This window comes from Shewanella sp. SM32 (assembly GCF_025654235.1).
Lineage (GTDB): Bacteria > Pseudomonadota > Gammaproteobacteria > Enterobacterales > Shewanellaceae > Shewanella > Shewanella oncorhynchi.
Window position 1 is genome coordinate 1 of record NZ_JAKKRO010000001.1, and the last position, 57,671, is coordinate 57,671.

At 45.7% G+C, this 57,671-nt stretch carries 48 protein-coding genes, 3 pseudogenes and 1 riboswitch (1 of these 52 running past the window's edge); of the genes and pseudogenes, 22 read left to right on the top strand and 29 right to left on the bottom strand.

What is annotated here, in order from left to right; translation table 11 throughout:
• Positions 1-161 (bottom strand): annotated as a pseudogene (locus L5M10_RS00005) (IS110 family transposase); the annotation flags it as partial.
• A gap of 99 nt (positions 162-260) precedes the next feature.
• Here L5M10_RS00005 and L5M10_RS00010 point away from each other — a divergent pair.
• Positions 261-473, top strand: a complete 213-nt coding sequence (locus L5M10_RS00010) for a LysR substrate-binding domain-containing protein (RefSeq protein ID WP_263254608.1) — start codon at positions 261-263, stop codon at positions 471-473.
• Positions 474-905: 432 nt separating this feature from the next.
• Positions 906-1,322 carry a ribosome recycling factor family protein gene (locus tag L5M10_RS00015; protein WP_212599700.1) on the top strand — a complete coding sequence of 139 codons (417 nt, stop codon included), beginning with the start codon at positions 906-908 and terminating at the stop codon, positions 1,320-1,322.
• A gap of 37 nt (positions 1,323-1,359) precedes the next feature.
• Here the strand turns inward: L5M10_RS00015 and L5M10_RS00020 are convergent, their stop codons facing one another.
• Positions 1,360-1,539, bottom strand: coding sequence for a DUF6435 family protein (locus L5M10_RS00020; RefSeq protein ID WP_263200092.1), 180 nt, complete (start codon positions 1,537-1,539; stop codon positions 1,360-1,362).
• Positions 1,540-1,745: 206 nt separating this feature from the next.
• On the bottom strand, positions 1,746-3,410 hold the full coding sequence (locus L5M10_RS00025) for a methyl-accepting chemotaxis protein (RefSeq protein ID WP_105250188.1): 1,665 nt from the start codon (positions 3,408-3,410) through the stop codon (positions 1,746-1,748).
• A 285-nt stretch (positions 3,411-3,695) separates the two neighbouring features.
• Here L5M10_RS00025 and L5M10_RS00030 point away from each other — a divergent pair, with 285 nt between their 5' ends.
• Both L5M10_RS00030 and L5M10_RS00035 read left to right on the top strand, forming a co-directional pair.
• On the top strand, positions 3,696-3,926 hold the full coding sequence (locus tag L5M10_RS00030; RefSeq protein WP_263169463.1) for a hypothetical protein: 231 nt from the start codon (positions 3,696-3,698) through the stop codon (positions 3,924-3,926).
• Positions 3,927-4,184: 258 nt separating this feature from the next.
• On the top strand, positions 4,185-6,374 hold the full coding sequence (locus L5M10_RS00035) for an OsmC domain/YcaO domain-containing protein (RefSeq protein ID WP_263196995.1): 2,190 nt from the start codon (positions 4,185-4,187) through the stop codon (positions 6,372-6,374).
• 160 nt (positions 6,375-6,534) lie between these two features.
• Here L5M10_RS00035 and L5M10_RS00040 read toward each other — a convergent pair whose 3' ends face one another.
• A complete protein-coding gene (locus L5M10_RS00040; protein ID WP_263196994.1) occupies positions 6,535-7,443 on the bottom strand; it encodes a GGDEF domain-containing protein in 909 nt (302 codons plus the stop codon).
• 385 nt (positions 7,444-7,828) lie between these two features.
• Between L5M10_RS00040 and L5M10_RS00045 the strand changes: the two genes are divergently transcribed.
• Together L5M10_RS00045 and lgt are read left to right on the top strand one after the other, a co-directional pair.
• Entirely contained in the window at positions 7,829-8,299 is a 471-nt protein-coding gene (locus tag L5M10_RS00045) for a cupin domain-containing protein (protein WP_173242850.1), read from the top strand.
• A gap of 216 nt (positions 8,300-8,515) precedes the next feature.
• Positions 8,516-9,295: a prolipoprotein diacylglyceryl transferase gene (gene lgt, locus L5M10_RS00050; RefSeq protein WP_263197002.1), complete on the top strand. Its 780-nt coding sequence runs from the start codon at positions 8,516-8,518 to the stop codon at positions 9,293-9,295.
• Positions 9,296-9,374: 79 nt separating this feature from the next.
• Here the strand turns inward: lgt and L5M10_RS00055 are convergent, their stop codons facing one another.
• Positions 9,375-10,292, bottom strand: a complete 918-nt coding sequence (locus L5M10_RS00055) for an alpha/beta hydrolase (RefSeq protein WP_263196993.1) — start codon at positions 10,290-10,292, stop codon at positions 9,375-9,377.
• 412 nt (positions 10,293-10,704) lie between these two features.
• Here L5M10_RS00055 and L5M10_RS00060 point away from each other — a divergent pair, with 412 nt between their 5' ends.
• Entirely contained in the window at positions 10,705-12,066 is a 1,362-nt protein-coding gene (locus L5M10_RS00060; RefSeq protein ID WP_263254609.1) for an MATE family efflux transporter, read from the top strand.
• A gap of 27 nt (positions 12,067-12,093) precedes the next feature.
• Here L5M10_RS00060 and L5M10_RS00065 read toward each other — a convergent pair whose 3' ends face one another.
• Positions 12,094-12,699 (bottom strand): DUF4274 domain-containing protein, encoded by a 606-nt coding sequence (locus L5M10_RS00065; RefSeq protein WP_263254610.1) that lies wholly within the window; start codon positions 12,697-12,699, stop codon positions 12,094-12,096.
• A 98-nt stretch (positions 12,700-12,797) separates the two neighbouring features.
• The gene (locus L5M10_RS00070; RefSeq protein ID WP_212599707.1) at positions 12,798-13,223 is read right to left on the bottom strand and encodes an HPP family protein; all 426 of its coding nucleotides are present in this window, start codon (positions 13,221-13,223) and stop codon (positions 12,798-12,800) included.
• A 255-nt stretch (positions 13,224-13,478) separates the two neighbouring features.
• Between L5M10_RS00070 and L5M10_RS00075 the strand changes: the two genes are divergently transcribed.
• Together L5M10_RS00075 and L5M10_RS00080 are read left to right on the top strand one after the other, a co-directional pair.
• On the top strand, positions 13,479-15,245 hold the full coding sequence (locus L5M10_RS00075) for an alkaline phosphatase D family protein (protein WP_263254611.1): 1,767 nt from the start codon (positions 13,479-13,481) through the stop codon (positions 15,243-15,245).
• Between the two features lie 290 nt (positions 15,246-15,535).
• Positions 15,536-16,102: a phosphoribosyltransferase gene (locus tag L5M10_RS00080; protein ID WP_028759331.1), complete on the top strand. Its 567-nt coding sequence runs from the start codon at positions 15,536-15,538 to the stop codon at positions 16,100-16,102.
• An 86-nt stretch (positions 16,103-16,188) separates the two neighbouring features.
• Here L5M10_RS00080 and L5M10_RS00085 read toward each other — a convergent pair whose 3' ends face one another.
• On the bottom strand, positions 16,189-17,466 hold the full coding sequence (locus L5M10_RS00085) for a glycerophosphodiester phosphodiesterase family protein (protein WP_263161469.1): 1,278 nt from the start codon (positions 17,464-17,466) through the stop codon (positions 16,189-16,191).
• Between the two features lie 370 nt (positions 17,467-17,836).
• On the opposite strand from L5M10_RS00085, the gene L5M10_RS00090 reads away from it, so the two are divergent.
• Positions 17,837-18,139, top strand: coding sequence for a DUF3622 domain-containing protein (locus L5M10_RS00090; protein ID WP_105250177.1), 303 nt, complete (start codon positions 17,837-17,839; stop codon positions 18,137-18,139).
• Positions 18,140-18,519: 380 nt separating this feature from the next.
• Positions 18,520-19,704 (top strand): DUF3103 domain-containing protein, encoded by a 1,185-nt coding sequence (locus L5M10_RS00095; protein ID WP_263161471.1) that lies wholly within the window; start codon positions 18,520-18,522, stop codon positions 19,702-19,704.
• A gap of 99 nt (positions 19,705-19,803) precedes the next feature.
• Here L5M10_RS00095 and azu read toward each other — a convergent pair whose 3' ends face one another.
• The 3 genes from azu to rihA form a co-directional block, all read right to left on the bottom strand.
• Entirely contained in the window at positions 19,804-20,280 is a 477-nt protein-coding gene (gene azu, locus L5M10_RS00100) for an azurin (RefSeq protein WP_028759449.1), read from the bottom strand.
• Positions 20,281-20,573: 293 nt separating this feature from the next.
• Positions 20,574-21,485, bottom strand: coding sequence for a ribokinase (gene rbsK / locus L5M10_RS00105; protein ID WP_263161474.1), 912 nt, complete (start codon positions 21,483-21,485; stop codon positions 20,574-20,576).
• 19 nt (positions 21,486-21,504) lie between these two features.
• Positions 21,505-22,461: a pyrimidine-specific ribonucleoside hydrolase RihA gene (rihA, locus tag L5M10_RS00110; RefSeq protein ID WP_263177109.1), complete on the bottom strand. Its 957-nt coding sequence runs from the start codon at positions 22,459-22,461 to the stop codon at positions 21,505-21,507.
• Between the two features lie 234 nt (positions 22,462-22,695).
• Between rihA and L5M10_RS00115 the strand changes: the two genes are divergently transcribed.
• From L5M10_RS00115 to L5M10_RS00125, 3 genes are all read left to right on the top strand, one after another.
• Positions 22,696-24,138 (top strand): hypothetical protein, encoded by a 1,443-nt coding sequence (locus L5M10_RS00115; RefSeq protein WP_263254612.1) that lies wholly within the window; start codon positions 22,696-22,698, stop codon positions 24,136-24,138.
• 134 nt (positions 24,139-24,272) lie between these two features.
• Positions 24,273-24,508, top strand: a riboswitch (cobalamin riboswitch).
• A 108-nt stretch (positions 24,509-24,616) separates the two neighbouring features.
• A complete protein-coding gene (locus tag L5M10_RS00120; protein WP_263254613.1) occupies positions 24,617-26,578 on the top strand; it encodes a TonB-dependent receptor in 1,962 nt (653 codons plus the stop codon).
• Positions 26,579-26,857: 279 nt separating this feature from the next.
• A complete protein-coding gene (locus tag L5M10_RS00125; RefSeq protein ID WP_105250172.1) occupies positions 26,858-27,586 on the top strand; it encodes an HDOD domain-containing protein in 729 nt (242 codons plus the stop codon).
• A 79-nt stretch (positions 27,587-27,665) separates the two neighbouring features.
• On the opposite strand, the gene L5M10_RS00130 is transcribed toward L5M10_RS00125, so the two are convergent.
• On the bottom strand, positions 27,666-28,571 hold the full coding sequence (locus L5M10_RS00130) for a LysR family transcriptional regulator (RefSeq protein ID WP_105250171.1): 906 nt from the start codon (positions 28,569-28,571) through the stop codon (positions 27,666-27,668).
• Between the two features lie 200 nt (positions 28,572-28,771).
• Here L5M10_RS00130 and metE point away from each other — a divergent pair, with 200 nt between their 5' ends.
• A complete protein-coding gene (gene metE, locus L5M10_RS00135; protein WP_263254614.1) occupies positions 28,772-31,042 on the top strand; it encodes a 5-methyltetrahydropteroyltriglutamate--homocysteine S-methyltransferase in 2,271 nt (756 codons plus the stop codon).
• A gap of 93 nt (positions 31,043-31,135) precedes the next feature.
• Here the strand turns inward: metE and queG are convergent, their stop codons facing one another.
• Positions 31,136-32,338, bottom strand: coding sequence for a tRNA epoxyqueuosine(34) reductase QueG (gene queG, locus L5M10_RS00140; RefSeq protein WP_263184441.1), 1,203 nt, complete (start codon positions 32,336-32,338; stop codon positions 31,136-31,138).
• Positions 32,339-32,512: 174 nt separating this feature from the next.
• On the opposite strand from queG, the gene L5M10_RS00145 reads away from it, so the two are divergent.
• Positions 32,513-33,310 carry a substrate-binding periplasmic protein gene (locus L5M10_RS00145; protein WP_263254615.1) on the top strand — a complete coding sequence of 266 codons (798 nt, stop codon included), beginning with the start codon at positions 32,513-32,515 and terminating at the stop codon, positions 33,308-33,310.
• On the opposite strand, the pseudogene L5M10_RS00155 reads toward L5M10_RS00145, so the two are convergent.
• Positions 33,307-35,162: pseudogene (locus L5M10_RS00155) on the bottom strand (diguanylate cyclase). The gene L5M10_RS00145 and the pseudogene L5M10_RS00155 sit on opposite strands and share 4 nt — an antisense overlap.
• Positions 35,163-35,382: 220 nt before the next feature.
• Between L5M10_RS00155 and L5M10_RS00160 the strand changes: the two are divergent.
• Entirely contained in the window at positions 35,383-35,907 is a 525-nt protein-coding gene (locus L5M10_RS00160) for a phosphatase PAP2 family protein (RefSeq protein ID WP_113939058.1), read from the top strand.
• Positions 35,908-35,938: 31 nt separating this feature from the next.
• Positions 35,939-36,373, top strand: a complete 435-nt coding sequence (locus L5M10_RS00165; protein ID WP_105250165.1) for a DUF3069 domain-containing protein — start codon at positions 35,939-35,941, stop codon at positions 36,371-36,373.
• Between the two features lie 132 nt (positions 36,374-36,505).
• On the opposite strand, the gene L5M10_RS00170 is transcribed toward L5M10_RS00165, so the two are convergent.
• From L5M10_RS00170 to L5M10_RS00185, 4 genes are all read right to left on the bottom strand, one after another.
• Entirely contained in the window at positions 36,506-38,194 is a 1,689-nt protein-coding gene (locus L5M10_RS00170; protein ID WP_105250164.1) for an NAD-dependent malic enzyme, read from the bottom strand.
• A 269-nt stretch (positions 38,195-38,463) separates the two neighbouring features.
• On the bottom strand, positions 38,464-38,928 hold the full coding sequence (locus tag L5M10_RS00175) for a DUF1456 family protein (RefSeq protein WP_168824742.1): 465 nt from the start codon (positions 38,926-38,928) through the stop codon (positions 38,464-38,466).
• A gap of 140 nt (positions 38,929-39,068) precedes the next feature.
• On the bottom strand, positions 39,069-40,343 hold the full coding sequence (locus L5M10_RS00180; RefSeq protein WP_263254618.1) for an Nramp family divalent metal transporter: 1,275 nt from the start codon (positions 40,341-40,343) through the stop codon (positions 39,069-39,071).
• A gap of 151 nt (positions 40,344-40,494) precedes the next feature.
• Entirely contained in the window at positions 40,495-41,034 is a 540-nt protein-coding gene (locus L5M10_RS00185; RefSeq protein ID WP_263161500.1) for a PH domain-containing protein, read from the bottom strand.
• A gap of 243 nt (positions 41,035-41,277) precedes the next feature.
• Here L5M10_RS00185 and L5M10_RS00190 point away from each other — a divergent pair, with 243 nt between their 5' ends.
• Positions 41,278-43,863: a TonB-dependent receptor gene (locus tag L5M10_RS00190; RefSeq protein WP_263254619.1), complete on the top strand. Its 2,586-nt coding sequence runs from the start codon at positions 41,278-41,280 to the stop codon at positions 43,861-43,863.
• Between the two features lie 127 nt (positions 43,864-43,990).
• On the opposite strand, the gene L5M10_RS00195 is transcribed toward L5M10_RS00190, so the two are convergent.
• From L5M10_RS00195 to L5M10_RS00215, 5 genes are all read right to left on the bottom strand, one after another.
• Positions 43,991-44,491: a DUF4447 family protein gene (locus L5M10_RS00195; RefSeq protein ID WP_263254620.1), complete on the bottom strand. Its 501-nt coding sequence runs from the start codon at positions 44,489-44,491 to the stop codon at positions 43,991-43,993.
• A gap of 30 nt (positions 44,492-44,521) precedes the next feature.
• A complete protein-coding gene (locus tag L5M10_RS00200) occupies positions 44,522-44,929 on the bottom strand; it encodes an SMI1/KNR4 family protein (protein WP_113939053.1) in 408 nt (135 codons plus the stop codon).
• 173 nt (positions 44,930-45,102) lie between these two features.
• The gene (locus tag L5M10_RS00205) at positions 45,103-45,888 is read right to left on the bottom strand and encodes a RelA/SpoT domain-containing protein (protein WP_263254621.1); all 786 of its coding nucleotides are present in this window, start codon (positions 45,886-45,888) and stop codon (positions 45,103-45,105) included.
• Positions 45,889-46,093: 205 nt separating this feature from the next.
• Positions 46,094-48,178 carry a M13 family metallopeptidase gene (locus L5M10_RS00210; RefSeq protein ID WP_263254622.1) on the bottom strand — a complete coding sequence of 695 codons (2,085 nt, stop codon included), beginning with the start codon at positions 48,176-48,178 and terminating at the stop codon, positions 46,094-46,096.
• Positions 48,179-48,439: 261 nt separating this feature from the next.
• Positions 48,440-48,994, bottom strand: coding sequence for a sugar O-acetyltransferase (locus L5M10_RS00215; RefSeq protein ID WP_263235940.1), 555 nt, complete (start codon positions 48,992-48,994; stop codon positions 48,440-48,442).
• A 77-nt stretch (positions 48,995-49,071) separates the two neighbouring features.
• On the opposite strand from L5M10_RS00215, the gene rsuA reads away from it, so the two are divergent.
• The gene (gene rsuA, locus L5M10_RS00220) at positions 49,072-49,824 is read left to right on the top strand and encodes a 16S rRNA pseudouridine(516) synthase RsuA (RefSeq protein WP_263236004.1); all 753 of its coding nucleotides are present in this window, start codon (positions 49,072-49,074) and stop codon (positions 49,822-49,824) included.
• 74 nt (positions 49,825-49,898) lie between these two features.
• Here the strand turns inward: rsuA and L5M10_RS00225 are convergent, their stop codons facing one another.
• From L5M10_RS00225 to L5M10_RS00235, 3 genes are read right to left on the bottom strand one after another with little or no spacing between them, the layout of a single operon-like run.
• A complete protein-coding gene (locus L5M10_RS00225; RefSeq protein ID WP_263139596.1) occupies positions 49,899-50,855 on the bottom strand; it encodes a DUF4097 family beta strand repeat-containing protein in 957 nt (318 codons plus the stop codon).
• Complete coding sequence (locus tag L5M10_RS00230) at positions 50,852-51,436, bottom strand: anti-sigma factor (RefSeq protein ID WP_113939048.1); 585 nt, start codon at positions 51,434-51,436, stop codon at positions 50,852-50,854. The genes L5M10_RS00225 and L5M10_RS00230 overlap by 4 nt, the downstream gene beginning before the upstream one ends.
• On the bottom strand, positions 51,436-51,969 hold the full coding sequence (locus tag L5M10_RS00235; protein WP_105250152.1) for an RNA polymerase sigma factor: 534 nt from the start codon (positions 51,967-51,969) through the stop codon (positions 51,436-51,438). The genes L5M10_RS00230 and L5M10_RS00235 overlap by 1 nt, the downstream gene beginning before the upstream one ends.
• Before the next feature lie 439 nt (positions 51,970-52,408).
• On the opposite strand from L5M10_RS00235, the pseudogene L5M10_RS00240 reads away from it, so the two are divergent.
• Positions 52,409-54,271 (top strand): annotated as a pseudogene (locus L5M10_RS00240) (methyl-accepting chemotaxis protein).
• 185 nt (positions 54,272-54,456) lie between these two features.
• Here the strand turns inward: L5M10_RS00240 and L5M10_RS00245 are convergent.
• From L5M10_RS00245 to lolB, 3 genes are all read right to left on the bottom strand, one after another.
• A complete protein-coding gene (locus L5M10_RS00245) occupies positions 54,457-55,404 on the bottom strand; it encodes a ribose-phosphate pyrophosphokinase (protein ID WP_006080255.1) in 948 nt (315 codons plus the stop codon).
• A 112-nt stretch (positions 55,405-55,516) separates the two neighbouring features.
• Positions 55,517-56,371: a 4-(cytidine 5'-diphospho)-2-C-methyl-D-erythritol kinase gene (gene ispE, locus L5M10_RS00250; RefSeq protein WP_131523736.1), complete on the bottom strand. Its 855-nt coding sequence runs from the start codon at positions 56,369-56,371 to the stop codon at positions 55,517-55,519.
• A gap of 1 nt (position 56,372) precedes the next feature.
• Positions 56,373-57,017 carry a lipoprotein insertase outer membrane protein LolB gene (gene lolB, locus L5M10_RS00255; RefSeq protein WP_113939046.1) on the bottom strand — a complete coding sequence of 215 codons (645 nt, stop codon included), beginning with the start codon at positions 57,015-57,017 and terminating at the stop codon, positions 56,373-56,375.
• A 253-nt stretch (positions 57,018-57,270) separates the two neighbouring features.
• On the opposite strand from lolB, the gene hemA reads away from it, so the two are divergent.
• Positions 57,271-57,671, top strand: partial view of a glutamyl-tRNA reductase gene (gene hemA, locus L5M10_RS00260; RefSeq protein WP_028761678.1) — the start only. The gene runs 850 nt beyond the window's last position; the window shows 401 of its 1,251 coding nt (coding positions 1-401); its start codon is at positions 57,271-57,273; the stop codon falls past the right edge of the window.

Genomic DNA, 57,671 nt, shown 5'->3' on the forward strand with positions numbered 1-57,671 from the left:
GCCTCCATAGCAATAAGGCTACCTTCGGGGAATTGTCTAATTTTATCGAGCAGCTTGTTTCTGTTAACCTTTTTGTTACTCATGACAGAGTTATCCATAAGACAAACACAAACTTGAAAAACATTTTTGGCTAAATCGATACCAATAACTTTAATATCCATGATGGAAACCTCCAGAACTATTTGTCAGCTTTAAGCTTGGCATAATACTGCAAGCTTAGGTGCTGAGGCGTCCATCACATCACTACACATCTTCTTACTTTGAGTGGTACAGGTATCGCTAGCCTGCCTTATTATTTGGTAGAGGAGGATATCGTTCAGCACAAACTCACTTTGCTCGTTCCCCAATGGCAATGCTATCCACATGAGTTGTATATGGTTTATGCCAAGCAGAGCCATTACCCAAAGAAGCTGCGCGATTTACAACATAAGCTACAAACTTGGTGCGAAACTCACTCAAAATATGTGGGTTAATGAGTCATACCAATCACATTAAATATCTAATCAGTTCAGAGCCTCACAGGCATTTCAATCCAAGGCGCATTGACGCAGAAATGGTCATTCCCTTTTAAGTCAATGCAACACGGGAGTGGGATGCCTGTGAGGCTCCCGAAGGGCGGGTTTCAACACGCTTTATACTGCGTTTAAGGCTTTCGACAGATCACCACTATGCCTTCAAGCCTTCGCCTTGTCTAAAGCGCGTTGAACTCCCGCTGAATGAACAGATATTTAATACGATTGGTATCAAAGCGTCATCGCATCAAATCTTATCCGGCAGAGGGTGGAGCTTTTAGAATAAAGTGAGGCAGAGTACACTGCCGCGCATTGAATTTTTGTATTTGAATGTAAAGTCGAGCAGGCTTTTACCCATGCAGGCATAAAAAGAGCGGCGATTAACCAAGCGTTATGAACGACGACATTAGTATCTCGCTGCCCTCGCTGATTCATCGAATTGGACGGGAGGCGGTTAAACAAGCTCAAGTGATTGCAACCCAATATGATTGCGAGCTTAAGCGTGTGCGGCGTTCAAGGAATTGGTGCATTGTTGGCGCGGCGATCAAGATCCAATCCTGCTGTGCGCATTTACAAAGTGAGCCATTGCTGGCGCAGCAGTTAACAGCTAAAGATGGCCAGTTTGGTTATCTTATCAAAAAGTTGGAGTCAGCCTTGCTGCAACATGCGGACAAACTTGAACCATTAGACGCTAAGCTGATTCGGCTTATCACAGACAACCCTGCGATTACCTTAGGTGAGTTGATGCAATTGACCCAATGCACAGTCACAGAGGCCAGATTGGCACGTTTTCAAGCCGACTCTTGGTAGTTTGCTTGTTTCGCGTTCTCGCTCTCGCTATGCGCCTCTATTGCTGGGCTGCTTTTTCTAACACTTTTATTTGATTTTCAATTTGCTCGGCTTCAGCGGTCAGCAGTGAGTAGGATCTAATATCGCCTTTTCTCTGGGCATGCATAGCTTGTTCAAGCTTGGCGTTATATTGCTGAGTTAATTTTTTTAAGGGATTTTTCTTAAATATTGAGAACATGGTCATTTCTATTGGATTGGGTATTTGGACTTATATACGTAGGCAATGGGATTTAAGTTTTACTTTTTGAAATTAAAAATCCCACGATCCCACAATCCTTCAATTCCACTGCCATCGGTCTCAGCAAGGCTGAGACCTTATCTTACATTTGCAGCAAACTAATGGGTTGCTATGTCTTATCTAGCTTGCAACCCATTGAAAATATTTTAAATCTTAAACTGACCGACGAGCTTACCTAAGTTAATACCTTCCTGCGACACGGTTTGGCTGACTCTGGCAGCATCTTCGCTGGAATGGAGTAACTCATTCACTATCTCTTGGATGGCGAACACATTACGGTTGATTTCTTCGGTCACAGAGCTTTGTTCCGTGGCAGCAGTCGCAATTTGGGTGCTCATGTCGTTAATTGCCGTGACCGCCGATGTCACTGAGCCTAGGCTTTCAGAAATTGCACGAGATGAGTCTACCGAGCGCACGCAGCTTTGCTGACTTTCTTCCATCGTTTTTACTGCCAGTGCGACAAGCTTGTGCAGTTCAGTTAGCATCTCATTGATTTCCAAAGTGCTTGATTGCGTTCTGCTCGCTAAGTTACGCACTTCATCGGCCACCACGGCAAAGCCTCGGCCCTGTTCTCCGGCGCGGGCCGCTTCGATGGCGGCATTTAATGCTAATAGGTTAGTTTGCTCAGCAATACCGCCAATCACTGATAGCACGTTGTTGATTTTTTTAGACTGTTCGCTCAAGGATTGAATACTGCCCGCCGCATTGTTTATTTGCGCCATGAGTGCCGAAATTTCTTCTAAAGAAGCATCGACGCAGCGCTGGGCATTGGCTACATCGCCAGTGGCAGCATGGGTCGCTTCGGCCACTTGCGTGGTATTTTGCGCTACTTCGCTGGCGGTAGCTGACATTTCAGTAATAGCGGTAACCACTTGATCGGTTTCATTGTTATGGCTGATGAGTTGGCTCGACATAACTTTGGTTTGATCGTGAATCGCGTTGGCGGCGGTTTTAACTTTAGCCGTCGCGTTTGCCACATCGCCTATGATGGTTTGGAGTTTATCGACAAACAGGTTAAAGGATTGACCTAGTTGTGCAATTTCATCTTCACCTTTCACAATAAGACGTTTGGTTAAATCGCCTTCGCCTTTAGCGATATCGTTTAAGTTATTCGCCATATTTTTAATTGGTGCGACCATACGTTGGGCAGTGATCAGAATAACAACGGTAGTAATCGCGGCGAGTAACAGCGCAATTAACAGAATGGCATAGGATTTTTCGATCATCTGCTCAGTGACCGTCGCACGATAATCCTCAACGACAGTGTCGATATCATCGATATAGACTCCCGTGCCTAGCATCCAGTCTGTGCCAGGGATCATCATGGAGTAACCGATTTTTTCAATTTGCTCATTGGTATTGGGTTTTTGAAAGTAGAACGAGAAGTTACCGTCCCCTTTTTTAGCGGCATCGAGTAAACCGACAATGATTTTAGTGCCGCGGGGATCTGTCATATCAATTTTATTTTGCCCTTCGAGGTTAGGCATGACGGCATGGAACAGGTTTTTACCTTGGGAGTCGTAAATAAAGAAGTAACCAGAACTGCCAAAACGGATATCACGTAGCGCTTGGTTTACATTGCCATTTTCTTTTAAAGACAACTGATACTGCACTATTCCTGCGGCAATTTCGGTGGCTTCTTTTATTTGTGTTTTACGTTCACCGATGAGCTTAGTTCTAAAGGTCGTCACTTCATCTGCAAGGGCGTCTTTTTCGACATAGTAAGAAACTGTCATGAGTACGAACAAAGTAAAAATTAAAGGGAATAACGACAACAGCAGTAATTTATTACGTAGGCTGAAATTAGACATGCTTGACGACTCCATGATGAACATCTCTTTTATTGCAGGGCAGTATAGCTAATTTCCCGCATTCTTAAGTGTTTAAGTTAACAAAAATGTAATGGAAATCGATAAAATGCGCGCTGTTGATTTATTCCAAAATCGTTAACTATGCTGTGAATCTAGGCCTTTCTTTTGATCTTTATCAACACTATATGGGCCCAATGCGTTCACTATATTAGCTAAAATTGATGCAAAATTAGCTAGAGCTGGTGCAGGCTGGTGCAAGTAGTGGCGAACAGTAAGGGCTGGGTTGTGACAAATGAAAAGTTGATCCTAACGCTGAAAATCTGCATTAGTGTGGGCATTTGTCTTATTGCGCTGGGTATTTATCTGCATAACTTTAATGAAACCGTTGAGGCTATGGGCGTGCAAGGGATTATTCTCAGCGCCATGTGTGTTGCCTTTGGCATGGCCTTGTCATTACCGACTAAGATGTATTTAACCTTCCTGTTGGTTAAGCGAGAAACTGAAAAACATCCATAATGTGTTTTTGCACAGAGTGTTACTCTGCGACTCATTGGTTTCCTCGCCTTCTTGATACTCAATCTAAGTACTCGCTTAACCCTGCTATTCAACCCACCAAGCTCAGCCGCAAATGGCCTGATTATGGTTTTTAACATAATTAACCCAAGACTAATGGGCCAAAAACACCGATAATTCCCCCTTAATGACTCATTACCAATGACGCGACTTGGTCGATGGGCTGCTACAGACTCGCATATTTAGTGGAAATCATATTCAATGGAAATCAAAGTTAATTTTCTCGACAATCTTAGACTTGAAGCCAAGTTTGATGATTTTACCGTGACCGCCGATCAGCCAATCCGCTACAAAGGTGATGGTTCTGCCCCTAGTCCGTTTGACTATTTCTTAGCGTCGTCAGCCCTGTGTGCGGCCTATTTCGTGAAGGTATATTGCAAAGCCCGTGATATTCCAACGGATAACATTAGACTGTCGCAGAACAATATTGTCGATCCAGAAGATCGCTACAACCAGATTTTCCAAATTCAAGTTGAGTTACCCGATGATATTTCGGAGAAAGATCGCGAAGGTATTTTGCGCTCGATTGACCGTTGTACGGTTAAAAAAGTGGTGCAAACGGGCCCAGAATTTAAAATTGAAACCGTTGAGAACCTAGATTCAGACGCCAATGCCATGTTGATGGGCCAGCCTAATGGCGCATCGAGCACCTTTATTCTGGGTAAAGATCTGCCGCTGGAGCAAACCATTGCCAATATGACGGGCATGCTCGCCGATCTTGGAATGAAGATAGAGATCTCATCATGGCGTAATATCGTGCCGAACGTGTGGTCACTGCACATTCGTGACGCGGCTTCGCCAATGTGTTTCACCAATGGTAAAGGCGCGACCAAAGAAAGCGCGTTGTGCTCGGCACTCGGCGAGTTTATTGAGCGTCTGAATAACAACTTTTTCTATAATGATCAATTCTTTGGGACTGAAATCGCCAATAGCGAATTTGTGCATTATCCCAATGAAAAGTGGTTTGCGTTAGAAGAAGACGATGCGCTGCCAGCGGGTATTCTCGATGACTATTGCTTAGAGATTTATAACCCAGATGACGAGCTGTGCGGCTCGCACTTGATTGATACTAATTCGGGTAATGTTAAGCGCGGCATTTGTGCGATTCCTTACACCCGTAAATCTGACGGTGAAACGGTTTACTTCCCATCGAACCTGATTGAAAACCTGTTCTTAAGCAATGGTATGAGTGCGGGTAATAACCTGCAAGAAGCCCATGTGCAGTGCTTGTCAGAGATTTTTGAGCGCGCTGTAAAACGCCAAATCATTGAGCAAGAAATTGTCTTGCCCGATGTGCCTATGTCTGTACTAGAAAAGTACCCAAGCATCCTCGCGGGCATTAACGGTTTAGAAGAGCAAGGTTTCCCTGTTGTGGTTAAAGATGCCTCACTCGGCGGCCAGTTCCCAGTGATGTGCGTCACCCTGATGAACCCGAAAACTGGCGGTGTATTCGCCTCTTTTGGCGCGCACCCAAGCTTTGAAGTGGCGTTAGAGCGTAGCTTAACTGAATTGCTGCAAGGTCGTAGCTTCGAAGGCTTAAATGATGTGCCAAAACCGACCTTTAACAGTATGGCGGTTAGCGAGCCAGAAAACTTTGTTGAGCACTTTATTGATTCAACAGGAGTGATTTCATGGCGCTTCTTTAGCAGTAAATTTGATTATGAATTCTGCGAATGGGATTTTTCTGGCACTAGCGAAGAAGAAGCTGACGGCCTGTTTGGGATCTTAGAAGCGTTAGGTAAAGAGGTGTATATCGCCGAGTTTACCGATTTAGGCGCATCGGCGTGCCGTATTTTAGTTCCTGATTATTCTGAGATTTATCCAGTTGATGACTTGATTTGGGATAACACCAACAAGGCGCTGGCGTACCGTGAAGATATCTTAAATCTGCATTCGTTAAGCACTAAGCAATTGGCTAATTTGGTCAACCGTTTAGAAGAAAGCCAACTCGATAACTACACGGATATTCGCACCTTAATCGGCATTGTATTTGATGAAAATACCGTGTGGGGAAAACTGACGATTATTGAGCTTAAGATCCTGATTTATTTGGCACTCGGTGCACACGAAGACGCGATTGAGCTGGTCGGTGAGTTCCTGCAGTTTAACGATAATACCGTTAAACGTGGCCTGTTCTACCAAGCCATGAATGCTGTGCTGGAAGTGACCTTAGATGAAGAGTTAGAACTTGATGATTTTATCCATAACTTCAACCGTATGTTCGGTAAAGAAGTGATGGACAACGTCGTTGGCTCAGTCACAGGTAAAGTGCGTTTTTACGGCTTAACTAAGACCAGCATGCAGCTCGAAGGCATCGAGCCGCATCTAAGATTGATTGAAAGCTATAAGAAGCTGCATCAAGCCCGTAAAGCTGCGAAAGACCTGAATTAATTCTGTTATTTGGTATTAGCTTAATGTGTTTAAAAGCGAACCTTTTGGTTCGCTTTTTTGTTTGTTGCTCTTTTGATTCGCGCTTCTTATGAGCACTTGTGGCTATCACTTATTAAGGGCGCTTGTTATTGCTATGTGTGGTTTGAAATGTTCAGTCCGCTTAGGCGGTATTTGATATAACTCGATTTTTACCGTTACGTTTAGCTTGATACAAGGCCGCATCAGCCCGCTTAAGCGTTTCTTCATAGGACTTATCCAATGGTTCGATAGAAGCGACTCCAATGCTTACGGTGGCAAACAAGCCATTGACCGCATATTTTTGCAGTTCAGTGTAAAAGCAATCGCAGAGGTATTCTGCAAATTCAACCGCTTGCGAATGCTCTACCCCAGGTAGGGCAATCACAAATTCATCGCCACCAAAACGATACGCGCTATCGGTTTTTCTAAATTGAGTTCGGCAGGTTTCGGCAATCGCGATGATGATTTGATCGCCAGCATAGTGACCCAACTGATCATTGATGGACTTTAAGTGGTCTAAATCGAGGATCAAGATTGAGGTGGGAATACGGTGGCGCTGAAATATATCGAATTGAAAGGTTAAATCACGTTCTAAGCGGCGACGGTTATACAACCCTGTCAGCTGATCGGTATCGCTTAGCTGACGTAGTTGCAGTTCAAGCTCATGCCGCTTGGAAATATTACTGGCGACCCAAAGCACCACAGGCTCATTATCAACCAGAAAGTCTAGTGCTTGAATGCGTCCCTCAAACCAAATGGGTTGTTCAGGGCCTATATCGGGTAAGCCTTTGACATCTTTATTGCTCAATTCATATTCTTCGATCAGTAATTTTCGGCTGGTTAATGCACTCTCGATAACCTGTAAAAAGTATTTGAGTTTATCAGCCTTTAACACATCGCTAAGATACAAGCCGATTAGGCCACTACCATCGTGGTAATAACGGTCATCTTTACCACCGAAGACGGCAATGTATTTACCACTTTTTGACAGAACAAAAGTAGGATCAGGAAGTGCATCAAGGACTAAAGCCATTTCTTCTATTTTGATCATCGATTAAAATCCCTGTGGAAAATCACCCAACCTTAAGTCCGCGTGTCCAAGTTATCATAGATAAACTACTCTTTGGCGCTTTAGCCGCGAATGCATCCTGCGAACTCATTACAATTTAGCCGCTTTTGTGGGTAACAACAAACCATAACAATATGCCGTACAATTTATTTGTCGTCGCGATTTTACCAAGGCATCAGAGCGTTCGATGGCGCAGAGTTGTATCCCTGTTGAGGCTTAAAACCTAAGCCTTGGTCAGTCGTGATGTCTGAACTTTAGCGTTTGTGCTTATGTTCAAAAAGCTTCATTGCTGTGTTTAGTGGACAGATGATTTTCGAGTAGAATCTAGGGCCTTAATTGTGGTTTTAATTTTACACAGGGATTTATAATGCATACTGCAGATGATTTTATTGAACATTTAGCGCTAGAGCAGCATGTTGAAGGAGGTTATTACCGCTCATCCTATCGTTCAGAAACGGCATTTGATCAGACTCGGGCATTATGGAGCAGTATCTATTTTTTGCTGCGTACGGGAGAGGTTTCCCATTTCCATCGTCTGACAGCTGATGAAATGTGGTATTTCCATGCGGGGCAATCGCTGACGATTTACATGATTGATCCTGATGGGGTGCTAACGACGGCGCAATTAGGGCTTAATTTAGCTGCGGGCGAGCGGCCACAGTTTTTAGTCCCTAAGGGCTGTATCTTTGGTTCAGCCATGAATCAAGATGGTTTTTCATTAGTGGGCTGCATGGTATCGCCTGGTTTTACCTTTGATGATTTTGAGCTGTTTAGCCAACAAACTTTGTTAGCCCAATATCCACAGCATAGTGACATCATCCAACGTCTGAGCCGTTAGGGGAGCGCTAAAGTCAGTTAAATTTAGCCAGTTGATTCGTTAAATGGTAACTTGGTTGACATTGCCTCATTCGGCTAAACCAAGGTCGTTCTGAGTCATTAAATTTGACTCAATAGTAAGATATCCCCGCGACAAGGCTTGTCTATTGGCGTTTAACCACGTAAAACATGCTTTTTGGCGTACCTCTATGTACCAAGTGTTATGGAGTAATTGAATTTGGAACACTTAGTGTGGGAGCTCGATCCTGTATTAATCTCGTTTATGGGACTAAAAATACATTGGTATGGAGTCCTGTTTGCTGTTGCTATTACTGCTGGTTTTCAGGTGATGAAGCGGATTTATATCAAGGAAAATCTCGATCTTGAGTCCCTTGATAATTTACTGATTTATTGTGTGGTTGGCATTATTGTGGGCGCGCGTTTGGCCCATTGTATGTTCTACGATCCGACTTATTACTTTGCTCATCCGCTTAAGATCTTGGCGATTTGGGAAGGCGGACTCGCCAGCCACGGTGGTGGTTTAGGCGCGATTCTGGCCTTGTATTATTACCAACGTAAAGTGAAGCTACCCTTCCTGTTTTTGTTGGACAGACTCGCTATCGCCACTGCCATTTTTGGCTTTTTTGTGCGTATGGCAAACTTCGCCAACTCAGAAATTTTAGGCGATCCTACGACTCAACCTTGGGGCATTATATTTGCCCGTGTCGACATGTTGCCAAGACATCCAGCACAGCTCTATGAGGCTTTCGCTTATTTAGCTATCTTTATTGGTCTGTATGCTTTGTATGAATACACGCAGATTAAACAAAGACATGGGGCTATTTTCGGTCTGTTTCTGGTGTCGGTGTTTAGTGCGCGAATTGCGATTGAGTCGATTAAAGTTAGCCAAGCTGCTTACTCTGAAACTTTCTTAAGTGCGGGACAACTTCTGAGCTTACCGTTTTTAGCCGTAGGTATAGTCTTGTTGTTCTTGGCGTATCGAAAGAAAACCGTTTAAATCTAAATATCAAACGGTTAAAAAAGGCTTTCTATCTAGATAGAAAGCCTTTTTTATGAATTAATCATCAAGTATGACGTTAGGCTGTCTTCACTATATTAGTCACCTGCACCATGGCATCCCGAGCGGAACGGCTCACGCCCGAGAGTTGGAAGAAGCCATGGATGACGCCAAGATAACGACGGCAGTGGGCATTGACGCCCGCCTCTAATAGATTCCTAAATAGCTGTTCACCTTCATCGACGAGTGGATCGAATTCGGCGGTGATGATATGGGTTTCCGGTAAGCCTGCTAAGTCATCACGGCGAAGTGGACTGGCTTCGGCATCGGTTCTGGGGTGCCAATCTAAATACAGATCGAAACCTGTTAGCAAGGTGTCGCGGGTGATGATGTATTTCTCGCCATTGTCGCTATAGCTTTGGCTCTTCGCGGTGGCATCGAGCATAGGATAGATAAGCACTTGTTTCTGTGGCAACCATTGCCCTTTGGCTTTTAAACGCAGGCAAGTGACTAGGGCTAAATGGCCGCCGGCGCTGTCGCCCATTAGGGTGATCTTAGTGTTATCACCGCCCCATTGGTGACAATGTTGATAGATGACTTCTGCGGCATGGCAGGCATCGTCGTGGGCAGCGGGATAAACATGTTCTGGGGCGAGGCGATAGCGAACGGCGATCACCAGTGCGCCAGAATCATTGGCGAGTTTTCGCAGTTGTTGATTATGGGTTTCAACGCCGCCACTGACAAAACAGCCACCATGGTAGTAAATGACGATAGGTAAATTGTCTGCCGCCGAGGGTTTGAACAGAGTTAATTCTGCGCCATCGATGGAAATTGCGCGCACCTCGAACACCTCTTCAGGCTCACCCGCGAGTACAGTGCTGGCGATATAACCTTGCCGACGTTGCTCAATGCTTTGCTCTCGTACCGATGGGCAACCCGCCGCGATAAACTCGCTAACCAATTGTTTAATTCCCTCTTCTAAATAGAGTTGGCTCATTTAATACTCCCTCAATTTTTAGTGCGCTCGGCTGTTCTGCAATGGGCTGAGTTTATCGGCAGCTTAATTGAATTGGTAGCCTAGATTCACACTCAGCCATGAGCTCTATCATGATTGCGGAAATTAACTTTGGTATTAACTTAGTAATGAATACGGTTGCAGTCGGCATCTTTTTCACTATTACAGATTGAGTTGTAGGGTGTCTTGTAAGAAAATTACCAACTTAATTGACTGTCAGGCTTAATGCGCTTAAATGTCCGCCTGATTGTGCGTTCGATAGCGCTTTGATGTCGATTTGTGAAAGTGGGTTTCAGTCTCTTGGCTAAAATATAGGTTGCCAAGATGCAGTTTGAGCGACACATTGAGCCAGCGATCACACTCGTTATTCGTTCTCTATTTGCAGGAATCTTTCGTGGCAAAAGCACCCAAAACATTGCAACAGCGCATGGGCATAGTCGCCCTGACGTGGCCGATTTTTATCGAGACCTTGCTGCAATCTCTGCTTGGGATCAGCGATATCTTTATGCTGAGCCATTATTCCGATAATGCGGTTGCCGCAGTGGGACTCACGACTCAGCTGATGTTCTTCATGATGGTCATGTCCATGATGGTGAGTACGGGCGCGAGTATTTTGATTAGCCAAAGCAATGGGGCAGGCCAACCGCAGCAGGCTGTCGATATCGGGGTGGCGAGTGTCGTATTGAGTTTGGTATTAGCCTTGGTCATGGGTGCATCTATGTTCTTTGGTGCTAAGGGCATTATCGGCTTATTTGCGCTTGAGCACGATGTGGCTGGTTTTGGATATGACTATTTGGTGATTTGCGGCAGCTTGAGCATAGGGCTAGTGATGAACATTGCCTTCGCCGCTATTTTGCGTAGTTACGGCTTTACCCGCTCGGCCATGTTAGTCACCTCGAGCACGGGCTTAATGAACGTGATCGGTAATTATATTGCCCTGTATTCTCCCTTTGACTTGCCTGTTTATGGGGTAACAGGGGTGGCAATTTCTACCGTCACCAGCCAGATCATTGGCGCTGTGATCATGTTGATGGTGATCCGGCATAAGCAAATTCCGCTGCCACTGCAAAGACTTAAGCTTTTACCGCGCAGCACTTATTGGAGTGTGATGCGTATTGGCCTGCTCAATGCTGGCGAGATGCTGTCTTACAATGTGGCTCAGATGACCATCATCTACTTTATCAGCCAGATGGGCACTTTATCGCTCACGGCCTACACCTATGGCTTGAATATTAGCCGTTTTATCTATTGTTTTGCGGTAGCACTCGGGCAAGCGACGCAAATTCAGACCGGATACTATGTAGGTAAACAATGGTTCGATGAAATCACCACTCGGGTGCAACGTTACTGTTTGGTGGGCTTTGTCGCTTCACTGACCATAGTATTAGTCTTCTACTGGCAGCGATTCGTTATTGTCGGCTGGTTGAGTGAAAACGAAGAAGTCATCCAACTGACGGCGTTATTACTGGCAGGTTCCATCGCGCTTGAAACAGGGCGAGTGTTTAATCTGGTGATTATCTCGGCGCTCAAGGGCGCGGGTGATGTGGCGTTCCCTGTGCGTATAGGTCTTTTTAGCATGTGGAGTATTGGGGTATTTTTTGCTTGGTTCTTTGGCTTGCATTTAGGTTATGGCGTGCTTGCTGCTTGGCTTGCCGTTGCGGCAGATGAGTGGGTGCGTGGATTGATTATGGTACACCGTTGGCGCTCGGGTCGCTGGCAGCGTTTTACGCGTATTCCGCCAGTAACCCCAGCTTAAATTGTTCTGATATCAAAAGGTCAACGCTTATTGGTTGCCCCATTTGCCCGATTTCAGTAGTTCATTTTTAAATTGTAGATACCTTGGGTGCCCTTCATAGGTTTCGATTTCCATAGTGCTGTAGGGGGCAAAAATAGCCCCTGGAATTTGGCATCCTCTAGTAAGAACGTCTTCTAATGAGGGCATAAAACATTCTTTAATCGGGTCAAAATGGATTTTATAACTGGCATAGCCGCGCGTAACAAATCTATCGGTTATGGTTTTGAATAGCTGTCCAAAAGGTGTGTCGAGCGTCTCCGGCGTGGAGTAATAAAAGCCTTGTCCGTACCAGTAAAGTAATAAGGCGGTACCCGCGTCACACAGTGGATGTTCGATAATCGCCCTGACCATGTTTGGGTCATGATCGTCCCAATTCAAGTTCCCCGCGACAAAATGCAATTCCTCCATACTTTGTAAGTCACTGATACAGGTGATTTGCGCCGCCGCTTTGCCAAAGTAGGCGCTGTATTCATGTAAAGCGTCATAATCGGGATCGGCGAGTAATTTGGCGAGTAGTTGTTGATTGGCAATACAGCCTAATTCTGCGCATTCATAGGCGCGAATAAATTGTTCTTGTGAGAGTAATTTAGCCAAGGGAATCCTTTCTTTTTATAGAAAACACAGTTTATAAAAAAGACAGCGTCAGCCTTGCGTAGCAAAAGGCTGACATGGCAGAAAGGGAGCGTAAAACGTTACGCTTGCTGTTGCAGTAGGGTACGGCACAGCTTAATAAAGTCCGATGAAGTGACGATACCGAGTACCTTTTTATCGACATCGACGACGGGCAAGCAGCCGAGTTTGTTTTCAATAAAATATTCCACCACCACAGTTAAGGGCTCGTCGGCGGTTAGATGCTGATACTCTTTATCCATCACTGTCGTGATTGGCGTGTATCGCTCTTTACGTTCGAGCGCGCCTTGGCCGTATTTGTTTAGCATAGACATCACGCTGGCGATCATTTTTTTATGGGTGAGTACGCCAACGAGGGTGCCATCAATTTCAGAAATCACGGGTAAGTGGCGTACGCCACGGGTTTGCATCAGATGGTGGGCATCTTTCAAACTGGCGCCATCGCTGATGCAGATGACTTGATCACTCATAATATCGCTGACTTTCATTGTTAAATTCCTTTTCTTGCCATTCTTAGGCGTGCATTTAACACGCTGCGTTAGCCTGCACCGATGTTAGCAGCTTCTCTGTAAGCTACGCCAGTCCTGCACAAATAAAGTACGCTATCCAGTATAAGTGTTTGAATTGATAGATATCATAAAAGGCTGACAAAGATGTCACAAATATGTAACAGTGATATCTCACAATCGTGGTCTTATTAGACCTCATACCAGTGAAGCCTTATCTAACAAGGAATAATAATAATGAATCGTACCGTAACTCGTCGTGATTTTTTGGCTATGTCGGCCAAAGGTGTTGGTGTTGCTGTGATCTCTTACGGCTTGATGGGCTGTAGTGATAGTAATGATGATAATTCTGTACCCGCTCAATTTTTACATGGAATTGCCAGTGGCGATCCGGCAGTCGATGCCGTGATCCTCTGGACCCGTGTCACGCCTGAGTCTGAGGGCGATGTAAAAGTGAGTTGGCAAGTGGCAAGCGATGCGGCCTTTAGTCAATTAGTGACCACAGGTGAGACTGTCACTAATGCGAGCCGTGACTACACGGTTAAGATTGATGCCCGTGGTTTACGTGCAGGGCAAACCTACTTTTATCGCTTTATGACGGGTGATAAAACCTCAGTTGTGGGTAAAACCCGCACTCTGCCTGAGGGTGACGTTAGCTCAGTCAAATTAGCCGTGATGTCCTGTGCTAACTTTCCTGCCGGTTATTTTAACGTCTATGAGTTAGCGGCGGCGCAGGATGATTTAGATGCTGTTGTGCATTTAGGCGATTATATCTATGAATATGCCCGCGGTGGTTATGCCAGTGAGCATGCTGCCGAATTGGGGCGTGAAGTGTTACCGGCCAATGAGTTGCTGACGTTGAGTGATTACCGCACTCGCCATGGTCAGTACCATACCGATGCGAGTCTGCAAAAGTTACACGCGAAAGTGCCTTTTATCACAGTGTGGGATGACCATGAAGTGGCCAATGATACTTGGCGTGATAGTGCCGAGAATCACAACGAAGGCGAAGGGGATTTTGCCGTTCGTAAAGAAGCAGCACTACAAGCTTATTTCGAGTGGTTGCCGATTCGCCCATGGCGTGAAGGGAACCATGAAGAGATTTACCGCAGCTTCAGTTACGGCAATCTCGTCGATCTGCATATGCTGGATACTCGCGTATTAGCCCGTGATAAACAGCTCGATTATGCCGATTATATGGATCCCACAACGGGTTCGTTTGCGGGCGAGCGTTTCCTTGCCGATGTGACTTCGACCACTCGCACTATGCTGGGTCTGACGCAATTATTATGGCTGCAGGGCACTTTGCTGCAAGCAACGGGCAAGTGGCAGGTGTTAGGGCAACAGATTTTGATGGGCAAGATGTCATTGCCGGCGGCGATTGCCACTCAGCAGATGAGCATTCCCCAATTTGCCATGTTAGGGGCGTTAGCTAAGTTAGCGGCCCGTGCGGCGGCAAATGATCCCACACTGACTGCCCAAGAGCTGCAATATCTTCAAGCTAATCAAGCCCTATTAACCCCAGAAGTTATTGCACTGCTGCAATTACCTGCCATTCCATACAACTTAGATGCTTGGGATGGTTATGCCTATGAGCGTGAAGTGATTTTAGGTACGGCTAAATCGAAAAATCTCAACCTAGTTGTGATCGCGGGTGACACCCATAATGCATGGGCAAACGAGCTTAAAGACGTGCAAGGCGATACTGTGGGTGTTGAGTTTGCGACTAGCTCAGTATCATCGCCAGGCCTTGAATATTACTTGAATCTGCCAGCGGAACAGATCCCCGCGACCGAGGCGGCAATCGTCGAGTTAGTGCCAGATCTTAAGTACGCTAACTTAAAAGACCGAGGCTTTATGACGCTCACCTTTACCGCTGATGAGGTGCGCAGCGACTGGCATTATGTGGATACCATTTTGTCGAAGGATTTCCAAGTCGCAACGGCCCGTGGTTATAGCGCTAAGGCAAAAGTAGGCGAGCATGTGATTATGCCTATCGTTTAATGCGGTATTGTTCGCTTGTTTATCGGCCACCTTAGGGTGGCCTTTTTGTTGCTTTTGGCTTTAAAAGGCAAAATAAATGTCTGTTGTCACGCAAGTTCTTACTATTACTGCAGCACATCGCATTTTTTTGGTATAAAATTCGCTCCCAAAATTCGGCGGCTGCCTACACTTGCTAAGGCAAAGCTGTTCTAGTGTTTTGGGAACCTTTACCCGCCGAACAGACCTTACAGGGGTCATAAGCTTTTGCTTTAACGACCTAAGAATAAAATCAATGTGATGGGGACTGTGTCATGTCAGAAAAGTATTTTGTTACCGCGCAGCAATTGCTGGAAGATTCATTTTTATTAGCTTCGCAAGTGTATGAGAGTGGCTTTCGTCCGCAATTTATCGTGGGTATTTGGCGTGGCGGTGCTCCAATCGGGATCGCGGTACAGGAGTTTTTCGATTTTAAACAAGTTGAAACCGATCACATTGCCGTGCGTACCTCTTCTTATTATGGGATTGGCACCGACAAACAAAGCAAAGAAATCAAAGTTCATGGCCTGCATTACATTGTTGAAAATGCGAACGCGAGTGACGGTTTGTTGATTGTGGATGACGTGTTTGACTCTGGCCGTAGTATTCATGCATTAAAAGAAAAACTCAGCCAACTGATGCGCTTGAATATGCCAACCGATATCCGTATCGCTTGCCCTTATTACAAGCCAAAAAATACCGCAGTGCCTTTAAAACCCGACTATTACATTCATGCCTCTGAAGACTGGTTAGTTTTCCCGCACGAAGTTACAGGTTTAACGCCTGAAGAAATTGCCGAAGGTAAGGGCGATTTAAAGAATATCCAGCACCTGTTTAAATAGCTCGCGGCGAGATATAGATTATTTTCGCAATAAAAAAATGCGTTAACGATTAATCGTTAACGCATTTTTTTTTCTATATCGATGACTTATAAATCCATACAGTTAGCATAGTAAGTCACTGTGGCGGGCCAGTCGGAGAACACTCCAATCACGCCGACATCTTTCGCCAGTACATCAAGTAATTCAAAGGTATCGCCTTCGTTATCTATCGCTTCGGTAATGCTTTGATAGTAAAAGCCGCCGCCATTTTTTAATAAACCAGATCGCTCCAGCGACCAAGTGATGATCTTAAGCCCTGCGCCTTTGGCGGCCTTAGCGTATTCCGAAGGAATGATCTTTTTGTCCGCATCTAAGGCGACTAATACCCAGAGTGGCGGCGCAATAATTTCGACGCCTTGGGTCTTTAAATCCGCCATTGATGGCGACCAAGTGGCAGAGTTCTGCGGATCAAAGGCGCTGTTATAATCGTATCTGTCATCGAGAAACACGGCTTGCTTCGCAAATTCAGGTGCGTTGGCGACCCAATATTTGATGTCATCTAAGATAAATGATTGAGGGAATACTTGCGAAGCATCGACGCCCGCCGCAGTGTATTCATCCAACATTTTTTGCGCGTAATCCTGCTGAGTAAAACCATCGAAGGGCATAGATACGCTCGCCGCTTTTAGCTCTGGCGTCATCTTCACACCGGCTTTTTTAAACATATCAATACTTTCAGCGTGGGTCATCAAGGTGCCATTGCCAGCATAAAGATCGGTGCGCCAGCTTGGGGTACCATTGATGAATTCGGCCGCAGTGGTCGCTTTTGGATTGTTGCCTTCCATTTTACCCTTGAGGGTTTTAAATTCGGCGAGGGTGATATCGCTGGTGCAACAGGTCGCCGATGCGCTGACGCCATTGGCTGCATCGGCTGGAGTGAATGGGCTCGAACATTTATTAGCCAGTTCAGGCACTGCTAAAATGTTGGTCGTGCTGGCAAGATCGCACTGTGAGTGGCGGCAAACTAAAGCTTTATCGGCGGTGAAGGTGACATCACACTCGACTATGCCTGCGCCCGAATCGATAGCCGCTTGGTAGGATTCCTTTGTATGCTCAGGGAATTGCATTGGTGCGCCACGGTGACCGATAGAAAATTCGCTGCGATAAAAACTGTCAGTGGTGCATTGTTCTAAGCGGGTTTTAAGTGTGCTGTCTTGCATTTGACGTACGAGGAATAAAGGTCTTTCTCCCACTTGAGCAGGAACGGGTTTGCTGGTGGGTGGCGTGATAGCGGCGTTATCATCGTCATTATTGCAACCGGCTAATAAAGCGCTCGTGGCAATTAACAGGCCGAGTGAGAGCGACGAAATAGGGTGTAGTTTCATCAGATTTACCTATGAGTAATGATGTAAGTTATTAATATTAATCAGAAACTCTAAAGTGTTAATGTGACTGAAAAAGCCTATTTGTATGACATAAACAAGAATATATACCGTTTGCACGACGATTATCTAAGGCACGCTAGCTTGCGATAAACTGCCTTAGACAGAGGACGGTCGGGATATATGCACAGTGTTGCTTTAGATGTGAGCATTGACTCCACTGAGCGAGTCGATGAAACTGGCATGAATATTTTCATCTTGGCGATCTTTCTGGGCCGAAATCAAGTACACTGCGCTCCTTTTGTTTTATGATGAGCGTTTGGTTCGCTTGATAAGACAAACGTGACAAGCATCATTTAGGAAATAGAGCAGAATGAGCAAGGGCAAAAAATACGATTTTCGCGTGACACAGGGCGACAACGGTTGGAAAACTGAAATCACTCGTCGCATGACATCAACTAAAACAGTTGTGTCTAAGAGCCATGATGGCTTTGCGACTGAAGCCGAAGCGCAAGCGTGGGGCTTAACTGAATTACAAGTGTTTTTAGGCACGTTAACTGAGCGCAATAAACGTCGTTCAGAGAAACAAGCTAAAGCAAAATTAGCCGCTGCATTAGCGGCTGAAGCGGCAACTGATGCCGAAGATCTTGATGAAGATGATTTCGACGAAGAGTAACACTCATTCGTTTAACCTTGTCTTATCAAGCCAGTGTGACTGTTAGGGCGCGCATAACGCGTTCTGAAACGTCACTCTGGCGATGAACAGCAAAAGGCAGATCTTAAGATCTGCCTTTTGTGATTTTGTCGCTCGCGAAACTGTGCATATCAATTCATTTCATCCTATTTCCTCGTTTATCTTCATACACTCTGTTCGGCTGGACTGATCTACTGATGCTGTCATTAGCTTGTTTTTATCGCATTTAGCCGGGATTACGTACCCTATACCATTAATAATTAACGATAACTATTATCATTTGATTTACTTAGATGCTGCTCTGTGCTCATATGTAAGGAATTCGAACGCACGTTTAACTTTATCAAGGTAAGGGAACTCCTATGAAACTACTTCAATCCAGTTTATTGCTGTGTTTGTCGGCTTCGGCAACCCTGAGTTATGGCCAAGCCTTAGATGGAGAGGCGTTACGCTTACTACAAGCGTCGCTAAAGGATTCGACTTTGGATGCACAAGCGCAGTTAACCAATACTAAACGGGCATTGGCGTTAGATTTAAGCCATCAATATGCGCAGCTCGCGCCTATCTTACAGACTGAAATAAACCAGTATCAGTTAGCAGTGAATGCCGATGACATTCTGTCTCAGCGTAGGCTCAATGATAATGTGATCATCAAAGCCGATGCATCAATTCGCCGAGTGAAGGGCTTAAGTGCCAAAGCGGATTCTCTGGTGCAAGTGCGCCTGGCAGATGAAGCCATGTTGACCCCATGGCAGCAAGGTGAGTCTCCTTTATTTGCCTATGAGCCCGATGGTGACGAGAGTCAGTGGGATTATATTGAAGCCTTTGATATTCATGGGCAAGTGCATCAATTAGACGTGTATAACCTGCCGCAGCAGCCAGTGTTTGTGGTCGGTATCGATAGTAAAAAAGCCTTTGTGGCTGGCTTAGAGGTGATGCGGGCGACATTTGCCGAGGCGCAGTCAGCGAAAAAAGAGGGCGCACTACTGAGCCGTGCGCAAACACAGGCGGTGGCAGACAAGCCTATTTCAACCACAGTGATCAAACAGATATCCTTGAAGGATGACCATGAGCCGTGGATTTCTGGTCGTGCCGAAATTTACGGCATAGTGACTGGGGTTGATCCAAGCCGTGAAGAGCCTGTGCTCGATATCGTCGAAATGCCCTATTTAGATTATGCGGATACGACCTATTATCCGAATCAAATCATCATACATTGGGAGCGTTATCGTTGGGCGGCTGCGGACATGATCTTAATGGAGCATGACGATGGTACTAACTATAAAGTGTTGGCCACTAAGCTGTTGGAAGCGGCGGAGCAGATCTTAAAGTCGATCCCCGATCCTGAAGCTCAGGGTTATGCGCTGATCCCGCAAATCACCAATGGTATTTTAAGTGTAATGCCGGATGCTTGGTTCACCAATGACGATGACTTTGTCGATGTGTATTACACCTTACAGGAAGGGGGTGAATATCCTAACTTGAACGGCGCTAACGGTAATGCGACGACGAGCTTTGCGCCATTAGTCATCCAACCAAGACCATGATGGATTAGTGCGGCTAAATGCAATGGCTGAAATGTAAAAGCGGATCCTAAGATCCGCTTTTTTGTTTTTATCACTTAACGTTAGGCTAAGCCATTCACCTTAAGCTTTTAACTTGAAACTGCCTTGCATAATCGCCCAGTGACCTGGGAAGCTGCAGAAGAATTGGTAGGCTTCGGTGGCGCTCATACCGGCAGTGCTAAAGGTGATAGACGTTGATTCGCCACCGCCCACTAAATCTGTGTGTGCGATAACGCGCGTATCACCGGCTTTGACATAGGCTGCATCAGGACCGGCGCTCATACCTTCGGTCGCTACGGCTGACATATCGGCTGCCTTAGTTAATACCCAGTTATGGCCCATGGCTGCTTTTGGCAAAGTGCCTGAGTGGGTTAAGGTTAAGGTCACTTCTTTACAGCTTGCAGGTACAGACAGCTCTTTAGTGTCAAATTGCATTGCATCAGTGGCGGCAATTTTCAGTTCACATTCGTTGGCACTCGCTTGGCTAGCGAATAATAATCCTAGGCCGATTAGGCTAGTGCTGGTCACGTTACGTAAAGCTGTGCTTTTTGCTTTCATCTGGTACTTCCTTATTTGAACAAGGGTAGCCGAGCCGTTTTGACTCGGACATGCACCTGCTAGCATAAGCAATCTTCATTAAATGGGAATGAAATCAGCGTGTAAATTATGTATATGCAACTTTAGGTTGAAAGCTTGCATCGTTATTGGCGGCAAAATTGTTAGCGGTAAACATAGGTGAGTACTTATTTGGAGTGAACTAAGTACTCAGGAACTATTATTTATGTGTTTGATTTATAAATTATAATTTTTTGTTCTAACGCAGGGCGTCTACTTCAGAACGTCTTACGTTTTTAGTACGAAAGCTCCTGTCGATAGGGAATCGCACGTTGTGCGCCTGGGCGAGTGACAGTAATGGCACTGGCTGCATTGGCAAATCCCACGGCTGCAGCAATCGACATGCCCTCGCTTAAGCCCACAACTAAGGCGCCATTGAAGGTATCCCCTGCGGCGACTGTGTCTATGGCCTGCACTTCAAACGCAGGTATTAGCCCATTAAAACCTGGGCTGCTGATAAATGCGCCACGGCTACCTAAGGTAATGACCACAATCTTTACTCCCTGCTGGTGGAGAAGTTGCGCTGCCATGTGTGCATCATCAATATGGTTGATCTCAACTCCCGTTAAGGCTTCTGCTTCGGTTTCATTGGGGGTAATAATATCTACCCACTTGAGTACATCTTGGCCAAGTGCCGTCGCTGGAGCAGGATTTAGTACAGTCGTCACGCCAAGATTCTTGGCTATTTGCAGCGCCTTTGCCACTGTGGCAGCGGGCGTTTCCAATTGTGCTAACAAGTACTCCGCATTAGCAAACAGAGCGTAATGAGCTTCTAAGTCATCGGGTGAAAGGCTGGCGTTGGCACCTGCGGCAACGCCAATCGTATTCTCACCGTTATCACCGATAAAAATCATGGCAGTGCCTGTGCTCAGTCCGGCTATTTGGCGGATCCCTTCCGCACTGATGCCATCTTTCATCCAGCTTTGACGCATATCATCGCCGATACTGTCTTGGCCGAGATGGCAGATAAAATCAGTGCGTGAACCTGATTTGGCTAAGCGCGCGCAGGCGACGGCTTGATTGGCCCCTTTGCCGCCCTGTTCGAGGCGGTAATCTCGGCTCATTAAGGTTTGCCCTGCAGCGGGCAGGTACTCAAATTTCATCACATGGTCGGCATTTGCACTGCCGATAACGAGTATCTGGCTCATAGAAGACTCACTGTCATTTTTATCTGCGATTGAGATAAGTTGCATCATAGACGCGTAAACTGTCTACCAGTAAATCGACAAAGCCTTGCCTATCGATCCCAAACAGCACAGTCGCATTGGCGGCTTTACCTGTTAACTGATAGCGATCGACCACTGTCATGCCTAAGGTCAACTCACTTTGGGTTTCAATACTTACCCAGCAATCTTGCGCCTCAAATAGCTCAGGTTTAAGCAACCAAGCGATAGTGCAGGGGTCGTGCAATGGCGCACCAATAAAGCCCCATTTAGGATCTCTGTGGTAAATCATAAAGAAATCCAATAATTCGGCGACGCACTGAGCAATTGGATTTTGAATCGCGCGAATGCGTTCTATGTCTTCATCCATGATTTGTGCCTGATGAGTCACATCGAGCCCACACATAGTGATGGGAATACCGGATTTAAAGACAATATCGGCGGCTTCGGGGTCGACAAAAATATTAAACTCGGCGGCTGGTGTCCAATTGCCGACACCGGCTGCACCGCCCATTAGCACTATGCGTTCGATCTTGGCGTGTAATTCGTGGTGGCTGGCGAGCAAAAGCGCGATATTGGTGAGTGGTCCTGTGGGAATTAAGGTTACTGGCTGATGACTTTGGCGAATTTGCTGCGCCATTAATTCAACTGCGGTAATGGCTTGAGGACTAAAACTTGGATTAGGCAATGCAGGGCCGTCGAGTCCGGTTTCACCATGGACATTGTCGGCAATGATTAATTCGCGAGCTAATGGCTTGACGGCGCCGCCAGCGACAGGAATATCACTGCGATTTAATAAGGTTAAGATCCGCAGGGTATTATTGAGCGTTTTATCCGGCGTTTGGTTACCGGCGCTGGTGGTGACGGCCAGTGGAACCAGCTCTGGATGGGCGAGAGCTAAAATGAGCGCAATAGCGTCGTCATGGCCGGGATCGCAATCCAGAATAATAGGGCGAGTCATACTGTTACTCCTTTAAACAGCGGTGATGGGGGCTTAGAATAGCATGCCATCAGTTAGGCGCTAGCCTGTGTAGGGGACTTGCAGAGTAAACTGTGAGCATTTTCGTCTTTTTATCAACAAGCTGCTAGAATTCTGCCCATTTTTGACATTAGGCGATGTTAGGTAAATCCATTCTCGCTCTGTCCGCTGCACAACATTGAATGACATCTCCAAGCAAATATAAGGAAATAAGTAATGCTCACTCATCGAATCACTTGGCCTAAGGTTTTACTCGTGGGCATGGTTGCCATGCAGATCTCTGGTTGTAGCGATCCTCAACCTATGGCCGTTGTGGAAAGTAATAACGAGTCATTGCTACAGTTTGATAACGGTAAACTCATCCAATTTAAGGAAAATCCGAGTCCACAGTATCGCCATATTCCCTGTGATTTACCCGCAGTCGAGACTGTGGTCACCAACAGTTCGGCCTTTGCGGCGTTAACACAATCTGGTGAGGTGATCACTTGGGGTGGCAGTTATGCTGGCGGTGATAGCCGCGAGGTGACGGAGCAGCTTAAGCAAGTTAAGCAAATCGTCCCAGTTAAGGACGGGTTTGCCGCGCTACGTCAAGATGGCACTGTGGTTTACTGGGGTAATGTGGGGAAATTGAGCCTCGACAAAGCCCTGCAAAACCGCATGACCAATATTACCAAGTTGTTCGCTAATCAAGAGGCCATTGCGGCCCTTGATGCTAATGGCAAGGTACACACTTGGGGTTATGGCCCCTACGGCGGCAATAGCTTACATGTGCAGGATCAATTAGTTGATGTTGTCGATATCTTTGCCAGAGGTCGCAGTTTTGTCGCCCTCAAAAAAGAAGGTAGCGCGGTGATTTGGGGGCAGGTTGAAGAGTCGACCAATATGAAAAAGTTACTCCCGCAGCTTACGGATGTGGCGAAGATCGAATATTTTCAACACACCTATGCCGCCTTGAAAAAGGACGGCACTGTGGTGAGTTGGGGTTGGCGCAGTGATGCTTACTCGATCCGCAGCGCCTTAAAGGATGTGGCGAGTATGACGGCAAACAATTGTGCCTTTGCGATTTTAAGTCCTACGGGGGATGCGCATTTTTGGGGCGATGGGATTAACTGTGGTGTCGATTGGATTCAAAAAACCGATATCACAGGGGTAAAAGAGATTATCAGCATCGGCTCAGGCTTTTTATTACTGCGGGATAAGGCCGTGCCGCAAATTGTAGCCGACGATACTGATTACGCTCATATGTTTGGGTTTCACTATGCCCAAGAGATTCTTGATAAATATTGGCAGGAAGGCAGCGTCATTACTCGAGGGCCTGCCTCCTTTGTGTTTACCCGTCCCGATGGCAAAGTGGTACCTGTTGGTTATCGCGCCAACCGTGAAAATGTGGAAAAGTTGATTGCACGTATTCCGCGACTCACTTGGTTAGATGGCGCAAATGACGGTTATGTTGGCATCAGCGAAAATGGGGAGCTGGTCTCTTGGTCGATGAATTTGCCAATGTTCGACAAGTCGCCAGTGCAACCTGCTGACTCGTTAGTGATTAAACCGCTGGATTTTACCCCCGTTGCCCAATGCGAAACCCCTGAGCAGCGTCAGGCGATTTTGAGCAAAGACAGACCAAAACCTGCGGCAAAAAACTGGGATGGTGTTTTCTAGCTCATGTGAGTTTTCTCGCTAATCTGAGATTAATGGACTTTCATCCGTATAGACGTCTATAATGCGCGCGCTCAGGTCTGATATGCTCTGAGCCTTGTTGGGCGTTAACAGATTGTACGCCCTTTGAACCTAATTTTGAGTCAACCTTCTGTGGTGCTTACGATGATAGTGTCGTGAGATAATCGGGAAGCCAGTGAAATTCTGGCACTGCCCCCGCAACGGTAAAAGGTGAGAGAAGACCGCGTTTGATTGGTGTGTTCAAGACTGAACCCGAAAGTCAGAATGTAAAAGGTCAGTCTCGCGTTAATCTAACTTTTAATGGATTAACATAGCCTAAGTCCGGAGACCGGCCCTGAAGGTGTTTTTGAGATTTCGGTGGGCAGATCTCAAAATGCGATAATCACCGTCAGTATTTACGACTGAATTAACGGTATCGTGGCGTCAATGCCCCGTTTTCCTTGCAGGAGTTAAAGGTAAAATGGGAACAAATCCAACAAAAATCGCGCTGCTGATCGGCAGCCTTTGCAGTTTTTCAATTATCGCGCCCGTTATGGCGGCTGACGATACCAGCACAGCTAAAGTCGACGAGCATCTTGTCGTGATCGGCCGCTCTGATAAGACCCCGTTAAATATTGCCGCCAATGTGAATGTGATTGATGCCGCGGCTATTGAAATGAGTGGCGCGACTAATTTGACCGACGTCTTACGTGGTCAAAGCGGTATTCAAATTTCGGATAACAATATTGGAACTAGCTTTGCGATGCGCGGTTTTAGCGCCAGCACTGCCGTTAATAACACGCTGATTTTACTTGATGGTCGTCGTCTCAATAATATCGATATCGCCGCACCTAGCCTTAATGCCATTCCGCTTAATCAAGTGGATCGTATCGAAATTTTATCGGGTAGTGCGGGTGTACTTTATGGTGACCAAGCCGTGGGCGGGGTGATTAATATTGTCACTAAGTCCCCTGAAAATACTGGCGGCAGCGTGCAGTTATCCGGCGGCAGTTTTGATACCTATGAAGGTCGTGGTGATGTGTCTGGCGCGATCAACAAAGATTGGCGTTACTTTTTCACCGGTAGTTACAACCAAGGTGACAACTATCGCCAGCATAATGCCAACGAAACCGGCTCTATTCTTGGCCGCATTCAATATAAAACAGCCACAGACTCGTTCTTTGTTGAAACCAGCTACTACGATAGCGATCGTGAAAATCCGGGCTCGCTTACTGAAAAGCAATTTAAAGACGATCCCCGTGCTTCATCAAATAAGGTAGAGTATGCCCACGAGATGACCACTGCGGCGCGAACGGGTTACCAGCATCAGCTTAATCAAAACTGGGCGCTGGCGGCGGATTTAGATTACAGCGATACCTTAGTGTCTTCTCTTAATTGGGGGGCGAACAGCCATAACACACGCTCACTGTTAATGTTTAGCCCTAAAGCGTTAGCGAATTACAGTACCCGTCAAGGCGAGCTAAGCCTAGTCACAGGTTTAGACATCAGCCGTGGTAAGGCTGATTTTGACACTATGGCGCGCAGTAATGTGCAGCAAATGCAAAGCGCCTATCTACAAGCTACAGTGCCTTTAAGTCATACTTTAAGTTACGTTGTGGGTGGTCGTTATGCACGAGTGACCGATGAGTTAGTCGATGGCAATGTCTATCCTAATGGCATGGATTTAGACGAAAATGCCCACGCATTCGAACTGGGTTTAAATTACCGCCCAACTGCGGAGCACAGACTCTATGTGCGCGCTGATGATAACTTCCGTTTTGCTAAAGTGGATGAGCAAGCTTATACATCGCCGGGCGTATTTGGCTTAAAGCCGCAAACAGGCCGTTCCTATGAGGCGGGTTGGGATTGGGCTGTCGCTAGTCAAACCCTACGAGTCAGCCTATATCGTCTCGATTTAGAGGATGAAATTGTTTATGACTCGAGTGCAGTTAAACCCATAGGTGGAAATTTCAACGGTGCAAACGTTAATGCCGACGCTTCTCGTCGTTATGGCGCGGGTGCCGATTGGGATTGGCAGATCACTAAAGCGCTGCAGTTAGGGCTGGAATATAACTATACCGACGCCGAATTTACCGATGGTGCTAACGATGGCAAAGAGCTGTCTTGGGTGGCAAAACACACGGGACGCGGTTATGTCAGCATGGATTTTGCTGAGCATTTCCAAGTATTTGCCGAAGCTATCTACACGGGTGATCGTTTTATCGAAGGCGATAACGCTAATCAAGGTGATAAGCTAGCAAGTTACGTGCTTGGTAATTTAGCCTTGAATTATAATCGTGATGCTTGGCTTGCCAGTCTGCGTATCGATAATGTATTCGATAAAGATTATGTTAGCGCAGGCTATTATGGTGGTGGAACATATAATGGTTATTACTCAGGTCGAGGCCGTGATATTCGTTTCACTGTGGGCTACCGCTTCTAAATATTAATGAGCTATCTAATAACAAAGCCAGACTCAGTCTGGCTTTTTAGTTTTTACGCTGAGTTCAAAGAATAAATCTTAAAATAGGTATAGTCTTGAATATCGTTTTAGTAGAGTGGTTTAATTGTCGTTATCTATAGTGTTAGCGGGCAGTCATCACTAAATAGGAGTAATTTATATTTTACTCTGCTGTTTATGGCTGAAATTCTTAGTATTTTAGGTATGATGTGAGCTGTAACCGAATCATCTTATTGTTAATAAACAGGTGTAAAGTGTCTTATGACTGATCTTGAGCAACAGGTTTTTACTCAAGTTAGAGCTATCATAGCGAACGAAGAGCAAGTGATTGGCCGCCGAGGGATTCTAATTCCACTCAAAAAAGCGATCCTTGCTGAAGGCGACATTCGTAATGTGATTGACATTATCTCGAGCGATCCCGCATTGGCAGCGCACATGCTTATGCGCAGTAATTCCGCACAGGCTGCTGTAGTGGAAAATCACAAAACTCGTTCGTTGAAAGAAGCTTTGATCCGCTTAGGTCAAGTTAATATCTATCGCTACGCCTTTACGTTCTATTTAAAAGAACGCCTCGATGAACTGCCACAGCCCTATAAAAAGTTGGTCCAAGGTTATTGGAAGCTGACTGAAGATATTGCAACGGATGCGGTAGATAGCTTAGCGGATATGGAAGGTGTGGAGGTTGATGCTGACGAAGTACAAACCTTAGCTCTGTTCAGTGTGTTCGGCCAAATTATCGCACTGACCGCATTTGCCTATTTAAATGCTAATGCCGAACAGTCATTTCCTTTAAGTGTGATTAAGTCATTGATTGATAATCAACAACAGACCTTAACCATCGAAGCGTTCGAGGCGTTAGATCTCGATCAGGATCTGCGTCAAGAGTTTATGATCGCCCATAATTTGCGTCAGACCCGTAATCCTAATTCATCAGGGTTGATACTGCGCCGTGTCTTGTCTATGCGTGGATTGTTGATGAATCCGCTGTAATTTGTCGATGCTATGAAATAGTCATTTGACTCAATAAACAAGCCTGCATTCGCAGGCTTTTTACTCTATGTCACCCGCATTAATTCGTCTTCTGCTGGCGGGATAAACCTTCCCTTGCCACTAGTTGTAACCAATTTTGGATCAATGCAGAGTTAGCACTGTGGCGGCGATAGGCACCAAATAGCGGTCGTTTTAGACCTTCTTGGCCGAGTTTCACCGTAGCGAGACTCAGTCCATGTCCTTCATTAATCGACCAACTTGGCAGTGCGGCTATGCCGTCTTTACAGGCGATGCGTTGCAATAACATCATGGTTAAATCACAGGTTTTTTGCTCGCCTGCCTCTATGCCCGCAGGCTCTAAAAAGTGGCGATAAATATCTAAACGCGTCAACGGCACTGGATAACTGATAATAGGCAAGTGTGCTAATTGCTTAGGGGTGACATAGGCTTCTTTCGCTAAAGGATGATCCTTAGCAACCACTAACTTCACTTCAAAATCAAACAAATGCTGGTAGGCGAGTGAATGCCCAGGCACAGGATCTGAGGTTAATACAATATCCAGTTCACCCATTTCTAAGGCATTGAGCGAGTCGAACAGGTGACGGCTCGACAAGTCTAACTCGGCTGCCGGATGATCTTGCCTAAATTGCTCCATTACAGGCATTAACCAGCGAAAACAGCTATGGCACTCAATGCCGACTCGCAACTGATTGGTTTCGGTTTCCAGCCCATTCTTCAAATCTGTCTCGGTTTCTAACACCTTAGGCAAAATCTCTTCAGCCAGATGCAGCAGGCGTGCACCTTCTTGGGTGAATGACAGTGGTTTACTCTTACGCACAAAAATGGGCGAGTTAATCCTTTGCTCCAACTCCTTAATCTGGTGTGAGAGGGCGGATTGAGTGACAAAACGTTTTTTGGCTGCGCCCGCCAAACTGCCGCTTTCTTTCAGGGCCATTAAGGTTCGCAGGTGTCTTAGTTCGATCATGTTCACTCCAAGTGAATTTCGCTCATGTTGTGCTTGAAATCAATTCGGTTGCTGGAATAGAGACTAACACAATAAACTTCTAGACGTCCAGACGCCCATTGTTATTTATCAAGGCTGAAGTGCTGAAAAGTGCCAAGAGAAAACAATCTGGTGGGTGCAAGTGCCGAATGTGGCTTATCTCAAATAAAGGAAGATAGAGTATGCAATTAAATAGTCTTGGGTTTCCCCGTATTGGGCGTCGTCGTGAATTGAAATTTGCCTTAGAAAAATACTGGCGTGGTGAGAGCACTCAGGCACAATTACGTGAAGTGGCGAGTGAACTTCGCCACACCCATTGGCAGTGGCAAGCTGCTGCGGGCATTGAGCAAGTTCCCGTAGGTGATTTTGCCTTTTATGATCAAGTGCTGACCTTAAGCGCGACTTTAAATGCCATTCCTGAGCGTCATCGTGGTGAAGGGGCAATCGATCTCGATACTTTATTCCGTGTTGCCCGCGGCAGAGCGCCAACGGGCCAAGATGCGCCAGCCTCTGAAATGACCAAGTATTTCAATACTAACTATCACTATCTGGTACCTGAGCTCAGCCAAAACCAAGTGTTTTCGATTGCCTATGAGCAATTTTTCGATGAAGTCAGCGAAGCGCAGTCCTTAGGTTATAAAGCAAAACCTGTGCTACTCGGCCCTGTTAGCTACTTGTACCTAGCTAAAACTGTGGGCCAAGAGTTTGATAAGTTAAGTTTATTACCCAATTTATTAACTGCTTATGCTGACATTTTGGCGCGTTTTGCTGCTCAGGGAGTGCAATGGGTACAGCTCGATGAGCCCATTCTCGCATTGGAATTGGATGGTGAATGGCAAGCGGCGATCACTGAGGCGTATCAAGCCCTCAGCATTACGAAGGTGAAGATCCTTCTTACCAGTTATTACGGCGGTATCACACACCATCAAGCGCTGGTATCGGCCTTGCCGGTCGCGGGGTTGCATGTCGATTTAGTCACAGCGCCGGATCAATTGGCAGTCTTTGCCAATGCGCTTGGTCAAGATCAAATTTTGTCGGTGGGTGTGGTCAATGGCCGCAACGTGTGGGCGGCAGAGGCGGATTTAATTGCCGAACGCATAGGCGCGGTTGCCCGTGATCTCGGAGATCGCTTGTGGATCGGTACTTCTTGCTCACTCCTGCACAGCCCTGTGGATTTAGAGGTGGAAGCCACACTTGAGCCTGCGCTGCGTCAACAACTCGCGTTTGCGAAGCAAAAATTACTCGAACTGGCCAATGTGCGCCAATTGCTACTGGCACCTGAATCGGCCGCGGTAAAAGAGATTGTGCAAACCTGTTTGGCACGCCGTGAGACGAAAGCGCAGGCCGCCGACAGTCAAGTGATTGCCCGCGTTGCCGCGTTGACATCTGCCGACTATGAGCGCGTCAGTGATTTCAGCGTACGCCAAGCAGTGCAGCAGCAGAAATACCGTTTACCTCTGTTGCCGACCACCACCATTGGCTCCTTCCCACAAACACCGGCAATCCGTGGACTACGCAGTCGTTGGCGCAAGGGCGATCTGAGTGATGCACAATATACAGAGCAATTGCAGCAAGTCACCCGCGATACTATCGACCGCCAGCTTAAACTCGGTATCGATGTACTGGTTCATGGTGAGGCCGAGCGCAACGATATGGTGGAATACTTTGGTGAGCAGCTTGCGGGCGTTGGCTTTACCAAAAATGGTTGGGTGCAAAGTTATGGTTCACGCTGTGTTAAGCCACCGTTGATCTATGGTGATGTTAGTCGTCCAAAGGCGATGACGGTTGATTGGGCCGAGTTTGCCCAAAGTCTCACCGACAAGCCTGTAAAAGGCATGCTGACTGGCCCTGTGACGATTCTGCATTGGTCATTCGCCCGTGAAGATATCGGCCGCGATGTGATTGCGACTCAGCTGGCGCTGGCGATTCGTGATGAAGTGGTGGACTTACAAAATGCCGGTATTGGCATTATACAAATCGATGAGCCCGCCTTCCGTGAAGGTCTGCCATTAAAACAAAGTGAGTGGCAAACCTATTTAGATTGGGCGGTTAATGCCTTTAAACTCAGCGCTGCTGGCGTGACTGATGAGACTCAAATCCACACCCACATGTGTTACAGCGAGTTTAACGACACGATTGCTGCGATTGCCGCCATGGATGCCGATGTGATTACTATCGAGACTTCGCGTTCACGGATGGAGTTACTCAACGCCTTTGAAGATTTTGAATATCCAAATGAAATTGGCCCAGGAGTGTATGACATTCATTCGCCAAACACCCCAAGTGTGGAGGCCATGGTGCACTTAATCGAGAAAGCGGCGCAAAAAGTGCCCGTACGTCAGCTATGGGTTAATCCAGATTGCGGCCTAAAAACCCGTACTTGGGATGAAGTTGAACCCGCACTGAAAAACATGGTCGATGCCACGCGAGAACTACGTCGCCGCCTTGGTTAATATTATGCTTGAGTGAAATATTTTTTTACTGCGTTTATTGAGTTAGTAACAGCGGATGCTTATGCATCCGTTGTTTATTGCTTGCCGATTGACTTAAGCATCTCGCGGTAAGCCTTTTTCGATAATGCGCACCATGCGCTCGGTTTTGCGGCGGGCTTTTTGTTGTTCAGTTGTGGTGCTTTCAGCAAGGCGCGATTGCTGGGCATTAAGCGCCCATTCAATATGCTCACGCACTATCTCATCGATATCTTCGCTGTGATTGCGGGCGTTAAGTGCGGCAATAATGCTTGGGCTTGCGGGAGCGTTACCCAGTGCTACTGCAATATTACGTAGCCAACGTTTATGCCCAATGCGGCGAATGGCGCTGCCTTCAGTTTGTTTAAGAAACTCGGCCTCGCTCCAAGCAAAAAGGCTGAGAAGGTCAGGCTGCTTTAACTGCGGACGAATATGAAAGTCAGTTTCTTCAGTCAGCGGCGCTTGGCGATTGATGGGACACGCGAGTTGGCAATCATCGCAACCATAGATGCGATTGCCCATGAGTGGCCTAAATTCTTCGGGAATAGCGCCCTGCAGCTCAATGGTGAGATAGGAAATACAGCGTCTGCCATCGACCACATAAGGTTCTACGATTGCACCCGTTGGGCAGGAGGTAATGCAGGCGACACAAGTGTTACAGCCTTCTTGAATGGGAATATCCACAGGCAGAGGCAAATTGATCAGTAGCTCACCTAAAAAGAACCAACTGCCAGCCTCATGGTTGAGTATGAGTGAGTGTTTACCTGTCCAGCCTATACCGGCTTTTTCGGCTAAGGGGCGCTCAAGTACAGGGGCTGAGTCAACAAAGGGGCGAAAGTCAGCGGAATCGAAACCGAGAGCAACTAACTCTGCACTGATTTGATCTCCCAGCTTTTTAAGCCGAGCGCGGATCAACTTGTGATAGTCGCGACCTCCGGCATAACGGGAAATATAACCTAAGTTGGGATCGGTGAGATTCGTTGCAAAGCCAGCTTCGGGTGGCAAATAGTCCATCCGTACGGAGATCACCCGCACTGTGCCCGGATGCAGTTCTTGCGGGCGAGCGCGCATCATGCCATGGGTGGCCATATAGGCCATTTCGCCATGAAAACCTTTGTCTAGCCATGCTTGGAGTTTGGCTTCTTCAGCGGTTAAATCCGTATCGCAAATGCCAACCTGCGCAAATCCGAGTGCTTTTCCCCACGTTTTAATTTGCAGAGCGAGCCGCGACAGCATGCTGGCATAGGATTGGCTTGGGGTTTGATTGGCTAAAGTTGACATGAATTGATGGCAGCGAGGCTCTTGGCTAGGTGGCAATATGATAGCAGTTTTCACTTATTGAGGACGAGTTTACTCAGAAGGGGGCGTGAGGCGATATTTTCTTTGGGGTATTTGTTTATTTGCTGTTGGGATTGAGTCTATGATTAGGTCTAATGTTTATCGTTTGGTATTCGTATGCTGAGTGCGTTTCCCCTTAGGGCGTGTTTTCTTGCGATGAGCTTATTAGGCCTGATGCCTAATCTTGTTTTTGCGGCGCCTGACAAGTTGAAATTGGTGACCGAAGCTTGGCCTCCCATGAGTTACGAGCAAAATGGTGTGCCGCAAGGTTTTGCGGTGGACTTAGTCAATACCTTGCAATCAAGACTGGGTCAGAGTGAAAAAATCGATGTGTTACCTTGGGCTCGGGCGTATTCGATTGCCAATACCTCAGCGAACGTTTTACTTTTTGCTACGTCAATTAATGATGAGCGAGCTGAGCAGTTTGATTTTATCGGTCCTATTGCGACCAGCAAAATTGCATTGTACGCAAGGACGGCAGATCCCATCGCTCTCGATCAACTTGCTGAACTTCAATCGACAGATATTGTAGGGGTTTATCGGGAATCGGCGGGAGCGCAGTTGCTACAACAAGCGGGCGTGGATAATTTGCTGGTGGCGAGTTTTCCGCAGCAATCGGCGAAGCAGTTGCTGTTTTCTCGAATTCGTTTTTGGTGCCAGGCGGATCTTGCGGTAAAGCAGATACTCGAAGAAGTGGGTGCGAGTGAGACAGATATCCGCCAAGTGTTTGTAGTATCGGAGATTAATCTCTATTTAGCTTTTTCTAAAGGGACATCGGCGGCAACCGTTATCAGTTGGCAAACAGAGCTTGAGAAAATGAAAGACTCAGGTGAATTTAGTCGTTTGTATCAGACATGGTTTGGCACTTTGCCACCGCCATTACAACATCAAGTGTTTTGGCATAAGGCCGTTTAATTCTCTCTTAAAGCCTCATTCTTGGCTGATTTCACACAATTTCTGCCCGCATTTTTAGCCTCATAAAGAGCATTGTCGGCCCGCTTTAGCAAGGTGGCAAAATCTTTATCTTGATATGCATCTTCCGTATTATTTTGTGGTTCTAAAGTGGCGACACCAGCACTAACGGTCAATTTGAGTTCTGCTGGTAAATTCTGTGCGCTAAGGCGGCTAATATGGTTCTGCAATTGATGCGCCAGCGCTAACGCACCTGTGGCATCAGTGTTAGGCAATAGGATTAAAAACTCTTCACCACCGATGCGGCCAACGAGGTCTTTATTACCCGATAAGGCTCGGCCTGCATTTGCAATGGTCATAAGGGCGCGATCGCCTAATTCATGGCCGAAGTTATCGTTGATTTTTTGAAGTGATCCGCATCAAAAATAATCACTGAAAAAGGGCTTTGATGTTTTAAGGCTTGCTGAAAATATTTTGCGGCTTGGGCATAAATATGCCGACGATTAGGGAGTTTGGTAAGATAATCCGTGAGGGCAATAACTTGCAGTTGGCGATTTCTATGTACTTGTTTATAAGCGAATATAGACACTATCGTCAGGATAAAGCCCGCTAGTAATAGGATAATGTGTTGCAGTGATTTGTTCTTTTCGAGTAGCGCGAGCTCTTGTTCTTTAAGGTTTTGGTTTTCAATCAAGCGTTGATTTTCAGATTCAATCCGACTGGTATCAAACTTGACCTTTAATTCTGTCGTATGATGGGAGAGAGAATTGCCATCGACTTTTTTTGTTAGGGTAACAAATTTTTGCAGCGCTCCGTAGGCGGCAGATAAATCATTCATAGCCACATATATGTTACTTTTAAGCTGCAGCAGTTGAGTGAGTCCCCGATTATTCTGCAGAGTGCGAAAGGCTTTTTCCCCTAGCTCAAGTTCGGTAAGCGCCTCTTTATAGCGAGCTTGTTGAAACTTTATATCGGCCATAAAAAGCTTCATGAAGCTGTAATCGGTCAGATCTTTTTCATTAATAACAGTATCGGCTTCGATTAAATACTTTTCGGCTTCGGTCAGACGATTGAGTTTGATTAAGCTGTAGGCAATATTCGTTGCCATAGTTGCTGCCACTTTTTCCTGCTGATGTTCCTTGAAGTATTGATAACTTACTAAGAAATTATCTACGGCCTGTTGATGTTCACCGAGTTCATCTAAGGCAAGGCCAATGTCCGAGTTGACATACATTGCCTGTTCTTGGTTATTGTTTTTTAGATAGAGAGCTTTGAGTTTGGTGTAATAGCGGATTGCACTTTGGGGATCGCCATAACGTCTAAAACTGGTAGCAACATCGGCAAGGTTAATGTTAGCCCAACCGCTTAAATTGAGTGATTCATAGAGATCTTGCGCAGTGACGAGATCGTCTAATGCCGCAGAAAAATCGCCAATATAAGAGTAAAGTGCGCCGCGAATGCTGCGCGAGTCGGCTATTAGCTTAAGGTCTTCATGCTCATAGGCACGTTTAACACTGAGATTATAACCTTCCATCGCGCCATCCATATCACCACTTAATTGCAGAAACCAAGAGTGGCAGAGCGTGAGGTCGGTAATGAAATGGGGAGAGGCGGTTGGCGGAATATTGCTCAGTGCTTGGTTAGTATTTTTAAGTGCCAGTGCAATAGCTGTGTCGTTTTCTGTATTCTGATCCCAGCATTTAAGCAGTTGCAGCTTTTCATGACGGGTGACATCGTCAGTCGAAATTAGTTTGCTTAATAACACTAGATTGCTTTCGATTTCTTCACGGGTCATAGGGACGCCGCTTTCAAATCTTGCAAATATTTTATCAACCTGAGTCTTTTCTTCTGCCATAGCGTTGCTAAGCGGCAGTAGAAGCAGCAATAAGGAGAATGATAAATACCTAAGTTGATGTAGCAAAAAAGATTCCTGTTCGCATTAAAATCAATAGCTAATTATTAGCTTAGCATAACTTGTTTGTTCATTTTTAATATAGATGTATAGCAATTTTGCATTCGGTTAATGATCAAGGTATAAACTCCGCCTTGGTTATTATCCCACAAAGGAATCACCCTTGAAGAAATTACTCTGTGCTGCATTATTCATGATGAGTGGCACTAGTTGGGCAGGCTCAGATTTAGAAACCTCTGGCGATGTATTGCATTTATTATTACCCGCTACTGCGATGGGTGCGACCTTGTTTTATGAAGAGGGTTATGATGGTAGTTGGCAGTTAATTCAGGCAGCGGTGTCGAGTCGGTTAATTGTTGAAGGTCTTAAGTATGGTGTGAGTAAAGACAGGCCAGACGATAGTGGCGATGATTCGTTTCCATCGGGTCATACCTCTGACAGCTTTATGGCGGCGACGTTTATTCAGCAGCGCTATGGTTGGCAATATGGTTTACCTGCCTATGTTGCCGCATCTTATGTGGGCTATACCCGAGTGGCGAGCGACCAACATTACCTCGAGGATGTGTTAGCTGGTGCGGCGATTGGAGCGCTGGCGGGTTGGTATTTTACTCAACCCTATGAGGGGATTACAGTTACGCCGATTGCGGGTAACGGCGTTTATGGTTTATATGTGAGTGGCCAGTTTTAAGTCTATTTTTGGGATGCGAATCGAGATTTTTATGAGCGAATTATCAGCTGTTTACCGCGAAACTGCCGAGCAGATTTCTTACAATGTTGCGAATAAAGTGTTACCAATGGCTAAATTACCGGGTGACTTATTAGCAGCGTACCAAGGTTTGTGTGCCGAACTGTTGGAAGACAGGGAAGGTAAATTTAGCCAAGCTTGGGCATCTTTACCTGCCAGTGCGCGTAATCTAATGGAACAAGCCGCATTCCACGGTTTCTATATCGCGAATGCTTGGTTGCAATTGAGTCGTGTCGCCCAAGAAATTTCTGAGCAAGCCGATACCGATAGTGCAATCCAAGAGCAAGAATATAATGGCATTTTTACGCGCTTAGCCGATGAATCGCTCAAAGAAAGCCTACGTAAGTTGAAGAAAGCGCGTACCGATCGCGCTTTGCTCAATAGCTTTAAACAGGTGATGGCACCTTAGTGTTCTATTGAAATGAAAAACTGTGCCTGAAATGAAAAAGCCCGTTACTGCAAAGTAACGGGCTTTTTGCTGGCTAGCACAAACGCTCAACTAAGCTGCTCTACTGCAACTTGAGTCGCGGCAACGCTATGCTTAGAACGAAGTGCGTTTGTAGCGGCGATATTCTGGACTCCAGAAATTGCCTTCAATCGACTGCTGTAAGATCTCATCGCTCATGGGCAGCGTTAACCCTTGTTCAACTGCGACTTTACCTACGGCGAAAGCAATATGCTTACTCACCGCATGGATATCTTCCAGTTTAGGCAGTAGTGGACCTGTACCATCGATTGCCAGTGGCGAACATTCGGCAAGTGCGCGACTTGAAGCCATCAACATGGCATCGGATACATGACGTGCGCCCGAAGCTAATACGCCTAAGCCAATACCTGGGAAGATAAAGCTGTTGTTGCACTGGGCAATTTCATAGGTTTCACCATCGACAACCACAGGCTCGAATGGGCTGCCCGTAGCGACGAGTGCTTGACCTGAGGTCCAATGCAAAATGTCCTTCGGTGTCGCTTCTACGCGGCTGGTGGGGTTCGACATAGGGAAAATAATCGGCCGAGCACAATGGCTGTGCATAGCACGGATGATTTCTTCGGTGAAGAGTCCTGGAACCCCAGATACCCCAATCAGCACTGTCGGCTTGGCGTTGTTAACCACATCGAGCAGTGAAATATTGTCGCTGAAATTACTCCAGTTTTGGATATTTGTGCATTTCTGCGCCAATTTTTGCTGGAATGGCAACAGGTTAGGCATGTTGTCGAGCAATAAGCCCCAACGGTCAACCATACACACTTGAGTGCGAGCTTGCTCGTCGCTGATCCCTTCAGACACCATTTGTGCCACGATAGCTTCGGCAATACCGCAACCGGCACTACCAGCACCGAGGAAGGCGATACGTTGTTGATTCAATTCAGTGCCTGCAGCCTTACACGCGGCGAGCAAGCAACCAACAGCAACCGCAGCAGTGCCTTGAATATCATCGTTAAAGCAGCAATAGCGATCCTTATAACGCTCTAGGATCGGCATGGCATTCTTTTGGGCAAAGTCTTCGAACTGGATCAAAGTATCCGGCCAACGCACGTGGACGGCTTGCATAAAGGCTTCGATAAACTCGGCATATTCTTCGCCACCGATGCGTGGATGGCGCCAACCCATATACATAGGATCTTCTAACAGCTGCGGATTATCTGTGCCTACATCTAAGGTAATAGGCAGGGTATAAGCCGGACTGATACCGCCACAGCTAGTGTAGAGTGACAGCTTACCGATAGGGATCCCCATGCCGCCAATACCTTGATCGCCAAGGCCTAAAATACGTTCACCATCAGTGACTACGATAATTTTAACTTTTTGACGAGTCGAGTTATTGAGGATGTCATCGATCCTATCTTTGTTCGGATAGGAGATAAACAAACCACGGTTGCGGCGATAGTTTTTCGAGAAACGTTCACAAGCTAAACCTACCGTCGGCGTATAGATGATGGGCATCATCTCGCTGATGTTATTTTGCACTAAACGATAAAATAAGGTCTCGTTTGTGTCTTGGATATTACGTAGGTAAATATGCTTGTCTAAGTCGTTATTGAAACTTCTAAATTGATCGTAGGCGCGAGAAGCCTGCTCCTCAATCGTTTCAATGGCATAGGGGACTAAGCCTTCGAGGTTAAAGAAAATACGCTCTTCTTCAGAAAATGCACTGCCCTTGTTAATCAGTGGGGCTTCAAGAATGGCAGGTCCTGCAAACGGAAGATAGAGGGGGCGTTTATTATCGTCCATGGGTAACCTTTTGAGTTATTGTTTAAGTGGTCAATACGTGCTGTAAGTCACGTAAGGTTATCATGAAATGTGATCTTTGTTGTCCGTGGAACGAGGTATTTGTGGTTTTTTTTGCAGCAGTAAAAAAGTCAGCTGTTTTAAACAGGATTTCTGAGGTTGTTGAGATGGAATTGTTAAGGTCTTGTTTATATCCAAACAAGCTCAGGTGTAGATAAAAACGGATATAAAAAAACGCAGCCTAAGCTGCGTTTTATGTCATAAGTTTAGCGTTATACGCCGCGATACTTAAGTGATAAGCCGCGGATAAAGTTACGCAGTATTTGATCGCCACACTCTTTAAAATTCTTGTGGTCTGGATTGCGGAACAGGGCGCTTAGCTCTGATTTTGACATTTGCACTTCGGCTAAAGCCAAAGCTGCTACTATGTCTTCTTCACGCATTTCGAGGGCAACTCTCAGCTTTTTAAAGATGAGGTTGTTGTTTAAACGTGAAACGGGCGCTGGAATTTCTGCACCTTCACGTAGACCGCGCTTCTCTATGATAAGACCATCTAAAAACTGACATAAGGTCGTGTCGTTACAAGCTTTATAACCTTCTTCCTCTTCTTTACGTAGAAGATCAATCATCTCTTCGACAGGCACTTCTCTTCCAGCTTTAGCAAAAATTTTAATCATTTTTGCATTGCTAAAATCAAACACGAAGCGCAAACGGCGCAAAATATCATTATTAATCATGGTCATCTCTTGGCGCGGCTGCGCTATCTGGTTTAAGAGCCCGCATTATATACCCAAACCACCTTAATTGCAGAATTCAGCGGGAATTTAATGGCAGTTAGTTAAGGCCATTTATTGCTCCGGCATAAACATTCTGGCAATTAACCTTTAATGATGTTGTACCAATAGATAAACAGTGCTGCGAAAATCAGTATATAAATCAGGCCAAACCAAGAGAGGAGTTTCATCTTAGCGCCATATCTGTCTGTCTCGGGGAGCTGTTTGCTGGTCATTAAGCGGTAATTTAACCAAGCAAAAATGACTGTGGTCATGAAGGCCAAGATCATCACAAACTCGAGTAACGGTAAGAGTGCACCTTTAAAGAAGAGGATCAGTAATAAGCCAAAGGCACTGATGGCGAGCATGATCCCTGTGAGGCGTTTGTCTGAACTGGTCTTTGAGGTGAGTAACTGCCAGCCCATATCTAAGGTACGGCTATAGCCATCAATCACTGTAACTGTTGTGCTGAAAATACACAGAAATGCCACAATACCAATAAGATAACGACTCTCGCCGCCCATCACTTGGCTGTAAAGATTAATCAATTGATTAGCAAACTGCGCGCCGGAATCTGAAAAGTGTTCGCCACTGCCATGCATCACTAAAGCGCCCAAGGACAAAAACACGATCGCGAGGATCGCAGTGATGATATAGCCTAAGTTAAAGTCGAGCAGCGCCTGCGCTTTCGTCACTGTCTGGCTTTTTTGTTTTTCGAGCAACCAGAGAGAATTCCAAGCGCTGACTTCAATCGGGGCTGGCATCCAACCCATCATGGCGACCAGAAATCCCACATGGGCCCATTGCCAAGGTGAAGGAGAGGCAAAATTGCTCGCTAATGGTTGAGCATGATCCCAAGCCAAGGCCACGGCAATTAAGGTGGTTAAGGTTAGGGCGAACATGATGATCTTAGTGAGTCTATCAAGCAGTTGATAATGGCCTAAAATCAGTAAAGCCAAAGAACTCAGCAATACCAGCAGGGCTAACCAATCGATGGGCAGCGGAATAAATTGGGTCAACATAGCGGCGGTTAACATGCACACCCCTGCTGTACTGGCAATGGCGGCGATCACATTGAGCCCAGTAAACAGCAGTAAGTAACCTCGGCCCTGTTTTTGGTAGCCGTGCAGTAGACTCTCCCCTGTGGCAGCTGTGTAGCGTGCGCCAGCTGCAAAGAAGGGATACTTAAGTAAATTCACCCCAAGAATAACCCAAGCCAGTTGCCAACCAAATTCGGCGCCCGCCCGAGTCGAGGCGACTAAATGGGATGCGCCAATCGCCGCTGCGGCCATAAGAACACCTGGGCCCATGGCTTTAATGCCGAGAGTTAGGTGTGTCATCCAAGAGGATGAAGGAGAAGTTACTGAAGATTCTGTCATGTCGTTATTAAAAATGCCTGTTGAAAATTAATCTGGGGAATCGAACACTCCCTCATGCTAAGGCTGCGCTCATGTTAAAGCCGAGCTAACGCTAAGTGAGTGGCTCAACATTAAAGGTAAAGTGATTGAACTAAAAGTCGTTTTATTCAATTTATTTGTTTAATTTTTGGCTGAGTAAAGTTTCAATGCGTTTTAAGCTTGCAGCCATTTCGGCTACGATTTGTAACAGCGTATTATCTGGCTGTGCCGATGGGATTGTTGGGCGCAAGGGTTGGGTAAGCCGTTCTTTTTGTTCTAATACGCGGGTTCTAAATTGAGGCGCATCGACTATGCCGACTAAGCTTATCAATGCGCCTGCGCCCGATTGCCCTGCGGTTTCTACCGTGAGTTTATGCAGACCAAATAGGCGCATAATTGGGCCTTGGATCAATGCCATATCGGTAATTTTGTCCAAAGGCACTGTGTTTTCAGTACGAGTTAATATGCCCCTCCTGACAATAAGTTTATTGCTGGTGAGCTGCGCACTCATGTTGTTAATATAGCGGCGAGTCCCCCACAGCCCTATTGGAAACCAAAGTAATAACAAGGGAATACCTATTATGCTTAGGCTGAAATAGGCGGCCCCTGAAAGCAACCAATACCAACCTAAATGGGGTTCAAACTCTGCTTGATAAATAATCTTGTCTTCCATATTTCTTCCTTTAATTCTGATATTCAAATACTGCGACTTGTCTTGTAGGTTGAATCTTTAGTGCCTAGACCTTCTTTGATTCTCGTATGAGGAAAATACACTGCCTCAAATGTAACAAAAGTTTAACTTTTTATATCTCTGCCATTGACTTTGGTTTGTAACTCATTACCTTGTTTATTGTTAATTTAGGGTTTTCTTATTGTTAAAATAATTTTAATGAGATAAATAAAACAAGGGAAATGTATGAACAGACCTCAGATTCTACCCAGTGCTTGTGCAATCGCAATTGCTATGGCATGTGCGCCAACAGTGGCCCATGCTGCCGATAAAGGTGCAGAAAAAGTTGAACGTATTGAAGTAACGGGTTCCCGTATTAAACGTACCGATATTGAAGGCCCTTCCCCTATTCAATCGATCAGTAAAGACGATATTGCCAATATGGGATTTGATAACCTGCAGCAATTACTTGAACGCATGCCTGCCAATGGTGCTGGCGCGTTTTCTACCCGAGGTAACAGCCAAGATTCAACCGCCAACGGCGGCGCATCTATCAGTCTACGTGGTTTAGGCCCAGACGCGACCTTAGTGTTAATTAACGGTCGTCGTGTTGCGGCGAGTGCTTTTGCCGAAGGTATCACTAATTCCTTTGTTGATATCAATAATATTCCGGTATCAGCTATTGAACGTATTGACATACTGAAGGATGGTGCATCGGCTATTTATGGTTCTGATGCGATCGCGGGTGTGGTTAACATTGTTCTGAAAAAAGACATTGAAGGCATTGAGGTCAATCTTGGTTACGGTGATGCTTCAGGCACTGGCTACGATGAAACTACAGCGAATATGGTGTGGGGGATGAAGTCCGATAAGGGCAGTGCTTCCGTCATCCTCGACTATTTCAAAAATGATACTTTAGCTGCGACTGATTTAGGACGTTTTGGTGTTTCAAATCAATCACCTTATGGTGGTGAAGATTTTCGTTCTTCCCGTGGCTTTCCTGGGTATTTCTATGTTGATGGTGTTAAAACTATCGACCCTGCTTGTCCTGCTGATAGTGCAACCGCGAGTGGAAGTTGTTTATTTGAGTACGGCTCATACAATTTTGTTGCGCCGGCTGCGGAGCGCGTAGGGGCTATTGGCCAATTTGACTATCATTTTAATGATGATTTAACAGCATTTTTAGAGTTAGCGGCGCAGCACAATACCTCGATCGCAGGTGGAGCACCGACACCACTTGACGAGGATGCTGGTTTAACTGTACCTGGATCTCACCCGAATAATCCTTGGGGGAAAGATATTGAAATTGGTCGCTTCCGTACGGTTGATGCAGGGGCGCGACGTTGGGATATTGAATCCGATAGTTTACGTTTAGTTGCTGGTTTACGCGGTGTAGTAAAAGAGTGGGATTGGGAAGCTTCTGTTCAAAAAGGTCGCAGTGAGTCGACTCAAACGGGTGATCGCAGCCAAGGCTGGGTAAGAACAGATTATTTGCAACGTGAAATTGATGCGGGTCGTTACAATCCTTTCGGCGGTACGATGAACTCACAAGAGGTCATTGACGCTATTACCACCAGTTTAGTACGCCAAGGTTTGTCAAATATGACATCTTATGCGGCTAACATATCTGGTCAAGCATTTACCTTGGCCGGTCGTGACATCATGATGGCGGCGGGAGCTGAATATCGCGAAGAAGATGTCAGTGATGTGCCCGATGAGCAATTCCAACGTGGATTGATTTTTGGTACTGAAGCTGTCTCTGCGGCAGCATCCCGTGAGCAATATGCCGCTTATATGGAATTATCTATTCCAGTCACGGATAACTTCGAGTTGCAACTCGCTGGTCGATATGATCATTACAGCGATTTTGGTTCAACGACTAACCCTAAAGTCGCCTTTCAATGGGGAGTGACCGACGAGTTAACGGCTCGCGCGTCTTGGTCTACAGGCTTTCGTGCCCCCTCGTTAGCGCAGATAGGTCTTGGTCCATCTCGCGAAAGTAGTTTCTTTGTCGATACTTACCGTTGCGCTGCCGATAATGTTGATTGTGAAGCCTTAGATTACAACACTGAATTTGAAGGTAACTCTGAGCTGGATGCTGAAGAATCCGAAACTTGGAACGTCGGTATGATCTGGGCGCCGAGTCAGACGTTTGATGTGGGTTTTGATATCTTTAGCATCACGCAAGACTACAAAATTGATAAACAGCCATTAGGCGATATCTATACTGCAAATTGTAACGATCAAAATAGCACTGTGTGCGAGCGCTTAACGCCACAGCTAGGTCAAACTTTAGGACCGATCAGTATTATCCATTCAAGCTTTATCAACTTAAGCTCTCAAGATGTACAAGGGATGGATGTCTCTAGTCATTATGGTTTTGAGTTAGATAGCTATGGGGATTTGAAGTTTGGCTTAGAGTACAGCTACTTACATAATTTTGAGAAAGATGGTCTGGATTACACGGGTGAGTATAAGTTTCCTCAACATCGCTGGTTACTCACCACTAACTGGACTATGGATAATTTTGCCGCCAATATTAATTTGAGTTACATCGGTGAATTTGAAGATACCCCAGATATCAATTTCGATGGTGTACTTGATTTTGACAGTAATAAGTCTCGTATGATCGACTCTCAATTATTGGTCGACATGTCTGGTACTTATCGCTTCAATGAAATGTTCAAGCTGACACTAGGCGTGAACAACGTATTTGATGAAGAGCCACCATTTGCTATCGGTGACGGTGATACGGATCTCTACGGCTATGTTATTTCAGTACATAATCCTATGGGCCGCTACATTTACACTAAATTCACGATGAACTTCTAACTACCGCTTAGCGTCATTTCATTCGGAATGGCGCGTCATTTATGATGGGTGGCGTGATCTCTAATAAAAAAGGCCAATAATGATATTGGCCTTTATTTTTATAGGGTTAAACTTGTGACGGTTGAGTTTATAACTGAGTCGCTGCCCACTTTGCGCGACTTTCGCGGCTTTCACTCATTTTGGTTGGTTCACGGAAGGCTTTGTAGGCCTCCACGTCGAGAGCCACTAGGCTGACGTCGACTTCTATGACCAGTTTGCACTCTTTCTTAATGCGCCAAGCGGCCGTGTTGTACAGCTCAGTAAAAGGCAGTGAACTTAAGAATTCTGGGTTGTATTGTGTGTAAACCGCTTGAGTGGGGTAGACCACGAAGGCTAAGTGACGTTTAGGTTCTTTCTTAAATAGTTCTTCGATACCATCGCAGGTGTTGAGCACTTGCATCTCAATGATGTCATCAATATCAAGCAGTTTCTTTTGCGCCAGCTCAGGTGCCAGTTGTTCACCGCTTTCCCAGGCGAGTACATCGGCTTCGCTATGGTTAGTCAGAGCACCAACTTGAGCCGCGCTTAAGCTGAGTGACTGGCGTAAGTAGCTCATTTCGATGGCATTCAAGCCAATGTTCTTAGACATAATCGTGTTCTCAATGCAATAAAAGTAAAATTAGTATTTGATCTTTAACCAGATTTCTTCAACCCATTCCCAAAACGACTCCCAATAGATATCGGTAAAGTCGCCGTTTTTCCAGAAATGTACTTGACCATCTTGGTCGATACAGTAAAAAGCATCACCCTGCTGACAAATGGCAATCATGTCCCTTGGCATACCGATGGACCACGCATAGCAAGTCACTTCGGGCAGGTAGGTGTGCGAGTAGGGATCCGATGCTGTTACTGGCTCTATCGTGCCGTAAATCACATCACTGGCATACAGCAGGTATTCTTTTAGCTCCCTTGGCAATGAAATCAGGATTTGCTCTTCGACTTCGACGAGCTGCTCAAATGTGGGTAATTCGAGTGGTACAGGAACAGTTTCGCTGCGTTCTTGGAGTTGCTCAATAATGTCGTGCATGGCATTTCCTGCTGATAGGGCTATGGCGCGGGATTATATACTTAAAAAGACGTTCGATGCGAGAGAGTGCATTTTTCAGCTTATTTTTAATATGTTTTTTCAGGCACTGTAAAATATAAAAAAAGGCGCTGGCACCTTTACAGATAACCAGCGCAAGAGTGGAAGCTTTTTAGTTAAGCGACTGAGGCTCTTAATAAACTGGCTTCATCAACCCGTTTATAGTTAAGCCATGCCTTATGGTACAACTTATGTGATTCTTGACGTAATTGGGCAATCTGAGCGAGTTCAAACTCACTTAGTGAACGTTGTTGTTTACGAGCATTGGCCTCAATCCTCTGTACTTTTTCATATACCTTGTGTTCAGGACCATTTTTAATATCAGCGATATCCTGTAGGTGTAATTGCACTTCAGCAATCATGCCTGATTGGGGTAAGCGTACCAGTAGATTGAGATCGCGATAGCCGGAGGCTTTAGGTTCAGCAAAGCGGTTTTTTTGTTTCACAACTTGGGTGTGCTCATCCAAAGTTTGGTAGGCCTGCATCAGATCTTGAATGCTGTCGGTCACAATACTTGCCCTTGCAAGGTCGGTAATTTGGCTGGCATCACCGTTAAATTTTGTCGCTACTTTATCGGCTGCTCTTTGGTAACTCTTTACTGGCGGAACAATCACTTGTGCCTGTGAATAATGGGCAATCTTGGTGAGTAATTGAGCGAGCTCAGCTTGTGCATCATAGGCTTGGTGATGGAGCACGGATAAGTCATTCGAGGGTTGATGAGGCGCATCGAAGGTCTGACTGCTGAGTGCATATAGACCTTGTAGGTCATGGCTTGATGCCTGTCTTGCACTGTAATTACCACGTTCTGCTTTACTGTCACTGATGTCGAGAGGATTTGCTACACCAGCGCGGCTCGATAATAAGAGTAGAAAAATAAAAAAGGTACGAAATAACTTAGTCATGCGGCCTACTTCCTTATGGGTGAGTTATTCAGGTCACGCACCCACCATAGGCTTCTATTGCTTAATTAAAGCTGAACCAACCATGAAGACTTGTTCATCTTGCGCATGGGGCTCAGTGGTTTAAGGAAATAAAAATGGCGCCACCTGTAACAGTGAGCGCCATTGTTGGCCAGCTTATGCCGCTGAACAGTGATTTAAATTTGGCTTACCAAATTTTTACGCGTTTCTCTGGTGCGATATACATGGCATCGCCAGGTTTTACATCATACGTAGTGTAGAACTCAGGCATGTTAGATAGTGCACCCAGTGCGCGGAATTCCGCAGGTGAGTGTGGATCGGTCGCTACGCGGTTACGCATTGCTTCTTCTTTAGCTTTTGCGCGCCAAATTTGCGTGAAGCCGATGAAGAAACGTTGATCGCCCGTTAAGCCATCGATAACAGGTGCATCTTTACCGTTAAGCGATTTTTTATAAGCACGATAAGCGATAGTCACACCTGACAAGTCACCAATGTTCTCGCCTAAGGTTAAGCTGCCGTTGACATGCAGATCATCAAACACTGCGTAACCATCGTATTGTGCGATTAGCGCTTTGCCGCGAGCAGAGAACTCTTTCAAGTCTTGCTCTGTCCACCAATCACGCATGTTGCCTTCGCCATCGAATTTAGCGCCTTGATCGTCAAAACCATGGCCCATTTCGTGGCCGATTACCGCACCAATACCACCGTAGTTGACTGCATCGTCAGCTGCCAAATTGAAGAATGGTGGTTGCAGAATGGCTGCAGGGAACACGATTTCATTCATGGTTGGGTTGTAGTAAGCGTTAACCGTTTGTGGCGTCATGTGCCATTCGTCTTTATCGATTGGCGCGCCCAGTTTGGCTAATGATTTAGCATGTTCAACTTCGCTGGCACGCATAGCGTTACCGATTAAGTCGTCTGCCTTGATGGTCAGCTTACTGTAATCTTCCCATTTGTTCGGGTAACCGATTTTCGGGTTGAATTTTGCTAATTTATCCGCAGCAGCCACTTTAGTGCTGTCGCTCATCCAAGTTAATTCTTTGATGCTGTCGCCGTAAGCACCACGCAGGTTTTCAACCAGTGCTTGCATACGGTCTTTGGCTTCTGGAGTGAAGTGACGTTTGACATACACTTTACCCACAACTTCACCAAGAACGCCATTGACGGCTGCAACGCCACGCTTCCAACGAGGTTCTTGTTCTTCTTGACCATTCAAGGTTTTAGAGAAGAAAGCGAAGTTTTCATTGTCTAACGCTTCACTCAGATTGCTCGCCGCGTGCGTCAGCACTTGCCATTGCATATAGGTTTTCCAAGTGGCTAACTCAGTTGTTTTTAAAACTTCGTTTAACCCTTGAATATAGCTAGGTTGGTTAACTATGATATCGGTTTGCTTGTCAGCGCCAAGAGTGGCTAAGTAGCCAGCCCAATCGATATCCGGTGCCAGTGTTGGCAGATCTTTGACTTGATATAGATTGTAGGTCTTAGTGCTGTCGCGGTTTTCAACCACATCCCAATGCTTGGCAGCAATCGCCGTTTCTAAGGCTAAAATAGCTTCAGCACTGGCTTTAGGGTTAGCGAGACCCGCAAGGGTAAACATTTTTTCGATATGGGCGACATATGCCTTACGGATATTAACGAAGCGTTCTGATTCGTTAAAGTAGTAGTCTTTTTCTGGCAGGCTTAGGCCATATTGATAGAGATGTGTTGCGTAACGGCTAGAGTTTTTCGCATCGATATCGATATAAAATGCTATTGGGGTACCCGCGCCAGCGATTTGGCTGTGGGCGAAGTACTTCACTAATTCATTCTTATCTTTTAAGGCATTAATAGCATCAAATTCGCCTTGGATTGGTGTGACTCCCAGTTTATTGAGTGTCTCAGTATCCATAAATGAACGATATAAATCGGCCACTTTTTGCTCATCTGTACCAACGGCGAGGTTGGGTGTTGCAGCCACTTCTTCGATAATGGCTTTTACGTCGTCACGTGATTTTTCACGTAAATCGTAGAAAGCGCCAATGCTAGTGCGATCGGCTGGGATCTCAGTGTTTTTTAGCCAAGTGCCGTTAACGTATTTATAGAAATCGTCTTGTGGACGAATCGCTTTATCAAAATTAGCAAATTCAATTCCAGAACCTAGTGCTTGAGTCACTGCCGCTGCGGTGGCTGTTTTAGCAGTTTCAGGTGCTTTAACTTCGGCAGCCTTGTCATTACAGGCAGTCAGGCCTGCGATAAGTGAGGCACACAGTCCCCCAATGAGTACTTTTCTCATGTTGTTTCCTTCGAGTTTATTATTGTGCCCATTATTGGGGCTGTTATTTTGGCAAAATGGGATTGCTTCAGGCGCAATGAACTATGTTAATGCCTTACTAGGAATCGAAACAAGGTCATTACAGTGTTTATCGTGGATTTATCTTGAGTGATATGTAACTAAAGGTTACCAGTGAGCATATTTAAGTCAGTCGCTGCAAAGTTACCGTATGCAGGCCTTTTCAGGTAAGTGAGCACTTCGATTTATCATTTTAAAATAGGGTTAATTCAGTTGCCTAATTCGTTTTGCAGGGTTACCTGCAACCACTGTTTTGGTTGCGACATTTTTAGTCACTACGGCGCCAGCACCGATGACGGCATCATCACCAATATTGATTCCTGGCATTATGATTGCGCCGCCGCCAATCCATACCCGTTTACCGATGTGAATCGCTTTAGCGGTTTCCAAACCTGAGCAACGTAGCTCGGCATCAAGTGGGTGACTTGAGGTATAAAACTGTACATTGGGGCCAATCATAGTCTGTTCATCAATAAAAATGGGGGCATTATCCTGTAAGGTGACATTGATATTGATGAACACTCTGTCAGCAAGAGTGAGATTGATGCCATAACTGATAAAAATCGGCGTGGAGATAGTTGCGGCTAGCGATTTAAGGGGCATAAGTTGTTGGCAGAGTTGGGCGTACTCAGTACTATTTTGAGCAATCGTTTGATTTAATTGTCGATTCAATCGCTGCTGTTGTGCTCTTAAACTTAAGAGTTCGCTGTCAAGACAATCATATTCTTGGCCTGTGATCATCTTTTGGAATTCAGTCATAGCATCTTTCCCTATGGTGATTACTGTCAATGTGTAAGGGCTAAATAGAAACACAGCTCGTGTTGAGCAGCAATTCTTTGCCCTTTGAACGGGTCGGCTTCATAATACGGCAGTTTTCTTTATTGAAGTTGAGTATTAACGTGCGTTTAGACAAATTTATCTGTGAGAGTACCTCATTGACTCGCTCATTAGCGAAAAAAGCCCTGCATCGCGGTGATATTACTTGTGATGGCTTAGTCGTTAAAGACTCGGGTTTTAAAGTGACTGAAGGTATGTGTGTTTGCCTTGAAGGCGAGCCGATTGTCTTAGTGGGCGAGCGTTATTTAATGCTTAACAAACCGGTAGACACTATTTGCTCGACGATAGATGAAACCTACCCTTCGGTATTGAGCTTAGTGGATGTACCTAAGCCAGAAACTCTGCACATTGCTGGTCGTTTAGATGCCGATACTACAGGGCTAGTGTTGATTACCAGTGATGGTCAATGGTCGCATAAGATCACCTCACCGAAGAAAGAATGCGGCAAACGCTATTTAGTGAAACTCGCTGAGCCTGTGGATGATCGTTTGATTGCGGTATTTGCCGCTGGCGTTGAATTGCGCGGTGAAGATGGTCTAACTAAGCCGGCGTTACTGGAGATTATTGATCCACAATTAGTGCGATTAACCATCACCGAAGGTAAGTATCATCAAGTGAAGCGTATGTTTGCCGCTGTGGGCAATCATGTGCAAGGGTTGCATCGTGAAAGTGTAGGGCAAATTGAATTAGACCCCACCTTAGCACTGGGTGAATGGCGATATTTGACGGCTGAAGAGATAGCTTCAGTCTGATGAGTTTGATGTAAAAAATGCCGCCCGAGTTTTACTTTGGCGGCATTTTTATTTGTGCTAAATAGCTTTTATTATTACTGTTTCTTTAAAATCAGATTACCGCTGATGGTATTCATCTTCACGTTGGCTGCACCAGAGCCTGTTTGGAATGATAACTCTGTGCTTGGTACATATTTTTGTTTTTGCGGTACATCTTGGGTTAAACCGTTGTTGATTTTTCCACCAGGACCACCATCTAAGTTGAAGCTGGCATCGGGAACATCATTAAAGATCACGGTAATATCGCCACTCACACTTTCTAAATTCGCTTTGTTGAAGTTTTTAGCGAGTGACACTTGTGAATCTCCGCTGACGGTTCTGAGCTCGATTTCCTTGGTGACACTAAAGTTAGCATTCACTTCACCTGAGACTTGTTCAATCGTGACTTTTTCTGCTTGAGTGTGGCTTTTTAAGTCACCGCTAACGAGGCGATAATTCATTTCTCCTTTACTGTCAGTGTCCTGAATCGTGCCGGATACGGTTTCTAATTTGATTTTTCCATCAAGAGCTTTGGTCGTGATATCACCAGAGACTGTATGTAACTCAGGTTTACCACTTAAGTTGTTGGCGTTGATATTGCCGCTTACCGTATTCAAATCTAGTTCACCTTGAGTTTCGGCAACTTGCAGATTGGCAGATATGGTATCTGCACTGAGTTTAACCGTTTTTGGGACTTTAATGGTGAGCTGTGATCCTTTGTCATTATTGCCATTATAGTGGCGAGGCATCTTGTCTTCGATATTGAGACTATTTCCCTGTTGCTCAAACACAAAGCCTTCGCTCAATTCATCTAATGTGCCAGTGACACTCACTTCACTCTTATCCCATGTTTGAATGGTCACATCACCGCGTTGGACTTTGATCTGCAGTTGAGTGTCGCTGCTGACACTTAACTGTTTATCAACGCTTTGTGCTGCTAACACATTGCCCATTAAGCCTAAACAGAGTGTCGAAACCAATAGGCTAGCTTTAGTGAGATTGAGGTTACTCATAGGGTGTTTCCTTGTGTCGAGTTTCTAATGGGTAATTTTTGGCCCTGTTGTAATAGGTCGAGCTCACGCTGCTGCACCCAAAGCCAGAGTTGCCAAAGTTGTTTATCGGTTGGATTTGCTTGTAAAGCTTGGTAAATCTGTGTTGCCGCGAGCCTTAGCTCAGTTAAACCTTGCTCAACGGGTGCGCTGAAACTGCTCGTTTGCCACATTAGCGCATTTGGCGCCTGTTCTAGGTTGTCCACTTGCGCTTGGTGTGATGTTGCAATTTGGGTGAGTAATAAATGTAAGGCCGCATCCCCTGGTTGCTCTGGCATAGCTTGGTTCTGGGCAAGCTCTGTCTGCTGCATTATGAATGAGTTGAAATAGGGCAATTGGGTATATCCCAATGCCGCTAGAATAATAAACGAAGCCGCTATCGCCCAAGCGTGACTCTTCTGGGATTTGTACGTTTGGGGTATCAGCGTTTTATCCATACGTTTTTCAATGCCTTGCCACAGATCATGTGTAGGCGACATCTCTTTGGGCGCGCTATTGATCAATTGCTCAAGCTGTTGTTCACGGGAAAGCGGCGTTAACGTCATTACAGCATCTCCTGTAGTAGTTGCTTAGCTCTATGGTATTGGGTCTTACTGGTGCCGACGGCAATGCCGAGTAAGTCAGCGATTTCATCATGTTGATAACCTTCGATTGCACAGAGTACGAAAACCATGCGAGCGCGTTCTGGCAGTTTGAAAATTAACTTATCTAATCCGCTATAGCTGCTATCAGAGCTTAAGGGCTCAGTTTCATGTTCCAGCGGAATAAATCGTGACCAAAAGGACTTTTGTTTACGAATGCTGCTCAATGCTTGATTGACACAAATACTGTGTAACCAAGTGGAAAACTGACTCTCACCTCGAAATTGTGGCAACTTCTGCCACACTAAAATAAAACACTCTTGGGTAATTTCTTCGGCCATAGCGCTATGGCCGCAAAGGCGCAGTGATAGGGCGTAAATACGTTGGTAATGGCTTTGATACAGCAACTTGAAGGCAGTTTTGTCTCCTTGGCTCGCTAAGGTGACCAGTTCAAAGTCAGACATTGAGCCATTGAGTGGGAGGATCCCTGCTGTCACTGTAATTTCCTGCCATAATGATTGAGTGTTGTAGTTTTGACGCAGTGGGCGCTACAAAAGGTTTGGAACCTTAAAAAATATATTTTATTTAGATCAATTATCCAGCGTAACATTTTTGTAATTTGTAGTAGAATTCGCCCGAAAAAGTACTGCTAAGCTAATGAAGTAATTCATTTTATATCAATTGATATTATGACACTTACATCTGCTTTGAGACGGTATATTTAACGTAATTAAAACGAAATACTTTGTAGTAACGGTAGGGTATCACCTTGAAGAACTAAGTTAAAAATAATGCGGTACTCACAGTATGGGAGCTTAAATCGACAAGCTATCAAAGTATTTGATGTGAACTTTTAATGTATTGCTATGTTTGCGCTGTTAAAGGCTTAATTTCCAGCTATCTTTTTAAGATAGATTATATATTCGGGGACTTTCTATGCTAATCCGCTCAAAGTTGTTACTCAGTGCTGCAGTGTCTATTTCGGCACTAATTGCCATGTTTGGATTACAACTCTATTCAAATTCGGTGAAATCGGAACTTTCTAACGCGGCTCAAAGTGTGCTTGATTTAGAGCGCGACGTCTTAATTTTGCGTAAAAATGAAAAGGACTTTTTCGCTCGCAAGGATTTGAAATATGTCGAGCTGCATAAGCAAAGCCACATGGCAATCGACAGTATTGTCCCTGAGTTAGAGAAAGTCTTTAAAGAATATGGGGTGTCGACTGCCTCACTTGAAAGTTTTGACCGTAATTTAAATCAGTATCAAGCCGCTTTTTCTGAAGTGGTGCAGCTACAACAAGAGATTGGCTTAACACCTAAAACAGGTTTGTACGGTACGTTACGAGCTGCGGTGCATAACGTTGAAACGCTACTCAAGGAATTTGATCAGCCCGCACTCGAAGCCGCAATGCTGCAACTTAGGCGTAACGAAAAGGATTTTATGCTGCGTCGTGAGCTAAGTTATGTCGAAACCTTCGATACTAATATTAGTAAGTTTAATGACAAGCTTCATGCCTCGAGTATCGATATTGATACTCAACGAAAAATTGAAGAGCTTATTACTTAATATCAAAAGGATTTCAAAAGCTTAATTAATAAAGAACAGCAGCTTGGTTTGACCGAAAATGACGGTACTATGGCGCGAGTTTTAGCTGCAAACCAGCAAACAGAGAGCAGTACGAGTGACTTGAAAAATTTGGCTCTTAAGGCCATTGATGATGCTGAGAGTAGTAGCATTAATGTCGGGATTACTGTGTTTATCTTTATTGCGTTACTACTATCAATCATTACCTACTTGATTATCCGCAGTATTATCGCGCCGGTTGAGCGTATCACGCAGATCATTTCTCGCATCGAGGAGAGTAAAGATCTGACATTGAGGTGCGATGCCTCCACCCAAGATGAACTCGGTGAAATTGCACAGCATTTCAATAGCATGGTGAGTAGCTTCCAACAGCTGATTGAGCAAGTGATTGAGTCGGTCGCAACGATTAACACTTCCTGTAAACGTGTTTCAGAAAATGCCATGCTCGCCTCCGAAGGTGTGGGCCAACAACTTAATGAGACCGACATGGTCGCAACAGCAATCACTGAGATGGGCGCAACGATTGAGGAAATTGCTAAAACAACCGAATTAGCTGCATCAAAAGCGGGTCAGACCCACGATAATGCCCAAAGTGGTCAATTAGAGGTTGAGCAAACGATACATAAAATCCAGTCACTTGCTGAGCAGTTGAATAGCTCAGCAGCGGTCGTTAACGAATTGGAACGTGACAGCGAGACTATCGGTAGCGTGTTAGATGTGATCCGCGGCATTGCTGAGCAGACTAACCTTTTAGCCTTGAATGCCGCGATTGAAGCGGCGCGTGCGGGTGAGCAGGGCCGTGGTTTTGCTGTGGTTGCCGATGAAGTGCGTAACTTAGCGATGCGGACGCAATCGTCAACCCAAGAGATTGCTAACATCATTCAAACGCTGCAGACGCGTACCCGATCGATTGTGCAATTGATGGAATCTAGCCAAAAACAAGGCGTTGAAAGCGCTGAACAAGCGGCAAGTGCTGGCGCTTTATTGAAGCTTATCAATAACGACGTGCGTAATATTATGGACATGAGCACTCAAATTGCGGCGGCTATTGAAGAGCAAAGTATGGTGGCGGCTGAAGTGAACAAGAACGTGGTGGTGATCCGCGATATCGCTGAGGAGTCATCCCATGCGGCAGATGCAAATGCGTCCGCATCGGATGAGCTTAAGGCGCAGGCTGAGTTCTTATTCCGTGCGGTGAGTAATTTTAAAATCTAATGCGTAGAAGCCAGTTTACATCTGATGATCAGAAGCTGGCTTAAAAAATACACTAACAAAAACGCACTCCGAGGAGTGCGTTTTTATGTCTGAGTAATTAGCTCTGCAAGCTTAGTGATTCGTTAAAACAGTAAGCTGTGCATCGGAACCACTCAGATTAGTCAGAACGTTCAGTAACAGAACTATTAGTGACGGAACATGGCAGAAATAGACTCTTCGTTGCTTACGCGACGAATTGCCTCAGCCAGTACCGCAGACATAGTTAACTGAGTTACTTTAGCCACTTTCAACATTTCTGGGCTTAAAGGAACAGTGTCAGTCACAATCACTTCATCAATCACTGAGTTAGCGATATTTTCAGCCGCTTTGCCAGAGAACACTGGGTGAGTTGCGTAAGCAAATACGCGGTTCGCACCATGTTCTTTTAAGGCTTCAGCCGCTTTACACAGAGTGCCGCCTGTGTCGATCATATCGTCAACGATAATGCAGTCACGACCTTGAACATCACCAATGATGTGCATAACTTGCGCAACGTTCGCTTGTGGGCGACGTTTATCAATGATCGCTAAATCAGAATCATCCAACAGTTTTGCTACTGCGCGAGCGCGAACAACACCACCGATGTCTGGAGAAACAACGACTGGATTATCTAAGTTCTTCGCTAACATATCTTCTAGTAGCACTGGGCTACCGAATACGTTATCAACGGGAACGTCGAAGAAACCTTGGATTTGCTCAGCGTGCAGGTCACAGGTCAGAACGCGGTCAACACCCACGCTAGACAGGAAATCGGCAACCACTTTTGCAGTAATAGGTACACGGGCGCTACGAACGCGACGGTCTTGACGAGCATAACCAAAGTAAGGAATAACAGCTGTGATACGGCCAGCAGATGCACGGCGCAGCGCGTCAACCATCACGATGAGTTCCATCAGGTTGTCGTTTGTCGGCGCGCAAGTGGATTGGATGATGAACACATCGGCACCACGTACATTTTCGTTAATTTGGACACTGATTTCACCATCGCTGAAACGACCAACCACTGCGTCTCCGAGTTTGCAAAATAGACGATCGGCTATCTTTTTAGCGAGACTGGGGGTGGCGTTCCCAGCAAAGAGCTTGATGTCGGGCACTGTATGAACCTCAGGCGTTTGCTTTATATTTTAGTGGCTAGAGTAACGACGACGTAGGGACGGGAGGAACCCGAGGCGTTATCGTTAAGTGGTTACTCTAGAAGAAAGTAGTTTAAGGGTGACTGAGTCGCGTGATGAGCGGCGAAAGATTCATCCCTTGTGCAACAAATCCTTGCATTTCAGACGGTAATTTCGCCAAGGCTGCGAGAGCTTGTTGCTTTTGTGTGAATTCCCCGAACACGCATGCGCCTGTTCCTGTCATTCTCGACGGCGCATATTCTAGCAGCCAGCCTAATGCCTTGGCAACTTGAGGGTATTTAGAAACGACTAGTTTTTGACAATCATTTGCCCAAGGTTGGTTCATTAAGGTCTCTATGGCCAGTTTCGGGGTATCACGTGGTAAAAGTGGATCTTGGAATACTTCAGCGGTGGAAACATGGGCATCGGGTGCGATGATTAAGTACCAAGGCTCACTCGGATTTACCGCTTGCAAGCGTTCACCTACACCTTCGGCAAAAGCGGCGAAACCATGAATAAAAACAGGAATATCGGCACCCAATTTAAGGCCGATTTTAGCCAGTTCTTCGGTCGATAATTGGGTGTTCCATAACGTGTTCAGTGCCACTAAGGTGGTGGCAGCATCTGACGAGCCGCCACCTAAACCTCCGCCCATGGGTAGACGTTTATCCAACCAGATTTCGGCGCCGCCAGTAAAGCCTGTGATTTGTTGTAATGATTTTGCGGCTCGCAGAATTAAGTTATCGCTATCGGCGACAACATTAGAGATATTGGAGTGCAAAATCAGTTCTGCGGTTTCAGTGACCTTAAAATCGAGCATGTCACAGTAATCAATAAACTGAAACAAGGTTTGCAGTTCATGATAACCATCTGCGCGGCGACCATTCACGTGTAAGAATAAGTTAAGCTTGGCTGGTGCTGGCCAATGGCGTGAAATTGCTGCGGGCATGCTAAGGTTTCTCTTCGAGTATGATTGCAGGCTTGCCGAGGGCTTGCCATTGATTCAATTGTAGTTTGAGTTGTAAGTCGCCACGCTCAAGCTTTAATTGATGGGGCACGTTGGCGCCGCTCTGGGATTGCCAACTCAAAAATGTGACCTGCCAAGGCGGTGGGGTTTGAGTGTTCGTGAGCTGTTTAGGTTTGCCTTGGCTATCGCTTTCAAGTACTTGATCATTCGGGCCAACTTGGCCGGTGATCCATAAAGGTAAATCGGCCAAGGGGATGGACCAACCGCTGACACGCTCGAGTAAACGCTGGGCGTTATCGTCGCGAAAATCTTTGCCATCGATATGTAAATGGGCAGAGTTCGAGGTTGAATTAAGCGTCAACACAGTTGTACCTAGCATAGTCGTGAGTGTGAGTTCATCGCGATCTTCACTGTGGCGCCAGTAGATATTGGCACTGAGTTTATCGTCGGGAGTTTTTATCGCTAGTTTTCCCTGTAATTCCCAAGCTTTGGCTTGGCGCGCATCATTGACTGTGATTGGGCTTAAGTCAGTCATCGGCGGCAAGGTTTCACACCCCGCCAGCAAGAGTAGGGCGCTTAAGGTAAAACAAGAGAAAATGGTTTTTGTGAGGCGCTTCAAATTATTCATCTATGACTGATATACCAAAGTCCTTATGATACGAGGGCTTGGAAAGAATACCAATGCCAAACGTAAAATTTCCATCGGCGGTCACTTAGATTTGCTCCCTTGGGGCAAATTTTGCCTTACCTATTATTGATAGAAAATTTAGGTAAGAAGTTAGACCTTTATTCGGTTTTGTTAAGCGTATTCTGTTTTTAGTTGGGCCAATTCAGTAGAATGCCCTTATTAAGAGAGTCGCCAAGAATCTAGAAAGAGTCAGATGAGCCTTGTAGCAATCGGTATTAACCATAAAACAGCCACGGTAGACCTGCGTGAGAAAGTTGCCTTCTCTCCGGACAAAATTCATGATGCTATGAAGAGTCTGGCCAGTCGTACACGCTCGGGTGAAGCCGTTATTGTCTCAACCTGTAATCGCACTGAGTTGTATTGCAACAACGGCGATGAGGCCGACATTATTGCGTGGCTTGAAGAATATCACGGCCTAGATCATGAGGATGTAGCACCTTGTCTCTATAATTATCACGGTCAAGATGCCGTCAGGCATTTGATGCGTGTGGCCTCTGGGCTCGATTCGTTGATCTTGGGTGAGCCGCAGATTCTCGGTCAAGTAAAGCAAGCGTTTGTTAAGGCCAAAGAGGCTGGTACGGTTGCACTAACCAT

What these genes read in the sequence shown, in the direction of transcription:
- L5M10_RS00015 (WP_212599700.1), top strand. Translation starts at nt 906, where the DNA reads ATGAACGACGACATTAGTATCTCGCTGCCCTCGCTGATTCATCGAATT.
- L5M10_RS00020 (WP_263200092.1), bottom strand. Translation starts at nt 1,539, where the DNA reads ATGTTCTCAATATTTAAGAAAAATCCCTTAAAAAAATTAACTCAGCAA.
- L5M10_RS00025 (WP_105250188.1), bottom strand. Translation starts at nt 3,410, where the DNA reads ATGTCTAATTTCAGCCTACGTAATAAATTACTGCTGTTGTCGTTATTC.
- L5M10_RS00035 (WP_263196995.1), top strand. Translation starts at nt 4,185, where the DNA reads ATGGAAATCAAAGTTAATTTTCTCGACAATCTTAGACTTGAAGCCAAG.
- L5M10_RS00040 (WP_263196994.1), bottom strand. Translation starts at nt 7,443, where the DNA reads ATGATCAAAATAGAAGAAATGGCTTTAGTCCTTGATGCACTTCCTGAT.
- L5M10_RS00045 (WP_173242850.1), top strand. Translation starts at nt 7,829, where the DNA reads ATGCATACTGCAGATGATTTTATTGAACATTTAGCGCTAGAGCAGCAT.
- L5M10_RS00055 (WP_263196993.1), bottom strand. Translation starts at nt 10,292, where the DNA reads ATGAGCCAACTCTATTTAGAAGAGGGAATTAAACAATTGGTTAGCGAG.
- L5M10_RS00070 (WP_212599707.1), bottom strand. Translation starts at nt 13,223, where the DNA reads ATGAAAGTCAGCGATATTATGAGTGATCAAGTCATCTGCATCAGCGAT.
- L5M10_RS00075 (WP_263254611.1), top strand. Translation starts at nt 13,479, where the DNA reads ATGAATCGTACCGTAACTCGTCGTGATTTTTTGGCTATGTCGGCCAAA.
- L5M10_RS00080 (WP_028759331.1), top strand. Translation starts at nt 15,536, where the DNA reads ATGTCAGAAAAGTATTTTGTTACCGCGCAGCAATTGCTGGAAGATTCA.
- L5M10_RS00085 (WP_263161469.1), bottom strand. Translation starts at nt 17,466, where the DNA reads ATGAAACTACACCCTATTTCGTCGCTCTCACTCGGCCTGTTAATTGCC.
- L5M10_RS00090 (WP_105250177.1), top strand. Translation starts at nt 17,837, where the DNA reads ATGAGCAAGGGCAAAAAATACGATTTTCGCGTGACACAGGGCGACAAC.
- L5M10_RS00095 (WP_263161471.1), top strand. Translation starts at nt 18,520, where the DNA reads ATGAAACTACTTCAATCCAGTTTATTGCTGTGTTTGTCGGCTTCGGCA.
- azu (WP_028759449.1), bottom strand. Translation starts at nt 20,280, where the DNA reads ATGAAAGCAAAAAGCACAGCTTTACGTAACGTGACCAGCACTAGCCTA.
- rbsK (WP_263161474.1), bottom strand. Translation starts at nt 21,485, where the DNA reads ATGAGCCAGATACTCGTTATCGGCAGTGCAAATGCCGACCATGTGATG.
- rihA (WP_263177109.1), bottom strand. Translation starts at nt 22,461, where the DNA reads ATGACTCGCCCTATTATTCTGGATTGCGATCCCGGCCATGACGACGCT.
- L5M10_RS00115 (WP_263254612.1), top strand. Translation starts at nt 22,696, where the DNA reads ATGCTCACTCATCGAATCACTTGGCCTAAGGTTTTACTCGTGGGCATG.
- L5M10_RS00120 (WP_263254613.1), top strand. Translation starts at nt 24,617, where the DNA reads ATGGGAACAAATCCAACAAAAATCGCGCTGCTGATCGGCAGCCTTTGC.
- L5M10_RS00125 (WP_105250172.1), top strand. Translation starts at nt 26,858, where the DNA reads ATGACTGATCTTGAGCAACAGGTTTTTACTCAAGTTAGAGCTATCATA.
- L5M10_RS00130 (WP_105250171.1), bottom strand. Translation starts at nt 28,571, where the DNA reads ATGATCGAACTAAGACACCTGCGAACCTTAATGGCCCTGAAAGAAAGC.
- metE (WP_263254614.1), top strand. Translation starts at nt 28,772, where the DNA reads ATGCAATTAAATAGTCTTGGGTTTCCCCGTATTGGGCGTCGTCGTGAA.
- queG (WP_263184441.1), bottom strand. Translation starts at nt 32,338, where the DNA reads ATGTCAACTTTAGCCAATCAAACCCCAAGCCAATCCTATGCCAGCATG.
- L5M10_RS00145 (WP_263254615.1), top strand. Translation starts at nt 32,513, where the DNA reads ATGCTGAGTGCGTTTCCCCTTAGGGCGTGTTTTCTTGCGATGAGCTTA.
- L5M10_RS00165 (WP_105250165.1), top strand. Translation starts at nt 35,939, where the DNA reads ATGAGCGAATTATCAGCTGTTTACCGCGAAACTGCCGAGCAGATTTCT.
- L5M10_RS00170 (WP_105250164.1), bottom strand. Translation starts at nt 38,194, where the DNA reads ATGGACGATAATAAACGCCCCCTCTATCTTCCGTTTGCAGGACCTGCC.
- L5M10_RS00175 (WP_168824742.1), bottom strand. Translation starts at nt 38,928, where the DNA reads ATGATTAATAATGATATTTTGCGCCGTTTGCGCTTCGTGTTTGATTTT.
- L5M10_RS00180 (WP_263254618.1), bottom strand. Translation starts at nt 40,343, where the DNA reads ATGACAGAATCTTCAGTAACTTCTCCTTCATCCTCTTGGATGACACAC.
- L5M10_RS00185 (WP_263161500.1), bottom strand. Translation starts at nt 41,034, where the DNA reads ATGGAAGACAAGATTATTTATCAAGCAGAGTTTGAACCCCATTTAGGT.
- L5M10_RS00190 (WP_263254619.1), top strand. Translation starts at nt 41,278, where the DNA reads ATGAACAGACCTCAGATTCTACCCAGTGCTTGTGCAATCGCAATTGCT.
- L5M10_RS00195 (WP_263254620.1), bottom strand. Translation starts at nt 44,491, where the DNA reads ATGTCTAAGAACATTGGCTTGAATGCCATCGAAATGAGCTACTTACGC.
- L5M10_RS00200 (WP_113939053.1), bottom strand. Translation starts at nt 44,929, where the DNA reads ATGCACGACATTATTGAGCAACTCCAAGAACGCAGCGAAACTGTTCCT.
- L5M10_RS00205 (WP_263254621.1), bottom strand. Translation starts at nt 45,888, where the DNA reads ATGACTAAGTTATTTCGTACCTTTTTTATTTTTCTACTCTTATTATCG.
- L5M10_RS00210 (WP_263254622.1), bottom strand. Translation starts at nt 48,178, where the DNA reads ATGAGAAAAGTACTCATTGGGGGACTGTGTGCCTCACTTATCGCAGGC.
- L5M10_RS00215 (WP_263235940.1), bottom strand. Translation starts at nt 48,994, where the DNA reads ATGACTGAATTCCAAAAGATGATCACAGGCCAAGAATATGATTGTCTT.
- L5M10_RS00225 (WP_263139596.1), bottom strand. Translation starts at nt 50,855, where the DNA reads ATGAGTAACCTCAATCTCACTAAAGCTAGCCTATTGGTTTCGACACTC.
- L5M10_RS00230 (WP_113939048.1), bottom strand. Translation starts at nt 51,436, where the DNA reads ATGACGTTAACGCCGCTTTCCCGTGAACAACAGCTTGAGCAATTGATC.
- ispE (WP_131523736.1), bottom strand. Translation starts at nt 56,371, where the DNA reads ATGCCCGCAGCAATTTCACGCCATTGGCCAGCACCAGCCAAGCTTAAC.
- lolB (WP_113939046.1), bottom strand. Translation starts at nt 57,017, where the DNA reads ATGAATAATTTGAAGCGCCTCACAAAAACCATTTTCTCTTGTTTTACC.